54 protein-coding genes and 1 pseudogene (1 of these 55 cut by a window edge) are annotated in these 57,671 nt (G+C 38.6%); 40 read left to right on the top strand and 15 right to left on the bottom strand.

What is annotated here, in order from left to right:
* From HMPREF0013_RS23025 to ubiG, 3 genes are all read right to left on the bottom strand, one after another.
* Window positions 1-549 carry the 5' portion of a YciK family oxidoreductase gene (locus tag HMPREF0013_RS23025; protein ID WP_005804828.1) on the bottom strand. Its footprint begins 198 nt before the window's first position, so only the first 549 of its 747 coding nucleotides appear in the window; the start codon lies at window positions 547-549; its stop codon lies beyond the left edge, outside the window.
* Window positions 550-617: 68 nt separating this feature from the next.
* Window positions 618-1,319, bottom strand: coding sequence for an HAD family hydrolase (locus HMPREF0013_RS23020; RefSeq protein WP_005804827.1), 702 nt, complete (start codon window positions 1,317-1,319; stop codon window positions 618-620).
* Entirely contained in the window at window positions 1,316-2,029 is a 714-nt protein-coding gene (ubiG, locus tag HMPREF0013_RS23015) for a bifunctional 2-polyprenyl-6-hydroxyphenol methylase/3-demethylubiquinol 3-O-methyltransferase UbiG (RefSeq protein WP_005804826.1), read from the bottom strand. The genes HMPREF0013_RS23020 and ubiG overlap by 4 nt, the downstream gene beginning before the upstream one ends.
* A 180-nt stretch (window positions 2,030-2,209) precedes the next feature.
* Between ubiG and HMPREF0013_RS23010 the strand changes: the two genes are divergently transcribed.
* On the top strand, window positions 2,210-2,827 hold the full coding sequence (locus HMPREF0013_RS23010) for a thiol:disulfide interchange protein DsbA/DsbL (protein ID WP_005804825.1): 618 nt from the start codon (window positions 2,210-2,212) through the stop codon (window positions 2,825-2,827).
* A gap of 87 nt (window positions 2,828-2,914) precedes the next feature.
* Here the strand turns inward: HMPREF0013_RS23010 and HMPREF0013_RS23005 are convergent, their stop codons facing one another.
* Complete coding sequence (locus HMPREF0013_RS23005) at window positions 2,915-3,562, bottom strand: TetR/AcrR family transcriptional regulator (protein WP_025464204.1); 648 nt, start codon at window positions 3,560-3,562, stop codon at window positions 2,915-2,917.
* 138 nt (window positions 3,563-3,700) lie between these two features.
* On the bottom strand, window positions 3,701-4,339 hold the full coding sequence (locus HMPREF0013_RS23000; RefSeq protein WP_002120796.1) for a TetR family transcriptional regulator: 639 nt from the start codon (window positions 4,337-4,339) through the stop codon (window positions 3,701-3,703).
* 173 nt (window positions 4,340-4,512) lie between these two features.
* On the opposite strand from HMPREF0013_RS23000, the gene HMPREF0013_RS22995 reads away from it, so the two are divergent.
* The 6 genes from HMPREF0013_RS22995 (at window position 4,513) to HMPREF0013_RS22975 (ending at window position 10,648) form a co-directional block, all read left to right on the top strand.
* Window positions 4,513-5,538, top strand: coding sequence for a ferredoxin reductase (locus HMPREF0013_RS22995; RefSeq protein WP_005804823.1), 1,026 nt, complete (start codon window positions 4,513-4,515; stop codon window positions 5,536-5,538).
* A gap of 30 nt (window positions 5,539-5,568) precedes the next feature.
* Window positions 5,569-6,711 (top strand): fatty acid desaturase family protein, encoded by a 1,143-nt coding sequence (locus HMPREF0013_RS22990; protein ID WP_079377709.1) that lies wholly within the window; start codon window positions 5,569-5,571, stop codon window positions 6,709-6,711.
* A 159-nt stretch (window positions 6,712-6,870) separates the two neighbouring features.
* Entirely contained in the window at window positions 6,871-7,587 is a 717-nt protein-coding gene (gene rph, locus HMPREF0013_RS22985) for a ribonuclease PH (RefSeq protein ID WP_002120794.1), read from the top strand.
* A gap of 134 nt (window positions 7,588-7,721) precedes the next feature.
* The gene (locus HMPREF0013_RS25440) at window positions 7,722-7,856 is read left to right on the top strand and encodes a hypothetical protein (protein ID WP_262447379.1); all 135 of its coding nucleotides are present in this window, start codon (window positions 7,722-7,724) and stop codon (window positions 7,854-7,856) included.
* A gap of 21 nt (window positions 7,857-7,877) precedes the next feature.
* Window positions 7,878-10,046: a phosphocholine-specific phospholipase C gene (locus tag HMPREF0013_RS22980; protein WP_005804820.1), complete on the top strand. Its 2,169-nt coding sequence runs from the start codon at window positions 7,878-7,880 to the stop codon at window positions 10,044-10,046.
* Window positions 10,047-10,480: 434 nt separating this feature from the next.
* Window positions 10,481-10,648, top strand: coding sequence for a hypothetical protein (locus tag HMPREF0013_RS22975; RefSeq protein ID WP_000938939.1), 168 nt, complete (start codon window positions 10,481-10,483; stop codon window positions 10,646-10,648).
* Here the strand turns inward: HMPREF0013_RS22975 and nadC are convergent.
* Window positions 10,645-11,490: a carboxylating nicotinate-nucleotide diphosphorylase gene (nadC, locus tag HMPREF0013_RS22970; protein ID WP_005804819.1), complete on the bottom strand. Its 846-nt coding sequence runs from the start codon at window positions 11,488-11,490 to the stop codon at window positions 10,645-10,647. The two genes, HMPREF0013_RS22975 and nadC, sit on opposite strands and share 4 nt — an antisense overlap.
* 171 nt (window positions 11,491-11,661) lie before the next feature.
* Here nadC and ampD point away from each other — a divergent pair, with 171 nt between their 5' ends.
* Together ampD and murJ are read left to right on the top strand one after the other, a co-directional pair.
* The gene (gene ampD, locus HMPREF0013_RS22965) at window positions 11,662-12,231 is read left to right on the top strand and encodes a 1,6-anhydro-N-acetylmuramyl-L-alanine amidase AmpD (RefSeq protein ID WP_005804818.1); all 570 of its coding nucleotides are present in this window, start codon (window positions 11,662-11,664) and stop codon (window positions 12,229-12,231) included.
* Window positions 12,232-12,303: 72 nt separating this feature from the next.
* On the top strand, window positions 12,304-13,854 hold the full coding sequence (gene murJ, locus HMPREF0013_RS22960; RefSeq protein ID WP_005804817.1) for a murein biosynthesis integral membrane protein MurJ: 1,551 nt from the start codon (window positions 12,304-12,306) through the stop codon (window positions 13,852-13,854).
* Window positions 13,855-13,902: 48 nt separating this feature from the next.
* On the opposite strand, the gene HMPREF0013_RS22955 is transcribed toward murJ, so the two are convergent.
* The 5 genes from HMPREF0013_RS22955 to HMPREF0013_RS22935 form a co-directional block, all read right to left on the bottom strand.
* Window positions 13,903-14,598 (bottom strand): FKBP-type peptidyl-prolyl cis-trans isomerase, encoded by a 696-nt coding sequence (locus HMPREF0013_RS22955; RefSeq protein ID WP_025464203.1) that lies wholly within the window; start codon window positions 14,596-14,598, stop codon window positions 13,903-13,905.
* A 48-nt stretch (window positions 14,599-14,646) separates the two neighbouring features.
* Complete coding sequence (locus HMPREF0013_RS22950) at window positions 14,647-15,372, bottom strand: FKBP-type peptidyl-prolyl cis-trans isomerase (RefSeq protein ID WP_005804814.1); 726 nt, start codon at window positions 15,370-15,372, stop codon at window positions 14,647-14,649.
* Between the two features lie 192 nt (window positions 15,373-15,564).
* Window positions 15,565-17,751 carry a polysaccharide biosynthesis tyrosine autokinase gene (locus HMPREF0013_RS22945; protein WP_005804813.1) on the bottom strand — a complete coding sequence of 729 codons (2,187 nt, stop codon included), beginning with the start codon at window positions 17,749-17,751 and terminating at the stop codon, window positions 15,565-15,567.
* 19 nt (window positions 17,752-17,770) lie between these two features.
* The gene (locus HMPREF0013_RS22940; RefSeq protein ID WP_005804812.1) at window positions 17,771-18,199 is read right to left on the bottom strand and encodes a low molecular weight protein-tyrosine-phosphatase; all 429 of its coding nucleotides are present in this window, start codon (window positions 18,197-18,199) and stop codon (window positions 17,771-17,773) included.
* A gap of 4 nt (window positions 18,200-18,203) precedes the next feature.
* The gene (locus tag HMPREF0013_RS22935) at window positions 18,204-19,304 is read right to left on the bottom strand and encodes a polysaccharide biosynthesis/export family protein (RefSeq protein ID WP_005804811.1); all 1,101 of its coding nucleotides are present in this window, start codon (window positions 19,302-19,304) and stop codon (window positions 18,204-18,206) included.
* Between the two features lie 354 nt (window positions 19,305-19,658).
* Between HMPREF0013_RS22935 and tviB the strand changes: the two genes are divergently transcribed.
* From tviB to pgi, 18 genes are read left to right on the top strand one after another with little or no spacing between them, the layout of a single operon-like run.
* The gene (gene tviB, locus HMPREF0013_RS22930; RefSeq protein ID WP_005804810.1) at window positions 19,659-20,933 is read left to right on the top strand and encodes a Vi polysaccharide biosynthesis UDP-N-acetylglucosamine C-6 dehydrogenase TviB; all 1,275 of its coding nucleotides are present in this window, start codon (window positions 19,659-19,661) and stop codon (window positions 20,931-20,933) included.
* 29 nt (window positions 20,934-20,962) lie between these two features.
* The gene (locus HMPREF0013_RS22925) at window positions 20,963-21,802 is read left to right on the top strand and encodes a glycosyltransferase family 2 protein (RefSeq protein WP_005804809.1); all 840 of its coding nucleotides are present in this window, start codon (window positions 20,963-20,965) and stop codon (window positions 21,800-21,802) included.
* Window positions 21,796-22,698, top strand: coding sequence for a hypothetical protein (locus HMPREF0013_RS22920; RefSeq protein WP_005071800.1), 903 nt, complete (start codon window positions 21,796-21,798; stop codon window positions 22,696-22,698). Before HMPREF0013_RS22925 ends, HMPREF0013_RS22920 begins: the two co-directional genes overlap by 7 nt.
* Window positions 22,699-22,710: 12 nt before the next feature.
* Window positions 22,711-24,147 (top strand): lipopolysaccharide biosynthesis protein, encoded by a 1,437-nt coding sequence (locus HMPREF0013_RS22915; RefSeq protein ID WP_005071801.1) that lies wholly within the window; start codon window positions 22,711-22,713, stop codon window positions 24,145-24,147.
* On the top strand, window positions 24,144-25,307 hold the full coding sequence (locus HMPREF0013_RS22910; RefSeq protein WP_005804807.1) for a nucleotide sugar dehydrogenase: 1,164 nt from the start codon (window positions 24,144-24,146) through the stop codon (window positions 25,305-25,307). Before HMPREF0013_RS22915 ends, HMPREF0013_RS22910 begins: the two co-directional genes overlap by 4 nt.
* Before the next feature lie 18 nt (window positions 25,308-25,325).
* Window positions 25,326-26,393: a dTDP-glucose 4,6-dehydratase gene (gene rfbB, locus HMPREF0013_RS22905; protein WP_005804806.1), complete on the top strand. Its 1,068-nt coding sequence runs from the start codon at window positions 25,326-25,328 to the stop codon at window positions 26,391-26,393.
* 2 nt (window positions 26,394-26,395) lie between these two features.
* Entirely contained in the window at window positions 26,396-27,289 is an 894-nt protein-coding gene (gene rfbD, locus HMPREF0013_RS22900) for a dTDP-4-dehydrorhamnose reductase (RefSeq protein WP_005804805.1), read from the top strand.
* The gene (rfbA, locus tag HMPREF0013_RS0105810; RefSeq protein WP_005071805.1) at window positions 27,286-28,176 is read left to right on the top strand and encodes a glucose-1-phosphate thymidylyltransferase RfbA; all 891 of its coding nucleotides are present in this window, start codon (window positions 27,286-27,288) and stop codon (window positions 28,174-28,176) included. The genes rfbD and rfbA overlap by 4 nt, the downstream gene beginning before the upstream one ends.
* Complete coding sequence (gene rfbC, locus HMPREF0013_RS0105805) at window positions 28,166-28,717, top strand: dTDP-4-dehydrorhamnose 3,5-epimerase (protein ID WP_005071806.1); 552 nt, start codon at window positions 28,166-28,168, stop codon at window positions 28,715-28,717. The genes rfbA and rfbC overlap by 11 nt, the downstream gene beginning before the upstream one ends.
* Window positions 28,718-28,736: 19 nt before the next feature.
* Complete coding sequence (locus HMPREF0013_RS22895) at window positions 28,737-29,564, top strand: glycosyltransferase family 2 protein (protein ID WP_005071807.1); 828 nt, start codon at window positions 28,737-28,739, stop codon at window positions 29,562-29,564.
* A 16-nt stretch (window positions 29,565-29,580) separates the two neighbouring features.
* Window positions 29,581-30,624 (top strand): glycoside hydrolase family 99-like domain-containing protein, encoded by a 1,044-nt coding sequence (locus tag HMPREF0013_RS22890; RefSeq protein ID WP_005071809.1) that lies wholly within the window; start codon window positions 29,581-29,583, stop codon window positions 30,622-30,624.
* Window positions 30,617-31,633, top strand: a complete 1,017-nt coding sequence (locus tag HMPREF0013_RS22885; RefSeq protein WP_005071812.1) for an EpsG family protein — start codon at window positions 30,617-30,619, stop codon at window positions 31,631-31,633. The genes HMPREF0013_RS22890 and HMPREF0013_RS22885 overlap by 8 nt, the downstream gene beginning before the upstream one ends.
* Before the next feature lie 4 nt (window positions 31,634-31,637).
* A complete protein-coding gene (locus tag HMPREF0013_RS22880; protein WP_005071813.1) occupies window positions 31,638-32,402 on the top strand; it encodes a glycosyltransferase family 2 protein in 765 nt (254 codons plus the stop codon).
* Complete coding sequence (locus HMPREF0013_RS22875; RefSeq protein WP_005071815.1) at window positions 32,402-33,202, top strand: glycosyltransferase; 801 nt, start codon at window positions 32,402-32,404, stop codon at window positions 33,200-33,202. The genes HMPREF0013_RS22880 and HMPREF0013_RS22875 overlap by 1 nt, the downstream gene beginning before the upstream one ends.
* 36 nt (window positions 33,203-33,238) lie before the next feature.
* The gene (locus HMPREF0013_RS22870) at window positions 33,239-33,841 is read left to right on the top strand and encodes a sugar transferase (RefSeq protein WP_005071816.1); all 603 of its coding nucleotides are present in this window, start codon (window positions 33,239-33,241) and stop codon (window positions 33,839-33,841) included.
* A gap of 31 nt (window positions 33,842-33,872) precedes the next feature.
* Complete coding sequence (gene galU, locus HMPREF0013_RS22865; RefSeq protein WP_005071818.1) at window positions 33,873-34,748, top strand: UTP--glucose-1-phosphate uridylyltransferase GalU; 876 nt, start codon at window positions 33,873-33,875, stop codon at window positions 34,746-34,748.
* Window positions 34,749-34,767: 19 nt separating this feature from the next.
* The gene (locus HMPREF0013_RS22860; RefSeq protein WP_005071820.1) at window positions 34,768-36,030 is read left to right on the top strand and encodes a nucleotide sugar dehydrogenase; all 1,263 of its coding nucleotides are present in this window, start codon (window positions 34,768-34,770) and stop codon (window positions 36,028-36,030) included.
* Entirely contained in the window at window positions 36,027-37,703 is a 1,677-nt protein-coding gene (gene pgi / locus HMPREF0013_RS22855) for a glucose-6-phosphate isomerase (protein WP_005071823.1), read from the top strand. The genes HMPREF0013_RS22860 and pgi overlap by 4 nt, the downstream gene beginning before the upstream one ends.
* A gap of 243 nt (window positions 37,704-37,946) precedes the next feature.
* Here the strand turns inward: pgi and HMPREF0013_RS22850 are convergent, their stop codons facing one another.
* Window positions 37,947-39,317, bottom strand: coding sequence for a phosphomannomutase/phosphoglucomutase (locus HMPREF0013_RS22850; protein ID WP_005804802.1), 1,371 nt, complete (start codon window positions 39,315-39,317; stop codon window positions 37,947-37,949).
* A 374-nt stretch (window positions 39,318-39,691) separates the two neighbouring features.
* Here HMPREF0013_RS22850 and lldP point away from each other — a divergent pair, with 374 nt between their 5' ends.
* From lldP to dld, 4 genes are all read left to right on the top strand, one after another.
* A complete protein-coding gene (gene lldP, locus HMPREF0013_RS22845; RefSeq protein WP_171056621.1) occupies window positions 39,692-41,359 on the top strand; it encodes an L-lactate permease in 1,668 nt (555 codons plus the stop codon).
* A gap of 19 nt (window positions 41,360-41,378) precedes the next feature.
* Complete coding sequence (gene lldR, locus HMPREF0013_RS22840; protein ID WP_002120807.1) at window positions 41,379-42,131, top strand: transcriptional regulator LldR; 753 nt, start codon at window positions 41,379-41,381, stop codon at window positions 42,129-42,131.
* Window positions 42,128-43,273 carry an FMN-dependent L-lactate dehydrogenase LldD gene (gene lldD / locus HMPREF0013_RS22835; RefSeq protein WP_005804800.1) on the top strand — a complete coding sequence of 382 codons (1,146 nt, stop codon included), beginning with the start codon at window positions 42,128-42,130 and terminating at the stop codon, window positions 43,271-43,273. Before lldR ends, lldD begins: the two co-directional genes overlap by 4 nt.
* 291 nt (window positions 43,274-43,564) lie before the next feature.
* Window positions 43,565-45,271, top strand: a complete 1,707-nt coding sequence (gene dld, locus HMPREF0013_RS22830; protein ID WP_025464202.1) for a D-lactate dehydrogenase — start codon at window positions 43,565-43,567, stop codon at window positions 45,269-45,271.
* Between the two features lie 48 nt (window positions 45,272-45,319).
* On the opposite strand, the gene HMPREF0013_RS22825 is transcribed toward dld, so the two are convergent.
* Window positions 45,320-46,534, bottom strand: coding sequence for an aromatic amino acid transaminase (locus tag HMPREF0013_RS22825; protein ID WP_005804798.1), 1,215 nt, complete (start codon window positions 46,532-46,534; stop codon window positions 45,320-45,322).
* Window positions 46,535-46,869: 335 nt separating this feature from the next.
* A pseudogene (locus tag HMPREF0013_RS24815) lies at window positions 46,870-47,004 on the bottom strand (hypothetical protein).
* Window positions 47,005-47,049: 45 nt separating this feature from the next.
* Here HMPREF0013_RS24815 and HMPREF0013_RS22820 point away from each other — a divergent pair.
* The 8 genes from HMPREF0013_RS22820 (at window position 47,050) to HMPREF0013_RS22790 (ending at window position 56,377) form a co-directional block, all read left to right on the top strand.
* Window positions 47,050-47,760: a GntR family transcriptional regulator gene (locus HMPREF0013_RS22820; RefSeq protein WP_002050495.1), complete on the top strand. Its 711-nt coding sequence runs from the start codon at window positions 47,050-47,052 to the stop codon at window positions 47,758-47,760.
* Window positions 47,753-48,637, top strand: coding sequence for a methylisocitrate lyase (gene prpB / locus HMPREF0013_RS22815; protein WP_005071840.1), 885 nt, complete (start codon window positions 47,753-47,755; stop codon window positions 48,635-48,637). Before HMPREF0013_RS22820 ends, prpB begins: the two co-directional genes overlap by 8 nt.
* 269 nt (window positions 48,638-48,906) lie before the next feature.
* Window positions 48,907-50,064 carry a 2-methylcitrate synthase gene (prpC, locus tag HMPREF0013_RS22810; RefSeq protein WP_005079594.1) on the top strand — a complete coding sequence of 386 codons (1,158 nt, stop codon included), beginning with the start codon at window positions 48,907-48,909 and terminating at the stop codon, window positions 50,062-50,064.
* A complete protein-coding gene (gene acnD, locus HMPREF0013_RS22805) occupies window positions 50,064-52,670 on the top strand; it encodes a Fe/S-dependent 2-methylisocitrate dehydratase AcnD (RefSeq protein WP_005804797.1) in 2,607 nt (868 codons plus the stop codon). The genes prpC and acnD overlap by 1 nt, the downstream gene beginning before the upstream one ends.
* A gap of 83 nt (window positions 52,671-52,753) precedes the next feature.
* Window positions 52,754-54,313 carry a DUF4365 domain-containing protein gene (locus tag HMPREF0013_RS22800; protein ID WP_005804796.1) on the top strand — a complete coding sequence of 520 codons (1,560 nt, stop codon included), beginning with the start codon at window positions 52,754-52,756 and terminating at the stop codon, window positions 54,311-54,313.
* 327 nt (window positions 54,314-54,640) lie between these two features.
* Window positions 54,641-54,775 carry a zinc ribbon-containing protein gene (locus HMPREF0013_RS25230; protein ID WP_001983336.1) on the top strand — a complete coding sequence of 45 codons (135 nt, stop codon included), beginning with the start codon at window positions 54,641-54,643 and terminating at the stop codon, window positions 54,773-54,775.
* A 123-nt stretch (window positions 54,776-54,898) separates the two neighbouring features.
* Window positions 54,899-55,474: a DUF4126 domain-containing protein gene (locus tag HMPREF0013_RS22795; RefSeq protein ID WP_005079585.1), complete on the top strand. Its 576-nt coding sequence runs from the start codon at window positions 54,899-54,901 to the stop codon at window positions 55,472-55,474.
* A gap of 393 nt (window positions 55,475-55,867) precedes the next feature.
* Entirely contained in the window at window positions 55,868-56,377 is a 510-nt protein-coding gene (locus tag HMPREF0013_RS22790; RefSeq protein ID WP_005079583.1) for a GNAT family N-acetyltransferase, read from the top strand.
* Between the two features lie 365 nt (window positions 56,378-56,742).
* Here HMPREF0013_RS22790 and HMPREF0013_RS0105800 read toward each other — a convergent pair whose 3' ends face one another.
* A complete protein-coding gene (locus HMPREF0013_RS0105800; RefSeq protein ID WP_005079581.1) occupies window positions 56,743-57,027 on the bottom strand; it encodes a hypothetical protein in 285 nt (94 codons plus the stop codon).
* Window positions 57,028-57,437: 410 nt separating this feature from the next.
* Here HMPREF0013_RS0105800 and HMPREF0013_RS22785 point away from each other — a divergent pair.
* The coding region (locus HMPREF0013_RS22785) for a helix-turn-helix domain-containing protein (protein WP_005804795.1) at window positions 57,438-57,671 on the top strand (234 nt) is incomplete at its 3' end.

Here is a 57,671-nt window from a genome sequence, read left to right as displayed (position 1 = left end):
TGCAAAAATTTTACTCACTGCTTCAATTGCAATTTTTGAGACAGAATATGCGCCCCACAAAGCACGTGCTTCACGGCCTACACCCGAGCTGGTAAATACAACAGAGGCATTTTCTGACTTTTGCAAAAGTGGTAATAGAGCTTGAGTGAGGGCAAAAGGAGCACGTAAGTTAACTGCCATTACGTCATCCCATACTTCTGTTGGGTAATGTGCTAGTTCTACACGTTCACCCAAAATACCCGCATTATGCAAAATACCGTCTAGATGCCCAAACTGCTTTTCGAGCGTATCGACTAAAAAATCATAATCACGGTCAGAGGCACTTGAAAGCTGTAGCGGTAAAATCGCGGGTTGCGGTGCACCGAGACTTTCAATTTCATCATAAATCACTTCAAGTTTATTTAAGGTTCTACCATGTAGGACAACGGTTGCACCATGTAGGGCATAACTTAGAGCCGCAGCTCGCCCAATTCCATCACCAGCACCGGTAATTAAAATAATTCGATCTTTGAGTAGATCCGGACGAGGTTGGTATTCTGAATATTTCATTGGTAAACCTCCTTCTTTTTATATTGATAAAACGAATAGCCGTTAAAAAAGTCTATAAAACTCTGATGTTAACTTATCATACGCTGATTTTCCTGTAGAGCAGGAAGCTTTTGACGTAACATATCGTGTAATTCTGTCACTGTATTTACAATCGAATCGGCCTGCCATGATGCTAAATCATCACGGTGTTCGATAGGTAAATAGCCATAAGCTGCCAATATGGTATACATATCGGCATTGCGACCAGCATCAATATCACGTGGGTGGTCGCCCACATAAATAATTTGATCTGCTGGGATATTTAACTGTTTAGCAGCCAAATACATTGGTTCAGGATCTGGTTTGGTTTTACTGACATCTTCAGGGCATACCAGAACCGCACAGCGTTCTGTTAGATTTAACTTTTCTAAAAGAGATTCACTTAATCCGCGTGGTTTGTTGGTCACAATACCCCATGGGATTTGTGCAGCTTCTAACTCTTCTAAGAGTGGATACATGCCTTCAAACAGATCTGTATCGACCACAATATTATTGCCGTACAGATCTAAAAAGTTTTGACGATGTGCCAAGAATATTGGGTTGGCCACATCTAGCTCTGGATAGACCAATTTCACCATCGCACGTGCACCTTCAGACACCTGAGTGCGAATAAGATCGGCTTCTACAACAGGGCGTCTTGCATCACGGCACATTTGCTGAATAATACGAATGAAATCTGCAGCTGTATCGATAAGCGTACCGTCTAAATCAAATAAAACAGCTTTCATCATGCACCTGTATTAATCGTATGAACCATATAGTTAACGTCAACATTTGGCGCTAACCAGTAATGCTTGGTCAGTGGGTTGTAATGTAGTCCAGTCATTTCTTTTAAGGTAAGACCTGCATTACGAATATCATGTGCCATTTCAGATGGTCGAATAAATTTATGATAATCATGCGTACCTTTTGGCAACATGCGTAGGACGTACTCTGCACCAATAATGGCAAATAAATAAGATTTTGGGTTACGGTTAATGGTAGAGAAGAACACATGGCCGCCCGGTTTAACCAGAGCCTGACAAGCTTTTACAATAGATGCTGGATCTGGAACGTGTTCCATCATTTCCATACAAGTCACCACGTCATATTGACCTGCTTGTTCTTGTGCTAATTCTTCTACAGGAATTTGACGATATTCAATATTTTGAACATTTTCTTGCTGAGCATGTAAACGGCCGACAGCTAGAGGTGCTTCACCCATATCAATGCCTAATACATCTGCACCACGACGTGCCATACTTTCGGCCAAGATGCCGCCACCACAGCCGACATCAAGTACTTTTTTACCAGCGAGACCGCCTGCACGTTCATCAATCCAGTTAAGACGTAGTGGATTGATCTGGTGAAGTGGGCGAAATTCAGAATGTTGATCCCACCATTTGGCAGCAAGTGCTTCAAACTTTGCGATTTCTTGTAAATCAACATTCAATTGCGACATGGTGCTACCTCTAAACTTGAGTTATCTTTTTGGATGTAGTTCGCCGTTAGTGTAGCGATTATTGGGAAAAAAGCGATAAACCCAATAAAAAACTTCACAGAAGCAAAACGAATTTAGCATATTTGTTTTATATTTAGGGCATAAGCTAATGCATAACAACTTAGAGGAAAAGCTGTAGCAATGAAAAAATTGGTTTTGGGTGGTTTGAGTGCAGCAATTATGGCCGTATCGGGTGGTGCAATGGCAGCAGATTTTGTTGCTGGTAAAGACTACACCGTGATTGCCAATCCAGGCAAAGTGGAAGTCCCGGGGAAAATCGAAGTTCGAGAGTTCTTTTGGTATGGATGCCCACACTGTTTTAAACTTGAACCGCATATGCAAACGTGGTTAAAACAGATTCCTAAAGATGTACGTTTTGTACGTACACCTGCTGCAATGAATAAAATGTGGGAACAAGGGGCACGTACGTACTATACATCTGAGGCATTAGGTGTACGTAAACGCACGCATTTACCACTATTCCATGCGATTCAGGTGAACGGTCAACAAATTTTTGATCAGGCTTCTGCTGCGAAATTCTTTACTCGTTATGGCGTACCTGAGCAGAAATTTAATAGTACTTATAACTCGTTTGCTGTGACGGCAAAAGTTGCTGAGTCAAATAAACTTGCTCAACAATACCAATTAACAGGCGTACCTGCAGTGGTCGTGAATGGTAAATATGTTGTGCAGGGTGAAGATGGTAAAGTTACTCAAGTTCTTAATTATTTAATTGAGAAAGAACGTAAAGCAAAATAAGTTGTTTAGGCTTTACTTCAAAAATGGGCTTCATACGAAGCCCATTTTTATATTTAATTTATCGTTAATTATCACGAAATAATTCAATTAATTTTTCTGGTTTTCATCTTCAATTTGAAAATTTAAAACGTCAAAATTAGCGGTTTGAGTCGGCAGTGATAATGCTTGATTAATATATAAATTAATTAATTTTTGGCGAGAACCAATCGAACGCTGATAATAAGTAGAATTTAAAAGTAGTGATGCACCATAAGTCAGTGACCAGATATAAGACAAATAATCACGAATCGACATGTCATAATTTAATGATTTTAAATACTTTTCGGTAATATCTTTAATTGCCAAAATACGCTGCTGTCGAATTTCATACAGCTCTTCGAAAAGATGCTTCAACTTAGACTCTGTCATCGTCAGATTTTCTTCAAGTTGATGCAATAGAATCGTTTTACCTGGTGCAAGTAAATGATGAAGCATGTAATGAGGAGCATATTCTTTGAAATCTGTATTATATTTTTTAGAAATTTCTAAAATTTGCTTTTCATTTTGAATAATGAGCTCAAGTAGAAGCTCATTTTTACTTCTAAAATGCTTATAAAGTGTGCCTTTAGCAATATCTAGCTCGGCCACTAACTCATCTAGAGTAATTTCCTGATTGTTTTCTAATAACAATTTTTCTGCCACGCTCAGAATTTTTTCTTTACGCATCAAAAACTGTGTATGACGATCAAGATTCATAGGTATTCCCACACCAGTTTGGCCTAACTAATAGTTTACTTCCTGTAAAAAAGAAAAAGACTTTTCTCGAAATTTTTAGCCTTTTTCTTTCTCTCTTTACGTATTACCACATAACCTGTTTTTTGTCATTTGCCGCTTCTATCGTTCCCAGTTTGCAATCCCTCTAAAGAGTAAGCGAACTTGTGTAGAAGCATTTTCAATAAAGGCAGTTTGTTGCAGCTTGAGCTGTTCACCTTGATATTGTTTCGATAGGTTGAGCCACGTCATTGCCCATGTAAATGACATATTAGTCAAAATGGTAGATAAGACATTTAGGTCTTGAGGATTTTGAATATGTTTAAAATTTTCGAGTTTAGTAAGATCAGTTGTGAGATCTTCAATCAGAAATTCAATTTCTCTGGCAATTGCTGCACGAACCGTTTCTGAGCCGCCCCAACGTTCAGCAATCATAAATTGCCATTGCTTAGGGCTATGATTCACCGCCTGCACAAATAGCTCAATACTGGTTTGGGTTTTAGCAGATTTATGTTGTAAATAACTTTGACCTAATTGATGTAAAACGCTTTTTAAATGTAGGGCAACTTGGTCAACCAGTTCCTTGCCGAGCTCATCCATGTCCTGAAAATGACGGTAGAACGCTGTCGGTACTAAACCTACTTCACGTGCAACTTCACGCAAACTGATACTACTGAACGAACGCCCAGACGTGCTTAGATGCAAGGCTGCATCGAGAAGTGCCTGACGACTTTGCTGTTTTCGTTCATCCCGTATCGACATTAAAAGAACCTATTTAAACCGTGAGCCAAAGTCTAACAAAAAAGAGCAAACTTTCATAAAAAAAATAGTGAACAAGTGTTGACTGAGTGAACAGTTATAAATATAGTGTACATATGTTCACTATACGAACATGTGTTCACTCAAATAAATAGCCAGATACAAAAGAGGAACGTATGAACGCAACACTTAGTTATCAGCCACATTGGGTTCGAGAAGATTTCGTTGATTTTGTCTTGCAGAAAATTAACGTGACTTGGGCGTGGAAAAGAGTACTTGCAGAAGTTACTGCAGTTCAGCCACTACATACCGATATGGTGCTCATTAGACTTAAACCAAATCGTAATTTTAATTTCGATCAGGTTCGAGCGGGTCAAAGTATTTTGCTGACTTTGCTTATCGATGGCGTTTACCAACAACGTAGTTATTCAATTATTGAAGTGACTACTCAGGGTGAAATCGCTTTAGGTATTAAAGTACAAGGTTTGGTGTCTCGTGCAGCTCAACTATTACATGTCGGAGAGTGTGTTGAGATTTCACAACCACAAGGTGATTTTATTTTGCACCAAGGTCAGCATCCTGCGATTTTGATTGCGTCAGGAAGCGGTATAACTGCAATTTATTCACTCTTGCAGCAAGCTTTAAAACAGCAACTTGAACAAATTCATGTCATTTATTTTAATCGTGCGGAAATTTTTCATACTGAATTAAAAGCTTTGGCAGAACAGCACCCGCAGCTTCAATATCATTTTTTTAATACTACCGAGCAAAAGCAGCATTTAACTGAAAGCCTACTACAAAAGCTTGTTCCTGACTTTGAGCAGACAGCAACTTATGTTTGTGGTCATCATGGCATGATGCAGCAAGCCAATGAAATTTATGCACAAAAAGGTGCTCAGTCGCAGCTTCATCAAGAGTATTTTCAGCCACTTCAAGTGACTGGTACACATATAGCACAGCCTGTTATTTTCCGCCGTGCTCAACACGAGTTTTTAGCTGAAACAAATTTACTGAGCAGTGCAGAGCAAGCTGGTTTACGCCCACAACATGGTTGCCGTATGGGTGTCTGCAATAAATGCAGCTGTACCAAGGTAAGCGGAGTTACTCAAAACCTATTAACTGGTGAAATTGAAGATCAACCGAACCGCCCAATTAAACTATGCGTGAGCCAGGCATTAAGCCCAGTCACAATTGATCTATAAAAAGAATTAAAGAGGATTAACCCTATGAATATGGCATTAGAATTTTCTACTGTTTCTAAATCTGCTCATTTAACACCTGAACAGACTGAAGAGTTTGGCCGCCGTGTTGAGCAGATTCGTCAAGACGTGATGCAAAGCCTTGGTGAACAAGACGCGAAATATATCTACAAAGTGCGTAATTTTGTTCGCTACACCGAAATCGCTTCACGTGGCATGTTGATGTTTGGTGGTTGGATTCCGCCAGTCTGGCTACTAGGCACAGGCTTATTAGGTATTTCTAAAATTGTAGAAAATATGGAACTTGGTCATAACGTCATGCACGGTCAGTTTGACTGGTTAAATGAACCAAGCCTGAACGGTAATACTTACGATTGGGATACCATTGCCTCTGGTGATGACTGGCGTGAAACACATAACTATGTGCACCACACCTATACCAATATTGTCGGTAAAGACCATGATGTCGGTTATGGCATTTTGCGAGTAAGTGATCAACAGAAGTGGGAACCCCGCCATCTGTTTAATATTCCCCTCGGTCTACAGTTAATGTTTTTCTTTGAGTGGTATGTAGGTGTACAAAACTTACATCTTGAAGATGCATTAGTTTATAAAACCAAGAGCTGGAAACAGGTGTGGAAAGATTCGGCTAAAGTCCGTAAAAAAGCCACACGCCAAGTTTTAAAAGACTATGTGTTTTTCCCTGTGATCTCTGGCCCTATGTTTTTACCGGTTTTTGCAGGAAATGTAGTTGCGAATATTATTCGTAATTTGTGGTCATCTGCGGTGATTTTTAATGGTCACTTTACTGAAGATGCAGAAACGTTTGAGCCTGATAATACAGATACTGAAACTAAGGCAGAGTGGTACTTACGCCAGATTCGTGGTTCAAGTAATTTTAGTGGTACAGAATGGCTGCATTTTATGAGTGGTAACTTAAGCCATCAAATTGAACACCATTTATTTCCAGATATGCCAGCTAACCGCTATAAAGATGTAGCCCCGAAAATTAAGGTACTTTGCGTAGAATATGGCATTAATTACAATGAAGCGAACTTTATGCGCCAGTTCTGGAGTGTATGGGTACGTTTAGCGAAATGTTCACTGCCAAACCATACCACTGGAAAAGTGATGCAGACATTAGAAAAGTTAAAAGCAAAATTTAAATTTGCATAATCTCAGTTAATTCAAAATAGCTCCTTTTTAGGGGCTATTTTTATTTTTGAGTTATGAAACTTGCAGACTTACATTTGAAAGTAGGGAATAAACTCAACCTGTCAAAATCCTTTGCTATACTATGCCCAAGTTTGTATTTAAGAGAAGTTAGGAAGGATTATGCGTATTGACCAACGTGCATTAGACCAATTACGTGAAGTGAAAATTACACGAAACTACACCCGTTATGCTGAAGGTTCTGTGCTGGTCGAATTTGGTCACACCAAAGTCCTTTGTACTGCAAGCATTGATAACTCAGTGCCACGCTTTTTAAAAGGCCAAGGCCAAGGCTGGGTAACGGCAGAATATGGCATGCTACCGCGTTCAACACATTCACGTTGTGACCGTGAAGCGGCTCGTGGTAAACAAACTGGTCGTACTCAAGAAATCCAACGTTTGATTGGCCGTAGCTTACGTGCGATGGTTGATTTGAAAAAGCTTGGTGAAAACACGATTACCATCGACTGTGACGTGATTCAGGCTGATGGTGGTACGCGTACTGCTTCAATCACTGGTGCTGCTGTAGCATTGGTTGATGCGATGAATGTTTTATTGTCTCAAAAGAAAATTAAGCATGATCCGCTTAAAGGGTTAGTTGCTGCGATTTCTGTCGGTATGTATCAAGACGAAGTGTTGCTTGATCTTTGCTATGAAGAAGACTCGAACTGTCAAACTGACTTAAATGTAGTAATGACACAAGCTGGCGAGTTTATTGAAATTCAAGGTACTGCCGAAGACAAACCGTTTACCCGTGCTCAAAGCAATGCCATGTTAGAGATGGCTGAAAAAGGGATTGCCGAGCTCATTAAAAAGCAACAAGAAGCTTTAGGCTGGTAATTTTACGCTTTCTAAAAAAACGCATCTTCGGATGCGTTTTTTTATGCCTTCATCAAATCGACATAAAAACATCACTTGCCTGTCACTTTAACACTTTATTAGTAGTTCGCATTTAAACCGTTTGGGAAAAACCAATGCGAAAACTTTCACTTTTATTAATTACTTCTTTAGCACTCATGCTCAGTGCTTGTAACGATGATAATGACTCAGATAATTCATCGCCAACAACACCGCCCACCACTAATTGCAAAATGCACTGTGCACCATAATAAGAACTCAGGATAGAACTAATGAACCGTCGCGAATTTCTTTTAAACTCTACAAAAACCATGTTTGGGACAGCTGCTTTAGCGAGTTTCCCGCTGAGTATTCAAAAAGCCTTAGCTATTGATGCCAAAGTTGAAAGTGGAACTATTCAAGATGTTAAACACATCGTGATTTTGACTCAGGAAAACCGTTCTTTCGATAATTATTTCGGAACATTAAAAGGTGTACGTGGTTTTGGTGATCGTTTTACGATTCCAATGACGGAAAGCCGAAAGGTTTGGGAACAATATGATGCGAATAAAAAGAAGGTATTGCCTTACCATTTAGATAGTCGTTTAGGAAATGCTCAGCGTGTTTCAGGTACACCTCACTCATGGTCTGATGGCCAAGCAGCTTGGGACAATGGCCGTATGGGTGATTGGGTCGCTTATAAAAAACCACAGTCGATGGGCTACTATAAAAAACAAGAAGTCGAATATCAGTTTGCTTTAGCGAATGCTTTTACCATTTGTGATGCTTACCACTGTGCTATGCATGCTGGCACCAACCCAAACCGTAAGTTTATTTGGACTGGAACTAATGGTCCTACAGGTGCAGGTGTTGCGAGTGTTGTAAATGAATTTGATGGGATTGGGGCATCAACAGAAGGTTATGAGTGGACAACGTATCCTGAGCGCTTACAGCAGGCTGGCGTAACATGGAAAGTCTATCAAAATATGCCAGATAACTTTACCGATAACCCGTTAGCTGGTTTCAAACAGTATCGCCGTGCAAATGAGCAATCTGGTCAACCTGTCAGTAACGACACGCTAACGTGTCCAGCATACGATGAAAAGATTGATGCGACTCAACCACTTTACAAAGGTATTGCCAATACCATGCCGGACGGTGGTTTTTTAGGAACTTTTAAAGCTGATATCGCACAAGGTAAATTACCGCAGGTGAGTTGGTTGGTCGCTCCTGCAACTTACAGTGAACATCCGGGGCCATCTAGTCCTGTACAAGGTGCTTGGTATATTCAGGAAGTATTAAATGCATTAACTGAAAACCCTGAGCTGTGGAGCCAAACCGTTTTATTGGTGAACTTCGATGAAAATGACGGTTTCTTTGACCATGTCCCTTCACCAAGTGCACCGTCTAAAGATGTAAATGGTGTTGTATATGGAAAAACGACTTTAAACGATCAGCAAGTGTCTTATGAGTACTTTAACCATCCAGCAGTAGCGACTTCAAAATCTCAACCTCAGCCAGATGGTCGAGTGTATGGACCAGGCGTACGCGTTCCCATGTATGTGATTTCGCCGTGGAGCCGTGGAGGATGGGTAAATTCTCAAGTCTTTGACCATACCTCTATTTTACAGTTCTTGGAAAAACGCTTTGGTGTGCAAGAGCCTAACATTAGCCCATACCGCCGTGCTGTATGTGGTGATTTAACGACTGCATTTAATTTTAAAACACCGAACCTTCTGCCTGTTGCTGAACTAGATGGGAAGAAAACCAAAGCCGAAGCCGATGCGATTCGTGTTGCTCAAGCTTTATTGCCACAAGTTCCTGTTCCGAGCCAGCAGCAATTTCCTCAGCAGGAAATGGGAATTAGACCATCACGTGCTTTGCCATATATTTTGCACACCAGTGCCAAAGTCGATGTCACTCAAAAAACGGTTAAGCTGATGTTCTCTAATACGGGTAAACAGGCAGCCGTTTTTCATGTCTATAACCGATTAGATCTTACGGCAATTCCACGTCGTTATATGGTTGAGGCGGGTAAACAGCTCGATGATGTATGGAATGCTACAAATGGGCAGTACGATTTGTGGGTGCTTGGACCAAATGGTTTCCATCGCGCGTTTAAAGGCGATTTGAGTCAAGCTAACCAGACTCAAGTATTACCGGAAATTAGAGTGTGTGTGGAAGAGTGTGATGCGAATTTGTATTTAAAAGTGCGTCATGATGGTAATAAGTCAGTCAAGCTAAACGTCAAAGCAAATGCTTATCTTCCAAACAAGACATGGACGATTGAAACCAATAGTTCTGAAAAAGAATTAGTTTGGGATATGTCTGAATTTGGTGGCTGGTATGACTTCACTGTGACTTTAGCTGATGATACTACTTTCAGTCGTCGTTTCGCAGGCCGTATAGAAACTCAAGAAGATTCAATTTCTGATCCATATATGGGTTATCTAGAGTCTTAGGTTGGTAAGTTATTTCTGTTAATGAAGGTATTGAAATTTATTCCTCATTAATTGGTGCTAAAAGTCATCTGCAACCTGTCTATAATCTATAAGGATCTTATTTTTGCAACAAAATAGGATAGAGGATGAAAGTGGGCAGGTTTTGCAGATGACAATGCCTTTGGTTACTTTGGGCAAAACCAAAGTAACAGAATGAGCTGTTGGTAAAAAATTCTAAGCGATAAGACTCTGTCGCGTAGGAAAAGAGATATCCATGTCACGATAGTAAATAAAGGGAGTTATGCTGTTGATATAAAATATTATGTGGGAATATGCTGTCGTATAGATGAATAATAAAAATAAAGACTTACCTTTTGTAACAGAATCTCCTAAGCCTGGTCATATTTATCTTTTACCTTGAAACCCTGAATTTTTTAAAGTAATGGGGAAAATTTATGCTACAAGGTTTTATTGTATTATTAGCAGTAGTGACATTTGTTCTAATGGCTGCCGATCCACGTGATAGTGGGGCACAAGCGACTCAGTCAGCGTGGCAAAAAACACAAGCGGCAGACATGACCAAGTCGCAAAAAAATACCAATAATGACGCAGATTTTATCTAAGCATTAAAACGCATAGATAAATCAACAGCTCTAACGTCTTTAGTTAGGACACCCATAGAAATATAGTCAACGCCAGTGGTGGCAACTTCACGCAAGTTTTCAATAGTGATATTGCCAGAGGCTTCGAGTTTACAGCGGCCCGCCACATGTTTTACGGCATCAATCATTTGCTGTTGACTGAAGTTATCGAGCATGACAATGTCAGCACCAGCTTCAAGCGCTTGATTTAGTTCATCCCAAGTTTCAACTTCGACTTCAACAGGTTTGCCCGGTGCGATTTGATGTGCTTTGGCAATTGCTTGAGCAATACCACCCGCTGCCATAATATGGTTTTCTTTAATTAAGAACGCATCAAATAAGCCAAGACGATGGTTTTGTCCGCCCCCGATAGCAACCGCATATTTTTGTGCAATACGTAAGCCTGGTAGAGTTTTACGTGTATCGAGAAGTTTTGTATTTAAACCTTCAAGATGTTGAACATATTCAGCAGTTTTTGTTGCAACAGCAGACAAAGTTTGAATAAAGTTTAAAGCAGGGCGCTCTACAGTCAGTAAGCTACGTGCAGAACCAGCAAGCTTTAAAAAGGCTTCGTTTGCAGCAACACGTTCACCTTCTTGTTTTAGCCAAGTCACCTGAACAGTATTGTCATAAGCTGAGATGAGCGCATTAACCCACGGTTGTCCAGCTAAGACCATATCTTCGCGGCTAATAATGGTTGCCGTGGCTTGCTCATCTTCAGGTGTGAGCATAGCGGTAATGTCACCGTCCCCAATATCTTCTTGTAGTGCTTGTTGAATATTGATTTGAATTGATTGTTCAAGCAAAGACTGAGGTATGCTCATACGGTTTCCATTTTGTCGATGACCCTAAAACTTGCGATATATTAGCATCGTCGACCTGAAAAATAAGCTGTTTTATGAGATTAATCGCGATAAACAATCGCATTTACTACTTTGAAAAGCACATAACTGTTTTAAACTAAAACAATTGGCAAGCAATTTATTGGCGTCTCAATGAAGCAAATCACACCGTATGAAGTTATAGATGGACAATTAAAAGGGGCGAGACAAATCCCTTCTCCAAATTTTAACCAGCGTCCGACTGGCACCGAAATTCAAATGATTGTGGTTCATAATATTAGTTTGCCGCCGTCTCAATTTGGAGGTGGCTATATTGAGCAGTTTTTTCAAAACAAGTTAGATTGGTCAGTTCATCCTTATTTTCAGACTATTGAAGGTATGCAAGTCTCTACACACCTGTTAATTTTACGAACAGGTGAAGTCCTACAGTTTGTTAACTTTAACGACAGAGCATGGCATGCAGGGCGTTCAAGCTACTTAGCCAAAGTTGAATGCAATGATTATTCAATTGGTATTGAGCTTGAAGGAAGCGATGATTTACCTTTTGAAAATGTACAATATGAAGTATTAACTGACGTTGTTACCGCTATCCGTCAGGCTTATCCTGAAATTAAAAACCATATTGCAGGGCATTCGGATGTTGCACCAGGCCGAAAAACCGATCCGGGGCCTTATTTTAAATGGCAACACTTTAGACAACTGTTAGCACAGAAAAAAACTTGAGTTCATTCATCATTTCACAACGAAAAGATTTTCTAGTTTCATTACAATAGCGTCTTTCGAATATAGCTGTAGGTGAGTGCGATGGCATTGTGGCGATCGACTTTTATTGTCAGTGCAATGACGATGTTGTCACGAGTGTTAGGGCTCGTGCGTGACGTCGTATTGCTCAACGTGTTTGGTGCAGGTAAAGATTTTGATACCTTCGTCGTCGCTTTTCGTATTCCCAACTTCTTTCGACGACTATTTGCCGAAGGCGCCTTTTCTCAGGCCTTTATCCCAGTCTTAACTGAATATAAAACGGGTCGAGCACACGCTGAAGTACAGATTTTAATTAGTCGGGTATTTGGCTGTTTGCTAACAGTTATGACCTTACTCACTTTTGTGGCTATGGTTTTAGCACCTGCAATCATCTATATGTACGCACCGGGCTTCCACAGTGATCCAGAAAAGTTCGATTTAGCCGTCAGCATGTTCCGTTTGACTATTCCATATCTAATGTTTATGTCGCTCACGGCTTTTGCTAGCAGCATCTTAAATAGTTATGGTTCGTTTGCCTCACCAGCTTTTTCACCAGTTTTGTTAAATGTAGCGATGATCGCAGGAGCGTGGTGGCTTACGCCGTATATGGCTGAGCCAATCAAAGCATTAGGCTGGTCAGTTGTTGCGGCTGGGGTATTACAGTTAGCGATACAAATTCCTGAATTGTGGCGTAAAAACCTACTGATTCCACCTAAAGTTGATTTTAAACATGAGGGTGTAGAGCGTATTTTAAAATTAATGCTTCCAGCATTATTTGGTGTATCGGTGACTCAGATTAACCTATTGCTAAATACGATTTGGGCATCTTTCATGCAAGATGGTTCAGTGTCTTGGCTATATAGTGCTGAACGCATGACTGAGCTACCTTTAGGTTTAATTGGGGTTGCGATTGGCACAGTAATTTTGCCTTCACTTTCTGCCCGTCATGCAGAGCAGGATCAAGCAAAGTTCCGCGGTATGATCGACTGGGCTGCAAAAGTCATTGTATTGGTAGGGTTGCCGGCAAGTATTGCTTTATTTATGCTTTCAACACCGATTATTCAAGCATTATTCCAGCGTGGTGAGTTTGATCTACGTGATACACAAATGACAGCTCTAGCATTGCAATGTATGAGTGCTGGTGTAATTTCTTTCATGCTTATTAAAGTATTTGCACCCGGTTTCTATGCACAACAAGACACAAAAACACCAGTGCGTGTAGGTTTAATGTCAGTTGCTGCTAATGCGATTTTAAACGTTGTATTTATCGGCTTCTTTAAGCTTATTGATTGGCATGCAGAACATATGGCACTTGCACTAGCATCTTCAGGTTCAGCGTTAGTAAATGCCGGTTTACTCTACTTCTATTTGCATAAGCGTAATATTTTCCGATTTGGTCCGCATTGGAAGAAATTGGGACTTCAATATGGTTTAGCAAACCTTGCTATGATTGCAGCGCTTTGGTTTGGGCTCAATTGGTATAATGGTGAGCTTTCACAGTGGTTACGTGTTGCCGAAGTCGTAGGGCTATGCGTAGTTGGGATAATTGCTTACCTGATCGGTTTAATCCTTACGGGTTTTCGACCTAGAGATTTAAAACACTAAAAATAAAAAAAGCGATCTTAAATTGATCGCTTTTTTATACTAATACATTTATTTTGGCAAAACTTGCAGCAATTCAATATCGAAAATTAAAGTGCTATTCGGACCAATCGTGTCACCTGCACCGACTTCACCGTAAGCGAGATTTGCAGGGATAAAGAAACGAGTTTTACCGCCTTCTTTCATGGTTTGTAGACCTTCAGTCCAGCCTGCAATCACTTGGCTAAGCTGAAATTCAACTGGATGATTACGTGCGATTGAGCTGTCAAATACAGTTCCGTCGAGTAAACGACCTTCATAATTCACTTTAACACGTGATACAGCTTTCGGTTTTTTACCTGTACCTTCTTTTAATACTTGGTATTGGAGGCCTGATTTAGTCGTGATTACGCCCGATTTTTTTGCATTATCAGCAAGAAATGCAGCACCTGCTTGAGCATTTTGTTGTCCTATTTTTTGAAATTCAACAAGTTGCTTAGCTTCTAAAGTTTTTTTATAATCATTAATCGCTTTCGCCATTTCTTCATCAGTTAAGCGTGCGGTTTTGTTCTGAGCACCTTCTTGTAAACCCTGATAAAAAATATCAAGATTTAGATCTGTTAGAGCATCAGTATTATTACGGCCCATTAAATAGCCATAGCTATAGCTAAACTGTTCTTTCGCCGAGCTTTTATTTGTAATAGGTGCAGCAGCAAAAACAGATAAACTCATTGTTGATGTTGCAATAATTAAACCAATTTTTTTCATGCCGTTTTCCAAAAAAAGGAGAGTACTGTTTTACTCTCCTGAATGTTTTTATTTCACTGAAATGAGTTCTACATCAAAAATCAGTGTACTGTTTGCTGGAATACCAGGGAGTTCCTGAGGACCATAAGCAAGATTAGATGGAATAAAGAATGTCGCTTTGCCGCCTTCTTTCATGAGCTGAAGCCCTTCGGTCCAGCCTGGAATAACCTGATTGAGAGGAAACTCAACTGGTTCACCGCGCTTATAAGAACTATCAAATACTTGACCGTTAATTAAACGGCCTTCGTAATGTACTTTAACCATAGACTGCGCAGTTGGTTGTTTACCTGTGCCTTCTTTAGTAATGATGTATTGCAAACCAGACGCTGTAGTTTTTACACCAGCTTTTGTTTTATTTTCTGCAAGGAATTGAACATCTGCAGATTCAGACGCTGCTCCAGCAGCTTGCTGTGATTTATCTTGTTGTTGCATTTTTTGCTGCAACTCTTTTTCATAAGCAGCAACAGCAGCTTTTAACTCTTCTTGAGTATAAGCACTTGGTTGCTTATTACGAGCATCATGAATCCCTTTCACAAATGATTTTGTGTCTAGTTCAGGTGGAGTTTGTTGAGCAACTTCGTACCCAAGAACATAACTGATTTTTTCAATTGGAGAGGCATTTTTATTTGCTTTGCTTCCGACTTCTGTGGTCGGATGTTGGCTTGCATAATAAACTGGTACAAGTGCAGCACCGCCTAAAACTACAGCGACAGCAATGGGTAAGGCTTTACTCATAAAAGGTTCCAAAAATAATCATTTGAGTCTAAAAAGGCTGCTTTTGATCTTAGCATGCTTAAGCATAGAATGTTTAAGAAAAAAAACGAGTGGTTTTTTATATATTTTAGTTAGTTTTAGTTGGAATAAACTTAAAAAAATCTTAAATAAAAAAACCGGATCATTTGATCCGGTTTTTTTATCACTTTACGATTAATCTTCTTTTTGTGCTTTATAAGCATAGGCATAGTTATAGCCATAACCATAACCCGCGCTCGCACGTTGAATATCGTTAAGGATAAAGCCGTTGACTTTAACACCTGCTTGTTCAAAGCGATTAAGCGTTAATTCAAGCTCTTTCATTTGCGACTTAGCATAACGCGCAACAATTAAGTTCACGCCTGTATATTGCGAAATAATAATACCATCGGTTACTGCAAGTACTGGTGGAGTATCGATAATGATGTGGTCATACTGACTTTGTAGTTGTTCAAGTAGTTCTTTAAATTGGTTAGAGCTTAAAATCTCTGAAGGATTTGTTGGACTCTTACCGCGAGTAATCACATCAAGGTTAGCAACTTGAGTTTTATGCAAAACTTTTTGTAGATCAGTTTGTCCACTCAATAACTCAGAAAGACCTGGCTTAACATCTACATCGAAGTATTTATGCATATAACCACGGCGCATATCGGCATCAATGAGTAATACACGCTTGTCGCTTTGAGCAAAAATAGTTGCAAGGTTGGTTGAAATAAACGATTTACCAACTTCTGGTGAAGGGCCAGCAATCATAATGATATTGTTTTTTGCATTTGCTAATGCAAAGTGAATCGCGGTACGGATACTACGTAAGCTTTCAATTGCAATATCATCACTATTTTTAACTGCAAGAATAGGAATACTCTTCTTTTTCTTTAAAATCTTGATACGACTTTCTTGAATTGGAGAACGTGGTACGGTTGCATAGACTGGTAAATCCAACTCATTTTCAATTTGCCCAGAATCTTTAATGCCTGTACGTAACATATTACGTAGTAGGGCGACTAGTGTTCCAATAAAACCGCCCACAAATAAAGATAAAATAAGAACTAACAGTTTTCTTGGTTTAATTGGCTTAACTGGCTCGACTGCAGTGTCAACAATACGTACGTTGCCTATTTCACCTGCTTTGGCGATACGAAGTTGTTGGTACGAGTTGAGAAGCGCTGTGTAGAGCTGTGTTTTTACCTCTACCTCACGATATAATTGTAAATATTGACGTTGCACATCAGGTAGTTGTTTTAAGGTGCTATTTAACTCACCAATTTGTTTATTAATAGCAGCGAGCTGTCCATTAATTTCACGCATTGCAGGGTGTTCAGCAGTATATTTTGCCGCCATCTCAGCTTGCTTTTGCTCAAGCTCAGCCTTTTTGGTCTCTAAAGTAATACTTTGAGTTAAGTACAACTCAGACTCTTTAGTGACATCAACTGTGTTGTATTGTTGACGGAACTTATTAAATTGACGCTCTGCATCGTCTAATTGCTTTTTAAGATCTGGAAGTTGTTCATCTAAGAACTTTAAAGTTTGAGCAGACTCAGCCGAACGACGTTCAATATTTTGTGCACTATAAGTTGCCAGAATTGCATTTAAAACTTTAGTAATATGTTCTTTATCTTGACCTTGATAATTTAGACCTAAAACACCTGTAAGTTTGCCACGTTCTGCGACAGAATAATTTACGCTAAGTGAATTTACAGCAGCAGGTAAGGACAAATTAGTAATATTATAGGTCGCATCAAGTTGATGTTTGGTAAAAATTGCAATCTTCCAGCGCCCATGTGGCCCAACAACTTGGCTAACTTTGTTTAATGGAAGAGTTAATATTACCTCTTTAGTTGTTGGGTCGGTCAAACGCAACGATTGTTTGTCAAAATTAAGAAGTAAGTTTTTGTCCAGATAATAATTCGGAACTTCAAACTCACGCACTTCAAAACTTTTAAGGTCATCTTGAAATAAAACCGATTTTTTTGTGTACTCGGTTTTATATTCCGTATCACTTAATAATCGGTGAGTAAGCGTATTTTCGGTACTAGAAATTTGTATATTTAGATGTAACTCTTTAATGACAGAGCCTAGAACCAAGCGAGATTTTAAAATTTCTATTTCTGCTAGAGCTGGTGATTTTTGCTCAATCATTTGCGACAAATCACCTAAAAGTGCAGCAGAAGCCCCTTTACTGTCTTCAACTTGAACCAAAGCATCAACCGAATAGGTATCTGGTGTTACGCGTAAATAGAGTAGAGCAAATACAACGCTTAAAATAACGCATAGAGCAATAAGCTTCCACTGAGCGATCAGCGAAAAAAACAGTTCTTTTAAGTCAATTGTATCTTCGGTATTAGTATTCTGTTGGTTCATATGCTTAAAAATCTATACGTTAAATATAAGGTTTCCAATCAGCCACACACTGCTGAATGAGTTGGCAAGTTTCATCAAAAACAACTTGATCGTGCTGGTAGGGATCAGGCACGTTTTTGTTTTGCCAGTGGCCCAGACGATAGGTTTTACCTTTTGCAAAGGGCCAAGTCTGCTCAATATGCTTTTGCTGATTGTGACTCATGACCAAAATAAGGTCAGCTTTTTTAATATGCGAAGCATTAAGTTTACGGGCAATATGTGGTTGCATATCGATGCCTAAGCGTTGCATACAAAGTTGTGCTTTACTGTCTGCTTGATAACCTATGAGTCCAGAAATACCAGCAGATTCAATATTTAGTTGGGGGTATTGCTGTTTTAACAAATACTCTGCCATAGGACTACGACAGATATTTCCAATACAGACGACTAAAATATTTTTAATTTGCATAATATTATTGTCCCAAACGGTCTACGTTATATAACGCATTTGAGAAAGGAATAATCTGGTTAATTACACGTTGCCAACGTGTTAAACCAGTCGCATCAACATAGACAATATCATTACTACGTAGTTTGAATTGATTCGCTAGACCAAAATCACCAATACTTAAAAGATTTAAGTGATAAATTTCAGTAGTATGGTCATTTGGATTAGTACGCACTACATAAATCTTACTTGCACTTGCAGAATTTGGGTTAATACCTAAACTTTCACCTAAGGCATCTGTTAAAGTCATACCTTGATCGCGCATTGGTAAAGCTTGACTTTTTCCAGCTTCCCCCATGACATAAATTTTTTGGTTTTCACGAGTACTTACATAAATGGTGTCATTGGGTTGGACAAGTAGCTTATGAAGAGAATAGCCAGCTTTTTCTAAATCAATTGTGTTTAGGTTATAGGTCCGACCATTACGAACGAGTTGAATATAAGTGTTATCACCTGTGGTGGTGACTCCACCTGCCATACCTAATGCAGTATATATACTTACAGGCCGGTCACTTAAATAAAATTGCCCACCTTTTGTGACGCTACCTTGAACAGAGAAGCGCTGTCCTTCATAAGATACTACACGAACTACAACATCCGGATTTTTTAAGAATCGGGCAAGTTGATCATGTAATTCACGGTTTACTTGAGCAAGCGTTTTACCAGCAGCTTTGTAGCGGCCAACTAAAGGAAATTGAATATAACCGGTTTGATCGATTGGATAGCCGTTAGCTTGAATAGATTGCTCGTTACTAATCCCATTAATAGGAGGGGTAATTTCAGGGTAAGCCCAGAGTTGAATAGAAAGAACGTCGCCTGAGCTTAAACGATAAATAGGTTGCTGAGTTTTAAATAAGGATGCGTAGTCATGTTGATAGTCAATTTGAGCAGGCTGAATGACCGGTAGCGTTTCTTGAGAAATTTTAACTACATTTACGGTAGTTCCGAGGTCAGTTTTATAAACACCTTCACTTGGAAGATCATAAGTTTGTAAACCTGAAGTGACTGCACAGCTAGCGGCACTCAAACTTAAGGCAAGAACAGAAAAAAACTGGCAATACTTCACACGCAACCCTTTGTGTATTTATCTTTAATTGATATTGGCTACTGCTTAGTGACAAGTGTCTATTAAACGCAGGCTGAACTGATTCTAGCTGAAAAGTAATGAAAAAACATCGAAAAATCGCAAGGCTTTGTATGTTTAGTTTAACTGGGGAGGGCTTTTAAACAGTATTCACAGTGTAGAAATATTAAAAATGTATAGTTTGGGCTAAGTGGAGAAAGATTGATTATAAATGTTGTAAACACATTTATACAATTGGCATACGGCGGTAATTAAAAATCTGATATAGTACGCTGCACAGTTAGTGCCAAAAGCATGATTTATTAGATATAAACTCTAAGGAAAAGGCTCGTTTGTATGCAAATTGCCAAATTAAAAATAGCAATTATTGGGTTAGGCTATGTTGGCCTGCCGTTGGCAGTTGAGTTTGGGAAAAAAGTATCTGTTGTCGGTTTTGATATCTATCAAAAACGTATAGATGAGCTTAAGAATGGTCAAGATCATACCTTAGAAGTCTCTTCAGAAGAGCTGAAACAAGCAGTTAAATTAACTTATAGTGCAGACCTTAATGATTTAAAAGGTTGTAACTTTTTTATTGTGACTGTTCCAACACCAATTGATGACTTTAAACAACCAGACTTAACACCTTTAATTAAAGCTTCAACCAGTATTGGTCAAGTTTTAAAGAAGGGAGATATCGTGGTTTATGAGTCTACTGTGTATCCAGGTGCAACAGAAGAAGTATGTATTCCTGTTTTAGAAAAAGTATCGGGATTAAAGTTTAATCAAGACTTTTTTGCAGGTTATAGCCCAGAGCGTATCAACCCTGGCGACAAACAGCACCGTGTCACTAATATTTTAAAAATCACCTCAGGTTCAACCCCTGAAGTGGCGGATTATGTTGATGACGTTTATAACTTGATTATTGAAGCGGGGACACATAAAGCACCTAGTATTAAGGTAGCAGAAGCAGCTAAGGTCATTGAAAACACGCAGCGTGATGTGAATATTGCTCTGATTAATGAATTAGCGCTTATTTTTAACAAATTAAATATCGATACGGAAGATGTGCTCAAAGCGGCAGGCACGAAGTGGAACTTTTTACCTTATCGTCCAGGGCTGGTCGGCGGGCACTGTATTGGTGTAGATCCGTATTATCTAACCCATAAAGCTCAATCGATTGGGTTGCATCCAGAAATTATTTTGGCTGCCCGTCGTTTAAATGATCGTATGGGTGAATATGTAGCAACTCAGCTCATTAAAGAAATGGTGAAGCAACGTATCCAAGTTGTTGGGGCACGCATTTTGGTGATGGGGCTTAGCTTTAAAGAAAACTGTCCAGATATCCGTAATACAAAAATTGTCGACTTTATTAAAGCCCTCAAAGAGTATGATTTAGACTTAGACATCTATGACCCGTGGGTAGATGATACAGAAGTACAACACGAATATGGTTTAGGACCGATTAAAGAACTGCAACAAGGCTTGTATGATGCGATCGTCATTGCTGTAGCACATAACCAATTTAAATCTATGAGTGTGGAAGAGTTTCATGCTTTAGGTAAAGAGAAGCACGTGCTATATGATTTGAAATATGTTTTGGATAAAGAAGAGTCAAATCTCAGATTGTAATCACGATTTCATAGGTCATCTTATTTGATATGAATAATAATAAAATTGCATTGGTAGTTATTGTGTATGGCAAAGCATTAGAAGATGCTTTGACTATACAAAGCTTGCTAGGCTTTGAGCGAAAACTGGATCATTTACTTATTGTAAATAATGGTCCTGCAGCAATAGATGAAAATAGTGCAGTGTTGTCTGCATTGGCACAAAAACACCACCACGTCGTTTTAGAGAATCAGGTGCAAAATAAGCCTTTGAGTTGGATTTATAATGATTTTATCCAGCAATATGACGCTGATAGATATGCAGTTTTTGATGACGATACAATGGTTTCAAGAGAATACTGCGAGAAGATACTCTTTGATACAGAGAGTTATCATCTTGGTTTGCCAAGTATTAGATCAAGCCATGATGGAAAGGCATATTACCCTGTGATTAGTTCTTCTCCTAAAGAGACCCAGGAGGGGTATTATCAATACGATAAGGGCACTTATAGTATAGGTTCAGGTTTAATTATTAGTCGTGATTTAAAAAAGACGTTGATTGATGCATTTGGTGGTGTTTTTGATCACCACTTTGCTTTTTATGGTGTCGATATTTCATTATTTAGAAGACTGGATAAATTGCAGTATTCTGACCAATTTATTGTTAACACACGGGCAGAACTTTCTCATCATTTAAGTAAGTTTAATAATGAGATTAGTGATTTTAGAAAAAAAGAATTATTGATAGATCAAATTCTTCAATTTAGATGGTATAGGACGAATACAAAATATATTTTTAGGATAGTTGCGGGAATGCTTCTAAAATTAAGAATTGCAGAGCTAAGACTTGTTATAAAGACTTTTATTGAAGGTAAGCATCCAAGATGTTAATAAATAAGATTTTTAAGAAATTATATGGTTTTTTTGTTGGTATTCATCTTACAATTAGAAAAAGACATATAATTTATAAATTAAAATTTAGGACAGTTTTTTCTTCAAAAAAAGTTGCTAGTGATGCGCCAATAATTGTGAGTTTAACTTCGTATTATAAGCGATTTGATGTTGTTCATCTTGTAGTGGAATCATTGTTTCAACAAAATTATCAAGGAAAATATGAAATCATATTTTCTATTAGTCAAGAAGATATTGATAAGTTTGGTGGGATGCCTAAAAATATAGAAAAATTGATTAGGCGCGGTTTACAAGTTAAGATTTTTAATGAAAATATAAAATCATATAAAAAAGCATTTTATGTAGCCGATAAAAATAATACTAAGTCTATCATTACTGTTGATGATGACGTTTATTATCCGTCATGGTGGTTAAAAATAATGGTAGATAGCGCGTTAAGTAATCCGAATACTGTCATGGCGTATCGAGGTCACTATATTGTCAATAAAAATAATAGAATTTTGACTTATATGGATTGGTTGAATAAATCAGACAAATTTTTTGATAAAGAGGCTCTTTATTCATTTATGCCTACAGGGACAAGTGGTGTTTATTATCCTGTTGGTGCGTTAAATGGACTTTCTGCTTCAAAGGAACAATTTCTTGAATTGTGTCCACATGCTGATGATTTATGGTTTAAATATATTACGGTAATGAATGGTTTTAAAGCAAAAAGAATATTAGAAAGAAATATACATTTTATGATTTTGAAGGACGGAGATAGTCTAATGGCAATAAATGTTGATGGTGGAGGGAATGATATTCAATTTGGCAAGATTACCAACCATTCATTAGAGTTTTTGAATAGAATTCTTAGTGATAGTAAACACATTTGATAGAGAAAATTGATGCTATTAAAAAATATTTTTTGGATTGGTCTTGGTCAAATTGTGAAAATTGCAAGCCAATTAATAGCATTATTTTATTTAACTAGTATTGTATCACCACATGCTTATGGCGTGTTGGCATTGGCCTTTGTTGTTGTAAATTTTGCAAGTCTATTTAGTGACATGGGGACAGGGACTGCCATTGTTCAGAAGAAGAATATAACTCAAACATTTATTAATTTCTTATTCAGATTTAATGTTTTTTCAGGTGTTTGTATCATGTTTTTATCCTTCATAGCAGCTTTTGTTATGTCGTGGTATTACTCAATGCCAGAATTGAAAATCGTTATATTCCTATTGTCACTATTATTCCCTATCGTTTCTCTTGGTATTGTACATAAAGCTTATCTTGAAAAGGAACAAAAGTTTCGACTTGTTATGATGGTTGAGATTGTGAGTAATGTACTTGCTTTAGCTTTGGCTATTACATTGGCTAAAGCCAATTTTGGTGTGTATAGCCTAGTTGCCCAAAGTTTATTGCAGACCATATTGAGTACAATTCTTTTCTTTAAGTTGTCTTCAATAAAAGTAAGTTTATCCAATTGTGACATTAAAAAAGAGGATAAGCGTGGTTTATTGGATTTTAGTGGCTATCTGTTTCTGTTTAATTTTTTAAATTATTTCTCAAAAAATTTAGATGTGATTCTTATCGGTAAATTTTTTAGTTCAGCAATATTAGGGGCTTACAGTGTTGCAAATAGAATTATGCTCTTCCCTATACAAAATATCACATTTGTAGTTACTCGAGCATTACTTCCGAACCTTATGGGAAAGATAGAGAATTCTGAAGGAGTTCGGAAAAGTTATTTTGATATTTTATTCTATATTCTAAGTTTATCTGCACCTTTAATGATGGGATTGATGGTTCTCTCTAAAAACTTTGTTGATGTTTTTTTTGGAGAGAAGTGGCCTTATTTGCATGAGATGTTATTCTGGCTTGCTCCTACGGCAATTATACAATCCGCACTATCTATATCTGGTACTATCTTAACGGCATATGGTCGAACTAAACTCTTTTTTAAGCTAGGTTTATTTAGCTCTGTCTTAATGACTATTTTTTATGTAGTAGGCACATATTGGGGCATTGTCAGTTTTGTTAAATTTTATTTTTTGGCAAATGTTATTAATGCTTTTGTTGTTTTTTATTGCATGGGAGTGTTATTGGAATTCAAATTATTTGAATTGGTGATCAGAGTTATTAAGGCAATTATACCAGCTCTATTGATGACTTTAGTTTTGGCCTTGGTTTTACCTTATATCAATTTCAAGTCGCTGCAATATGACCTTTTTGCAGCAATATTTTTGGGTATGGCTATATACTTTATTTGTTTCTATCTTTGTAATATTGGTCAAGTAAATCAATTCGTTAAATGGTCTTTGAGAAAGTTGAAAATATGAAAATAACAGTAGTTGGTACAGGTTATGTGGGCTTATCAAATGCGATGCTGTTTTCTAAACAGCATGAAGTGATGGCCCTCGATATTGATGCCACAAAAATTGATAAACTTAATCAAGGCATATCTCCTATTCATGATAACCTTATTCAAGAATATTTGATTGATAATTCAAACTTTAAAGCAACATTAGATAAACATTCTGCATATGTGGATGCGGAAGTCATTATTATTGCCACACCGACCAATTACGATGAGGCAAGCAATTATTTCGATACGAGTTCGATTGAGTCTGTACTTGAAGATTTAAACCAATTAAAAAGCAATGCCATTATTGTGGTGAAGTCTACAATTCCTGTCGGTTTTACTGAGCGTATGAAGGAGACCTTTTCAGCATTGAAAGTTGTTTTTTCTCCGGAATTTTTGCGTGAAGGCAAGGCATTGTACGACAACTTGTATCCATCGCGGATTGTTGTGGGTAATACCTCAGAAGTTGGTGCATTAGTTGGACAATTATTTAAAAATGCTAGTTTAAGACCTGATGTAGATGTACTACAAATGGATGCAACGGAAGCTGAAGCTGTAAAGCTTTTCTCAAATACTTATTTGGCAATGCGTGTTGCTTATTTTAATGAGTTAGACTCATATTGCGCATCACGTGGGCTGAACTCAAAAGATATTATTCAGGCTGTAGGATTAGATCCACGTATTGGGGCACATTATAACAATCCATCATTTGGTTATGGTGGATACTGTTTACCAAAAGACACAAAGCAATTGCTAGCCAATTATCAAGATGTCCCGCAAAATTTGATCGGAGCAATTATACAGTCAAATACAACACGAAAAGATTTTATTGCCGAGCAAATTTTGGCAAGAAAACCCAAAGTGGTTGGTGTGTATCGTTTAGTAATGAAACAGGGTTCAGATAACTTTAGACAATCTGCGATTCAAGGTGTGATGAAGCGCCTGAAAGCCAAAGGAGTTGAAGTCGTCGTGTTTGAGCCAAGTTTAAATGACTCAACATTTTTTAACTCACGTGTGTTGACCGATTTTGATAGTTTTAAACAAGAGTCGGATGTGATTATTGCAAACCGTATGGTGAGTGAACTCGAAGACGTCATTGACAAAGTTTATACTCGTGATTTATTTGGTGAAAATTAATTATACTTAGGTAGTTGTATGAAAATTTTAATTACTGGTGGCGCTGGTTTTATTGGTTCAGCGGTTGTTCGTCATATTATCCAAAATACAAAAAATGAAGTATTAAATGTTGATAAACTGACTTATGCAGGAAATTTAGAATCTTTAATTTCTGTGGCAGATAATCCACGTTATCAGTTTTCTCAAACAGACATTTGTGATCGAGCTGCTTTAGATAAGTTGTTTGAGACATTCCAACCAGATGCAGTTATGCATCTTGCGGCAGAGTCACATGTAGACCGTTCTATTACCGGTCCTTATGCGTTTATTGAAACCAATGTGATTGGTACTTATCAAATGTTAGAAGCTAGCCGTGCTTATTGGTTAGGTCTAAGCGATGAAAAGAAAGCAGCTTTCCGTTTTCACCATATTTCAACCGATGAAGTTTATGGTGACCTAGAAGGCACAACGGATTTATTTACCGAAACTACATCGTATTCACCAAGCTCACCATATTCAGCAAGTAAAGCAAGTTCAGACCATTTGGTACGTGCATGGAATCGTACTTATGGTTTACCTGTATTAGTGACTAACTGCTCAAATAATTATGGCCCATTTCATTTTCCGGAAAAGCTTATTCCACTAATGATCTTAAATGCGTTACAAGCAAAACCATTACCAGTTTATGGCAATGGTCAGCAAATTCGTGACTGGTTATTTGTAGAAGACCATGCGCGTGCGCTTTATACGGTAGTGACTCAAGGTGTGATAGGTGAAACATACAACATTGGTGGGCATAACGAAAAAGCTAACCTTGATGTTGTATATGCAATTTGTGATCTACTTGAAGAGCTTGCACCAAAAAAACCAGAAGGTGTAGCACAGTATAAAGATCTGATTACGTATGTAAAAGACCGCCCAGGCCATGACGTGCGTTATGCAATCGATGCAACCAAAATCAAAGACGAACTCAACTGGGTACCGGAAGAGTCATTTGAAACTGGTTTACGTAAAACTGTTGAATGGTATTTAAATAACAAAGAGTGGGTTGAGCACGTACAAAGTGGTGAATACCAGTCTTGGTTAAACAAGCAATATCAAGGATAAATATGAAAATCTTATTGCTTGGCAAAAATGGACAAGTAGGATGGGAGTTGCAACGTGCGCTTGCACCTTTAGGAGATATCATTGCTTTAGACCGCCATGGTTTAAACGGCCTGTCTGGTGATATGACCCAACTACAGGCGATTTATGACACGATTTTGGCAGTACAACCGGATGTTGTGGTCAATGCTTCTGCATATACGGCTGTCGATTTGGCGGAAACTCAGCAAGAACAAGCTGATATCGTCAATCATCAAACTGTAAAAGCTGCAGCTGAAGCCTGTTTGAAAACGAATGCTTTATTGGTGCATTACTCAACAGACTATGTTTTTGAAGGTATGGGAACAACAGCCTTTGTTGAAACTGATGCAATTGCACCATTAAATATTTATGGGAAAACCAAGGCTTTGGGTGAGCAAGCGATTGTTGATAGTGGCTGTCGCTATTTAATATTCAGAACTTCGTGGGTATATGCCTCAAGAGCGAAAAACTTCTTAAAAACCATGTTGAGTCTGGCTCAACAACGTGAAGAGTTGTCAATTATTGATGATCAGATTGGTGCGCCAACTTCAGCAGAATTGATTGCAGACATCACCGCACATGCTATTCCGCAAACGGTAGTAGACGCAAACAAAGTTGGTATTTATCACTTGGTGGCAAGTGGTGAGACTTCTTGGTTTGGCTACGCAAACTATGCATTTGCACAAGCACGTATTTTGGGGCAAGAGTTGACGATACAAAAGGTTAGTCCAATCCCAACAAGTGCTTACCCAACGCCTGCAACACGACCACACAATTCACGATTAGATAATCAGAAAATACAACGCACTTTTGGACTGACTCTTCCAGTCTGGCAAGAAGGTGTTAAACGAGCATTAACGGAGCTTTTAAACAAATGAGCTTAAAACGTAAAGGTATTATTTTAGCGGGTGGTTCAGGTACACGCTTACATCCAATTACTAAAGGTGTGTCAAAACAGCTTTTACCGATTTATGATAAACCAATGATTTATTATCCGCTTTCAGTACTTATGCTTGCGGGTATTCGTGAAGTATTGATTATTTCAACTCCAGAAGACTTACCAAACTTTGAAAAACTTTTGGGCGATGGTTCGCAGTTTGGTATTGAGCTCAGCTATAAAGTACAGCCTTCTCCAGATGGCTTGGCTCAAGCTTTCTTAATTGGTGAAGAGTTTATTGGTCAAGATAGTGTATGTTTGATCTTGGGAGATAATATTTACCATGGTCAGCACTTTAGTCATCAATTAGAGGCTGCTTCTGCACGTGAACATGGAGCAACGGTATTTGGTTATCATGTGACAGATCCCGAGCGTTTTGGTGTTGTTGAGTTTGATAAAGCTGGCAAAGTGCTAAGTATAGAAGAAAAGCCAACCCAACCAAAATCGCCTTATGCAGTAACAGGTTTATATTTCTATGATAACCGTGTCGTTGAGTTTGCAAAACAAGTGAAACCTTCTGCACGTGGTGAGCTGGAAATTACTGACATTAACAACGCTTACTTACAAGACGGCTCACTTAACGTTGAATTACTTGGCCGTGGTTTTGCATGGTTAGATACAGGCACACATGAATCTTTGCTTGAAGCTGGTCATTTCATTTATACCATTGAAAAGCGTCAGTCCTTCAAAGTGGCATGTTTAGAAGAAATTGGCTTCCACCAAGGCTGGATTAGTAAAGAACAGCTTTTAGGTAGTGCGGAAGCATTGAAAAAAACCGAATATGGTCAATATTTGAAAAAAGTTTGGGAAGAATCAAATGAAGGTTGAAACGACTAAAATTGAAGGGCTTTTGATTCTTCATCCAAGTGTTTTTGGTGATGACCGTGGTTGGTTTATGGAAAGTTTTAATCAACAACGTTTTGCTCAAGCACTTGAAGATTTAAATTTACCAGTTCCAACTTTTGTACAAGATAACCATTCATTATCACAAAAAGGTGTGTTGCGTGGTTTACACTATCAAAATGCACCCTATGGACAAGGAAAGCTGGTGCGTGTTGTACAAGGTCGCGTTTGGGATGTGGCTGTAGATATTCGCCCAGACTCAAAAACCTATGGCGAATGGATTGGGGTTGAACTCAGTGCAGAAAACAAAACTATGTTTTGGATTCCTGAAGGTTTTGCCCATGGTTTTATCTCTTTAGAAGACAATACCCAGTTCTTGTATAAAACCACAAACTACTACAATAAAGAAAGTGAAGGGGCCATTATTTGGAATGACCCAACACTTGCAATTGACTGGCCTTTGGCGGAAGTTGATGAAGTATTAGTGAGTGATAAAGATCAAGCGGCATCTTTGTTTACAAAATAAGGTAAAAGAGAAAGAATTTATGGATTTTATAGCTGATGGTATTAGTGTTGTTATTCCAACTTATAACCGTGCGCATTTGATTAAAGAATCACTGCAAAGTGTTTTGAATCAAACACTACAACCACTTGAGATTATAGTTGTAGATGACTTTTCAACCGATAATACTGAAGAAGTCGTAAAATCTTTAAACTCACCTCTTATCAAATATTTTAAGAATCAGCGTACGAAAGGAGCGAATGGCGCACGTAATACAGGAATTATGTTGTCGCGTGGAGAATTTATTGCATTTCATGATAGTGATGATACTTGGTTACCTCAGAAATTAATATTACAGAAATTAGTTTTTGATAAGCAAAAGGATATTAATTTATGTTTTTGTTCTTTAGAAAGTATAGATTCAGTCAAAAATGAGAAGCGAGTAATACCAAGAAGATATGTAGATAAAGAAAAGGTTAAAGATGTCTTATGGAAAAAAAATATAATCAGCACACAAACGATTATGGTTCGAGCTACCTTAGCAAATGAAATATTTTTTGATGAAGAATTAAAGCGATTTCAGGACTGGGATTATGTACTAAGAGTTGTTCATAGGGGGGAGCAAATATTTCATTTGGATACTGTTTTAGTAAGGCAGGTTATTAATATATCAAGTATAAGCTCAACAAATAATTTTCTTGATAACTATTGGATACTAGCAAAAAAACATCCATATTTAATACGTAATGGAGTTTTTGCAAAACAATTATACTATAAAAGTGAATTTTTGAAGAATAAAAGTATACAAAATATAGCTGTATATGTATTTATGACTATTGTTGCCAAATTTTACAGTAGAATTTTCTACTAAAGATGATGAGTTTGAGATGAAGAAAATTGTTTTAAGTTATTATTTGCCACAATTCCATGAAGTTGAAGAGAATAATTTATGGTGGGGTAAAGGGTTTACTGAGTGGACAAAAATTAATCAGGCGGTAGCTTATTCTAAATTTCATGAAATAAGAAAACCAGTTCAACCATTGGGACAATATAACTTACTTGATAAAAATATTATTGAGAAACAATACGGTATTGCTAATGAACATGGTATAGATGGCTTTTTAATCTGGAATTATTGGTTCGGTAAAGGTGAGAAATTGCTTGAAAAACCATTAGAATTAATCTTAAAGGAAAATATTAATGTTAAATATTGTTTAGCTTGGGCGAATCATAGTTGGTTAAATAAAACGAAAGGAATCCTTTTAAAAGAGCAAAAATATTTAGGTAAAGAGGATTATATTGAATATTTTAACTATTTGTTGCCATTTTTTAAGAATAAAAATTATATAAAAAAGGATAACAAACCTGTTTTTTTAATATTTAGGCCACAAGATATTCCAGATTTAAACGATTTTATGAGTATTTTTGATGAGCTAGCAAGGAAAAATGAGCTTGCTGGCGTTCATTGGATTGCAGAAAATACTGATAGGGATGCAGAATATGTAGATAAATTTGATGGTTTTTTGAATTCTGGTAAATTTTTAAATTTAAGAAGATATAAAACATTAACTTTTATTAAAGAAAAAATAAATAATTTTACGAAAGGTCGATTTAAACTAGGCCCCTTCTTTTACTCCTATAAACGAATGATGATGCTAGAAAAAAATCTAAAAAACAGTTCTGGTGAGATACCTGTTATTTTTTCAGGATGGGATACAAGTATTCGACATGCTACCAATGGTATTGTGCTAAATGAATTTGATTCACAAGTTTTTAACGAACATGTGTCACATAATTTAAATTTTGAATCTGATTTTTTGATAGTGAAATCATGGAATGAGTGGGCTGAAGGGAACTTACTTGAGCCTGATAGTATTTACGGTTTCACTATGCTTAAAGTCATGAAAGAGGCGCTGAGAAAATATGATTAGTATTTTCTTTTATATTATACCATATATTTTATTGAGCCTATGTTTAGTGCTAAACCATAGGCTCCGTAATAAATCTGCAAAGTTTCTAACTTTGATTTCTTCTATACCTTTAATTCTTGTACCTTTATTAAAGGGCATGGTTGGTGTGGATACTTATAATTACTATCGTTATGTTGAATCTGTTCAATTTTATTATATATCTAATTTTGAATATGATTTTGAACCTTTATTTGTTTTTTTGGTGAAATTTAATTTACTTTTTACAAATAATCCTTATATAGTTTTAAATATTTTTTCATTCTATATAATTTTCATTTTATTTTCTTTTTTCTTTAAGGATAAGGACAGAATTACAATTTTTATATCACTGGTCCTTCCAGTTTTTTATTATGATATGACAATGAATGGAATTCGATATGGTTTAGCATTTGCATTAAGTGGGTTTTTTATATTTAGCGAAAAAATGATGAGTAATAGAGTTTTAATGTTTTTTGCTTTTTTGTCTCAAAAAACATCCATTTTTTTTCTCTTCCTTAAGTATATTACTTATATTAGTTTTAAAAGATTGTTGATTTTGCTGTTTTTCTCTCTTGGTATGTTTTTTAGCTTTAAGGATTATATAGATTCTAAGATAGAAGATTATTCCAATATGAGCGCCCCTAATATATATTCTGGCTTAACTACATTGTTTACAACTATAGCTATTTTATTTTTAAATTCAGTGTTTTACAAAGAAAATAGAAATAGGAATAATCATCTTCTCTTTGTAGCTATATTTTTTTATGGATTAGTATTTGTTTCGTATGCTGGTCTAAGATTTCAATATTTGCTTTTATATTTTATTATAGTTTCACTTTGTTTAGACCAAAATCTTTTTAAAAATAAAAAATATACTATTTCTCTATACTGTGTGGGATTCATTTATTTTTTATATAGGATGTATGGATTCTATTCTCTAGCAGGAGTAGGTGATTCTCCATTTTTGCCATATACTTTTTTTTGGGAGTAAACTAATGTTAGATGTTAGTGTAATAATCCCTTTCTATAAGAGTGAAGCGACAATAGTAAGAACTTTAACATCTGTTCTTACCCAAACTCTACTGCCAAAAGAAATTATAGTCATTATTGATAGTTGTGATACAGAAATATATTTTGATCTATTGGAAAATCTTACTTACAATATTCCTATATATACAATTATAAATACAGTTAATAGGGGGCCATCATATTGTAGGAATATCGGCGTAGAGGCATCAAAATCTAGATATATCGCCTTTCTCGATGCAGATGATGTTTGGCATCCTCAAAAATTAGAATTGCAGATTGATTTTATGGTTAGAAATAACCTTAGCTTTTCTTTTCATAAATATCATGCAACACCTATAGACTTTAGTATTATTAATTCTACTAATTATGCTTTTATCAAAAAACAAAAGTTTATATTTAAACAATATATTGCAACTCCAACTGTTATTGTAGAAAGAAAAAACTTCATCTTTTTTGATGACAAATTGCGCTATTGTGAAGATTATCTGTGTTGGTTTATGAATTTAAGCGATCATGGTTTTTTTATGATTGATGAGTTCTTGGCACATGGATTCAAGAAAGCAATTGGCGAATCAGGTTTGTCTTCTAATATAAAAAAGATGCATCTTGGTTATTTAACTGCAAATTATGAGCTGCTTAAGAAAGGGAAAATTTCTATATTTTTCTTCTTATTTGCATTTATGATCGAATATTTGAAATATCCATTAAGATATTGGAAGAAGTTTTTTTAATGAACGTTATTGCTTCGATCGTTTTATATAAACATAGCTATGCTGAGTTAAAAGCAACACTCGACAGTTTATTTGCCACTCCAAGCATTGAAAAAGTTATTTTGGTAGATAACCATTCAAGTAACTGGGCTACAACATTTCAACATCCTAAAGTTGTTTATGAAAAATCAGAGGGTAACTTTGGTTTTGGTTATGGACATAATATCGCCATCCGTAAATATGCGCCAAAAAGTGATTATTTTCTCATTTGTAACCCAGATATTTACTTTGATGCTGAGCAATTTGCCCAATTGTTAGACTTTGCTCAAAGCCGACCTGAAGGTTTGTTTTTACCAAAAATTGTCTATGATACTGGTGAAGACCAATATGGTGCGCGGTTAATACCTACGCCCTTGAACCTATTTGCCCGTCGTTTTTCCCCATCTTTTGCCAAAAAGCTTGATCAACAATATTTGTTAAAAGATTATTCACTTAATCAGCCATATTTTGTGCCTTATCTTTCAGGCTGCTTTATGTTATTTGATGCGGCAAAACTTTTAGCAATTAATGGTTTTGATGAACGTTTTTTTATGTATATGGAAGATGTGGATTTATCTCGTCGTTGTGCTGACCAATTTGGTACAGTGTACTATCCATTAGCACAAGTAGTGCATGTTCACGAACAAGCATCATATAAAAACAAACAATTACTTAAAGCACACTTAAAAAGCGCGATACAATACTTCAATAAATGGGGATGGATTTATGATATGGGGCGTAGTAGGCTTAACGCAAAATGTTTAAATCAATTTTCTAAATAATGAAGCATTTAAAATGAAATTTGTAGGTATATTCAGATGTTAAAAAGGCTTGTAGATATCATTATTGCCCTATCTGCCTTAATTCTTCTAATGCCTGTTTTTTTGATTGTAATTTATAAAGTTAGGAAAAACTTAGGTTCCCCTGTCTTTTTCTTACAAGAACGTCCGGGCAAAGATGGTAAATTATTTAAAATGATTAAATTTCGCTCTATGAAGGATGCGGTTGATCAAGAAGGTAATATTTTACCAGATGAAGAGCGGATTACCCCTTTTGGGCAAAAGTTACGTTCTACTACACTCGATGAAATGCCTCAGCTGATTAATGTGCTTAAAGGCGATATGAGCATTGTAGGACCACGTCCCCAGTTGCCAGATTTTTTGAAATATTACACACCAGAGCAGATGCGTCGTCATGAAGTTCGACCGGGTATGACTGGTCTAGCACAGGTAAGTGGACGTAATAATTTGAGTTGGGAAGAAAAGTTCGATCTAGATGTGCAGTATGTGAATACACAAAATCTTTGGCTCGATTTTAAAATTATGTTTAAAACAGCAGAAGTCATGCTGAAAAAAGAAGGAATTAACGCACCGGATCAAGCAGTGGGCGCAAGTCGTTTCACTGGTTCTCGAGATAATTAGGTTTTTTTAAATAATAGTTGGTAACAGTTCAATGATTAAAAAAGCAGTTTTGCCAGTTGCGGGTTTAGGTACCCGTTTTTTACCAGCAAGTAAATCGATTCCCAAAGAAATGGTTACAGTTGTTGATCGTCCTGCTATTGAATATGTAGTACGTGAGGCAGTTGAAGCAGGTATAAAGCAAATTATTTTTGTGACTCACTCTGCGAAAGTTGCCATTGAAGATTATTTTGACCATGACTTTGAGTTGGAAACGACATTAGTACAAAAACAAAAATATGATTTACTCAAAGAAATTACCGATATTTTACCTAAAGATGTCAGTATCGTGAGTGTACGTCAACCAAAGCCTTTAGGCTTGGGGCATGCGGTACTTTGTGCTAAGAGTATTGTAGGTGATAATGATTTTGCTGTGCTTTTACCTGATGTGTTGGTTAAAAATAAATCTGAAAAAAATGATTTAGCTCGTATGATAGAGCGTTACGAAACAGTACATGCTGCCCAAATTATGGTTGAAGCTGTGCCAGAACACTTGGTTGATCAATATGGTATTGTCGATGTTCCTAACCCGCCAATTGCTGGTGAGAGTATTGCTATGCAAGGTATTGTAGAAAAGCCTGCTGTAGGCACTGCACCTTCAAATTTATCAGTAGTTGGGCGCTATATTTTACCCGCAAAAATTATGCAGCTTTTAGAACAGACCCCAAAAGGTGCTGGTAATGAAATTCAATTGACTGATGCCATTGCCATGTTACAGCAAACGAATACGGTCGAAGCATATCATATGCAAGGGCAAACTTTTGACTGTGGTAGTAAGTTGGGCTATTTAAAGGCTGTGTTGCATTATGGTGTTGAACACCCGCAATTAGGCCAAGCATTTAAAACAATGATTACTGAGTTAGAATTATAAATAAGATTTTGGATATAAGATGAAAATAGCAGTTTTTGGTGCAACTTTACATGCCGGAGTAATGGCAGCATTGTTGGCTGAGTATGGTAATCAGGTATTTTGGTGTACCAGCCCTGCCTGTGAGGAACAAGCTTGTATCTTGACGTTTCAAGATAAAGAAGTAAATTCCTATTTAGATAAACAACGCCAAGCTGGTTTTTTAGAAGAATGTTCTTTTTCAGCAATTCCGTTAGACGCTGAAGTTTATTTATTCTGTTATAGTCCAACGCAATTGCAGCTTGCTTTAAATACAGTAGAAAAACTTAGCCAGCGTCCAATTATTCATCCTCGTTTAATGATTAATGGTTCAACTTTTGGCTTACAAGGAACCCAAAAACTTAAACAGTATTTACCAAAAGATGAGTGGGTGTATTTTCCTGATGTAATCCAGGAAGGCAATGCTATCAATAGTGTCCTTAATGTAAAACATGTAATCATTGGCGCAGAAACTGAATATGCATGCGATATTATGCGCGAATTATTACGACCGTTTTTCCGTTTTAGTTATCAATATCTTTTTATGCCAATACTAGACGCGGAGTTTACCAAGCTGAGCATTTCGGGCATGTTGGCAACGCGCGTTAGTTATATGAATGACTTGGCTGTTGTTGCGGAAAAATTGGGTATTGATATTGCCAATGTTAAACATGGTATTGCAGCAGATACACGTATTGGTGCAGCGTATTTATCCGCTGGTGCAGGGTTTGGTGGCGAAAACTTTTCTCATGATATTCTGACTTTATCGAGTACTGTATCAAAAACTGGGATAAAAAGTCGACTGTTAGAACAGGTTTGGGAAATTAATGAGCAACAAAAAGAAATTTTATTCCGCAAGTTATGGAATTATTATCATTGTGATTTAAATGGAAAAACCGTTGCAATTTGGGGGGCGGCCTTTAAGGAAAATACCTCAAGTACACATAATTCGCCAATTCATGTCTTGTTAACGGCGTTGTGGGCGCAGGGGGTAAGAGTGCGTTTACATGACCCACTAGCGTTAAATGAAATTGAAAAAAAATATGGCAAACGTGATGATTTAATATTATGCGCTGACCAATATCATGCAGTTAATGGTGCTCATGCGCTTTGTTTAGTGACGGCATGGAAGCAATATTGGGGGCCAGATTTTAAACGGTTACAACAAAACATGAAACATCCACTCATTTTGGATGGGCGTAACATTTATGACCCTGCATATGTCAAGGCACGAGGTTTTGCATATGAAGGAGTAGGTCGTTTATGAGTAAAAATATAGAGCAATTCCCAAAAGAAAAGCTGCCAAGCTCGATGCTTATGTCACAGTTAAAGTTATTAGGGAAACAGTATGAACATCTGCACTTAAATGAGTTGTTTGCTGCGGAGCCAGAACGTTTTCAGAAGTATTCTGTTCATTTTGATCAACTTCTTTTTGATTATAGTAAACATCGTGTAAATCAAACTGTTTTAGATCAGTTGGTGACTTTGGCTAATGCCAAGCAATTAAAACCATGGATTGAACGTTTATTTTCACAAGAAAAAGTAAACTGTACAGAGCAACGTGCAGCGATGCATTGGGCATTACGTTTACCAGAGGGACATGCACAGTTTCCTGAACTGACCAAACAAGTTCATTTACAGCTTGAACGAATGTATGCATTGGTTGAAAAAATCCATGCTGGACAATATCGTGGTGCAACTGGTGAAGTGATCCAGGATGTAGTAAATATTGGAGTAGGTGGGTCCGACTTGGGGCCACTTATGGTAACTCATGCATTGTCTGACTTTAAAGTGCAAACAGAAAAGCCTTTAAATGTACATTTTGTTTCAACAATGGATGGTAGTCAGCTTTCTGAAAAGCTACATAGACTACGCCCAGAAACAACATTATTTATTATTTCCTCTAAGTCATTTGGTACGATTGACACGTTATCAAATGCACATACAGCTCGTCAGTGGTTAGAAAAAGCATTAGGGGAATGTACTCGTGTATTGAAGAGTCATTTTATTGGAGTATCGACCAAAGCTAATAAAATGACCGAATGGGGAATTGCTCCTGAAAACCAGTTATTGCTATGGGACTGGGTAGGAGGGCGTTACTCACTATGGTCTTGTATTGGGTTACCAATTGCTTTATTGATCGGTGTAGATGGTTTTAAACAGCTTTTAGCTGGTGCTCACGCTGTTGATGAACATTTCCAACAAGCACCATTTGAGCGGAATATACCAGTTCTAATGGCATTATTGGGGATCTGGAATAATAATTTCTTAAATATGCAAACTCATGCAGTTTTACCTTACGATGGCCGTTTGAAATATTTTGCTGCTTATTTGCAGCAGCTTGAAATGGAGTCTAACGGTAAATCAGTACAACGTGATGGTCAAAAAGTTGAATTAGATACATGTCCTATAGTTTGGGGTGAAGTTGGTCCAAATGCACAGCACGCATTTTACCAATTATTACACCAAGGATCATTCTCGGTAACTTGTGATTTTATTGCTCCAATCCACCGATATAATGCAGACCATTTTACATATGCTGATAGTGCTGAAGCATTGGTTGAGCAGCATCATTTAGCTTTGTCCAACTGTTTGGCTCAGTCGAGATTACTTGCATTTGGTAATCAGGCGCTGAATACTGCTGAGTTAGAAACTTTGCCAATTTATAAACAGTATGAAGGTAATCAGCCAAGCTCAACATTGTTACTTCAAGAGCTTAACCCTTATAGCTTAGGTATGCTCATTGCTCTGTATGAGCATAAAGTATTTGTCCAGTCAGTGATATGGAACATTAACCCATTCGATCAATGGGGAGTTGAAAAAGGGAAGCAAATTGCTGATCAGCTTTTACCAATTTTAAATCGTAAGCAAAGCGATTTATCAGCATTTGATGCCTCGACACGTGGTTTGTTGAAAATTTTGTTAGGGAAAAGTGAATAAATAATAAAGATGAATATTGGATTATTATGATAAATGATATATCAATATTCTAACCTATTTAAAAAGGCTTCTCATAATATGACGAGAAGCCTTTTTTGTGGCTGTATTGTGGTTGATCAAAAATAGTATAAGCACCTGAATCATGATGTATTGGATGGCACTAATCTTACTTATGGGATGTTTTAGAAGTGATAAAAAATAGGAGGACTATAGTGTCCTCCTATTCTATTTGTATGACTTAAACTAAGACTGAATCAACCTAGTCAACTCATCTACATAACGCTGCATTGGCTGAGCTTGACGGTCTGCACGACTTTCAATATTGAGACGTAATAACGGTTCAGTATTTGAAGCACGGACGTTAAAACGCCATGCGCCAAAGTCGAGGCTTACACCATCGGTACGGTCAATTTGTGGATTTTGATCGGCATAAAAATCAAAAATCTTTTGAATAGTGATCTGTGTATCAGCTACTTTAAAGTTGATTTCACCACTGCAAGGGAACTTGGTAATCATGTTTTCAACTAAGGTTGAAAGTGATTGTCCTGTTTCAGAAAGTAGGGCAATAGTGAGTAACCAAGGAATCATACCGCTGTCGCAGTAAGCAAAGTCACGGAAATAGTGATGGGCACTCATTTCGCCGCCATATACCGCATTGTGTTCACGCATCACATCTTTAATGAACGCATGACCAGATTTTGACTGTACAGCGACACCTTTGTATTCATCTACGATATCAAATGTGTTCCACACTAAACGCGGGTCATGCACAATTTTCTCGCCTGATTGCTTAATCAAGAAAGCTTGAGCCAATAGACCAACAATATAGTAGCCTTCAATGAACTGACCTTTTTCATCAAATAAGAAGCAGCGGTCAAAGTCGCCGTCCCAGGCAATTCCCATATCTGCTTTATGCTCAATTACAGCATTACGGGTACTGTCACGGTTTTCAATTAAAATTGGGTTGGGAATCCCATTTGGGAAAGTACCATCTGCTTCATGGTGAATTTTAATAAATTCAATAGGTACGTTAAGCGTTTTAAATTTTTCTTCAATGGCATCAATGACATGACCCGCAGCCCCATTACCTGCGTTTACCACCAATTTAAGGGGGCGGATTTTTGCAGGTTCAATGTAGGTGATTAAGTGATCAACGAACTCAGGTAAAATGTTATAACTTTGCGTTGTACCTTTTTGACTAACTTCTTCAAAGTTATTGGTTTCTGCTAAAGCCTGAATTTCTTTTAAACCGGTATCAGCACTAATTGGACGAGCATTTTCTCGAACCAATTTCATACCGTTATAGTCCATTGGGTTGTGACTCGCAGTTACTTCAATACCACCTTGTACATCTAAATGGAAAGCGGCGAAATAGACTTCTTCAGTTCCTGTCATGCCTAAATCAAGCACATTCACACCCGCATCATTTAAACCGCGGATGGTCGCTTGTTTTAAAGATTCACTGCTTAGACGAACATCACAACCTACAACCACGGTCTTTGGTTTATAGATTTGTCCATATGCGCGGCCAATTTTATAGGCGATTTCTTCATTCAATTCGGTGCCGAGTTTACCTCGGATATCATAAGCTTTAAAACACGTTAAAGTAGTCATTATTCAATTCAATACAAGTGGTTTGAGTTGTGTGCACATTATACATAGATCATCAAATAGGTATGTTTATAGTTTTTATATTCAAATTTTTCACTTCATTTCTGTAAGTCATATTTAAGTTTATAAGAAAGTATTTTTAAGACTTTAGTCTAATAAGAAAATTTCTAAATTAGAAAGAGCTTGATTTTACTTAGTACTATTGGTCTTACCAATTATGGTGACTATTTAATGATTGATCTTGCTAATATCTGCATTTATGATGTCTCCTGTGGTTTAAGGAACAACATTTGCACTTAATTTTTAATTGGTCATACCAATTGTGTTGAATGTTTAAGAATTTAAGGTACAAAAATTCGCCCCGGCATTTCAAGGAGATGACAATGCTCAATATGTGGCAACAACTTTATGACCCTTTAAATAATATTTGGCTGTCCAGTGCGGTTGCATTAATCCCGATTATTTTCTTCTTTTTAGCATTAGCAGTTTTTCGTTTAAAAGGCAGTATCGCGGGTACGGGCACAGTCATTATTGCATTATTGATTGCGCTCTTTTTCTATCAAATGCCGGGCCAAATGGCCTTTGCGTCAATCATTTACGGTTTCTTCTACGGTCTATGGCCAATTTCATGGATCATTATTGGGGCAGTTTTTCTATACAAAATTTCGGTAAAAACAGGCCAGTTTGAAGTTATTCGTTCAAGTATTTTGTCAATTACCGAAGACCAACGTCTACAAATGTTATTGGTTGGTTTTGCATTTGGTACTTTCCTTGAAGGAGCAGCGGGTTTTGGTGCTCCTGTAGCAATTACCGCTGCACTCCTTGTAGGTTTAGGCTTTAAGCCACTTTACGCTGCTGGTTTATGCTTGATTGTAAATACAGCGCCAGTGGCTTTTGGTGCAATGGGTATTCCAATTATTGTGGCGGGGCAGGTGTCAGGCGTAGACACTATGGAAATTAGCCAGATGGTTGGTCGTCAGTTGCCATTTTTAGTCATTATTGTGCTGTTTTGGATTATGGCGATTATGGATGGCTGGCGTGGTGTTAAAGAAACTTGGCCTGCGGTGTTAGTCGGTGGTGGCGCTTTTGCGATTGCCCAGTATCTTACATCTAACTTCATTGGTCCTGAGTTACCAGACATTACCGCAGCAATTGCGTCTTTGGTCAGCCTGACTTTGTTATTCCGTGTTTGGAAACCAAAACATATTTTCCGTTTTGAACCTGAAGCTGGGCAAACTTTGACTCAGCAACCTACTACAGTTCAACGTTATAGCATTGGCAAAATTGTGAAGGCATGGTCTCCATTTGCAATCTTAACCGTGATGGTGACGATCTGGAGTGTTAAGCCATTTAAAGCATTATTTGCAAAAGATGGTGCTCTTGAACATTGGATTTTTAAACTTGAAGTACCATATTTGCATAAATTGGTCGAAAAAATGCCGCCAATTGTGGCAGAGATGAAACCATATGAAGCGATTTATAAGTTTGACTGGTTCTCTGCAACAGGTACTGCAATTTTTATTGCCGCAATCATCACTACTATTTTCTTAAAAATGAAAGCAAGTGAGGCACTTACAACCTTTGGTGAAACACTCAATGAGTTGAAAACACCGATTTACTCCATTGGTATGGTCTTAGCGTTTGCTTTTATTGCGAACTATTCAGGTTTATCTGCAACTTTGGCTTTGGCTCTATCGCATACGGGTCATGCGTTTACTTTCTTCTCGCCATTTTTGGGCTGGCTTGGTGTATTCCTTACGGGTTCAGATACCTCTTCAAACGCTTTGTTCTCGGCATTACAGGCAACTACAGCGCAGCAAATTGGTATTCCGGAAGTGTTATTGGTGGCTGCTAATACCAGCGGTGGTGTAACAGGTAAAATGATTTCTCCGCAGTCGATTGCCATTGCTTGTGCAGCGGTGGGCTTAGTTGGAAAAGAGTCTGACTTGTTCCGTTTCACGGTAAAACATAGCATCATATTCACTGTCTTTGTTGGCATCATTATTACGGTTCAGGCTTATCTTGTTCCGTGGATGATTCCATAACTCCAGTGAAGGAAACGCGATGAGAATCTCCGATCAAGTGGTCATGAAATTGCAGGCATTAATTGAAGAGCGTCACATGAAAAAAGGTGACCGTTTGCCTGCCGAACGCCAGCTTGCAACTAGCTTAGGAGTTTCTCGTCCGTCTTTGCGTGAAGCAATTCAACAGCTCAATAGTCAAGGGGTGCTCAGTAGCCGCCGTGGCGATGGGACTTATATTCAGCAGTTACCTGAACAGTGGCCACAGCAACTGATTGTGAACCCGATTAGTAACCTGATTGAAGAAGATCCGCTGTACCGTTTTGATGTGCAAGAGGCGCGGTTATTGCTTGAGGGTGGCACAGCTTGGTATGCCGCATTACGCTCAACGCCTGAAGATCGCGCCAAAATCCATCATTATTTTAATGAAATTAGTCGCCATCAAAATGCGGGTGACTCAGCACAGGCTGCGGTGGCCGATGCTGAATTCCACTTAGCGATTGCTGAAGCATCTCATAATGTGGTGCTGATTCAAATGATGCGTAGCCTGTTTGATTTGCTGCAATACAACGTCTTGTTAGGACGTAAGAAAGTTTATAACGATCCGGTCAATGGTGACTTGCTCAGCGAGCAGCATTTTCAGGTGATGGATGCTATTGATCGTAAAGATCCCGAAGCCGCACGCCAAGCTGTCTGCGGTCATATTGAATTTGTGATTAATCATGTGCGTTCTCTGGATGAAGATGAAGCTCGTCAGAAACGTGCAAATCGTTTAAATAGAGTTGATTCAAAATGATTATTTCTTCTGGCAATGATTATCGTGCTGCGGCACAACGTCGCTTACCTCCATTTTTATTTCACTACATTGATGGTGGAGCGTATTCAGAATATACCTTAAAGCGTAACGTACAAGATTTGTCAGAAATTGCATTGCGTCAACGTGTGCTGAATGACATGTCCGCGTTAAGTTTAGAGACAAAACTGTTTAATGAAACGCTGTCGATGCCAGTTGCATTAGCTCCTGTCGGTTTAACAGGTATGTATGCGCGCCGTGGTGAAGTGCAGGCAGCGATGGCAGCCGACAAAAAGGGCATTCCATTTACGCTTTCAACAGTTTCTGTTTGTCCGATTGAAGAAGTTGCACCTGCAATTAACCGTCCAATGTGGTTCCAGCTTTATGTATTACGTGACCGTGGTTTTATGCGTAATGCTTTGGAGCGTGCAAAAGCAGCAGGCTGCTCAACACTGGTATTTACCGTAGATATGCCTGTGCCGGGTGCACGTTACCGTGATGCTCATTCGGGTATGAGTGGGCCAAATGCTGCGATGCGTCGTTATATGCAGTCCATGTTCCACCCACATTGGTCATGGAATGTGGGCTTAATGGGTCGTCCGCACGACTTGGGAAATATCTCTAAATATTTAGGTAAGCCGACTGGGCTTGAAGATTATATTGGTTGGTTAGGCTCGAACTTTGACCCATCCATTTCATGGAAAGACCTTGAGTGGATACGTGAGTTCTGGGATGGCCCAATGGTGATTAAAGGCATTTTAGATCCTGAAGATGCCAAAGATGCTGTGCGTTTTGGTGCTGACGGGATTGTGGTATCAAATCATGGCGGTCGTCAGTTAGATGGCGTGATGTCATCTGCTCGTGCATTACCTGCAATTGCCGACGCAGTTAAAGGTGATTTGGCGATTTTGGCTGACTCAGGCATCCGTAATGGTTTAGACGTGGTGCGTATGTTGGCACTCGGTGCCGATACGGTTTTACTTGGCCGTGCGTTTGTTTATGCCTTGGCAGCAGCAGGTGGGCAAGGAGTGTCGAACTTGCTTGATTTAATTGATAAAGAAATGCGAGTTGCGATGACGCTCACGGGTGCTAAGTCAATTTCGGATATTAATGCGGATTGTTTAGTACAGGTGATGAAGCTCTAACGTTTCTGTATTAACTTTGATGATATTGGCACGACAGAGCCTTATCGGGAAAGTTCAATGTAAGTAGCTAATTGCCGTTACTTTTTTAAAAAAGTAACCAAAAACTTTAGTTTCGATGATGGTAAGTCCTTGCTACCGCATCGAAACGGCGGCATCCATGCCGCCAACCACGATAGTAAAAACAGGGCTGATTCACATTAGGGAATGAGCTAATTAAATTATAAATTACAAACGGTAAGATCCCGTCGTGTTGGTCTAATTTGATAAATGGATGACCAAAAGGAAACCATCATGCAAACATTTTCTCCTCAAGCAGTGATCGAACGTTTACAGAATATTGTAGGGCGTTCTTATGTTTTGACCGATGATCAAAGTACGCGTCAGTACCGCCAAGGTCGTCGTTTTGGTGAGGGGAAAGTGCTTGCTGTGGTGGTGCCGGGGACCTTGCTAGAGCAATGGCAAGTGTTGCAGGCTGCAATTGAGGCAGACTGTATTGTGATTATGCAGGCGGCCAATACAGGACTCACTGGTGGTTCAACCCCATATGGCGATGATTATGACCGTCCTGTTTTGGTGATGAGTACGCGCCGATTAAAGGGCATTCAGGTCATTCATGACGGTAAGCAAGTGATTTGTTTGCCGGGTGCGACCTTAGATAATTTAGAGCAAATTTTAAAAGGCTATGACCGTGAACCTCATTCGGTGATTGGTTCATCTTGTATTGGGGCATCAGTACTTGGCGGTGTCTGTAATAACTCGGGCGGTGCATTGGTACGCCGTGGCCCGGCGTATACTGAACTGGCGTTATATGCTCAGGTGAACGCTGCTGGTCAGTTAGAACTGGTGAACCACTTAGGGGTGAATTTAGGTTCGACTCCTGAAGAAATTTTGACTCGTTTAGAGAAACAGCAATACCAAGCCTTAGATATTTTAGATGACAGTGAAAAACAGGCGTCGGACCATCGTTATGCGCATGATGTGGCTCAGGTTGATGAAGATACACCTGCTCGTTTTAATGCAGACCCGTCACGTTTGTTTGAAGCATCGGGGTCGGCTGGTAAAGTCTGTGTGTTTGCGGTACGCCTTGATACCTATGAAAAAGTAGAGAGCAATGTTTTTTATATTGGTACTAATGATGCCGATGATTTAACAGCGATTCGTCGTTACTTACTGACCTCACTGCCAAGCTTGCCGATTGCGGGCGAATATATTCACCGAGATGCTTACCTGATTGGTGAAAAGTACGGAAAAGACACATTCTTATTTATTGAGAAATTTGGCACAGCCAATGTTCCAAAAGCTTTTGCGATGAAAGATAAAGTCGATGGCTTTTTAGAAAGATTTAAAATTAAAGGCTTAACGGATCATATTTTACAAGCGATTACCTTCTTTTTACCGAGTCATTTGCCGAAGCGTATGACCGAATATCGAGATCGTTACGAGCATCATTTAGTGCTGCGTGTTGAAAATAATTCAAAAGCTCAGACCGAGCAGTTTTTAAAAGAATATTTTGCAGTGCATCAGTCAGGTAACTATTTCGTATGTAGCGAAGAGGAAGGCCGAAAGGCTTTCTTACACCGTTTTGCTATTGCAGGGGCGGCAATTCGTTATCGTGATACGCATCGTAGTGAAGTTGAAGATATTGTGGCGCTTGATATTGCGTTACGTCGTAATGACCGCGAATGGGTAGAGCAACTGCCGGCCGAGATGGAAAATAAAATCATCCATAAACTCTATTATGGGCATTTCTTTTGTCATGTGTTCCATCAGGACTATATTCTTAAAAAGGGCCATGATCCGTTAGAAATGGAACATCAAATGTGGAAGTTGTTGGACGCGCGCCGTGCTGAATATCCGGCAGAGCATAATGTTGGGCACCTTTACATTGCCAAACCTGCCTTAGCGAACTTTTATCAAAAACTCGACCCAACCAATAGCTTTAATGTGGGGATTGGACATACCTCAAAACTGAAATATTGGGGCAAAGCTAAATCGTAATATCGAGACATTAAAAAAGGCGCCGAAGCGCCTTTTTTTGTAGATGTCTTATGCAGCTTCTACAGATTTAGCAAGTACTTCTGCAACTGCTTTAGCAACAGTGTAAACATTGTTCATGTTTAAACCTGCTACACAAATACGGCCACTACGTACTAAGTAGATTGCATATTCTTCACGCAAGATATCAACTTGCTCAGCAGTTAGACCTGTGTAGCTGAACATACCTTTTTGGTTTACAAGGTAGCTAAAGTCACGGTCTGGTAATGCTTTAGTAAGTTCGTCTTTCAAGATGCTACGCATTTTAATAATACGCTCACGCATCTCTTTTACTTCACCTTGCCATTGTTGGTTAAGTTCAGCGTCATTTAACACTTCATCAACTAACCAAGCGCCTGTAGTAGGAGGGCTAGAGTAAATACGGCGTACAGTCGCTTTTAACTGACCGAATGTACACTGAGCAGCTTCTGCATCGTCACATACGAAAGTTAAGCCGCCAACGCGTTCGCCATATAAAGAGAAGATTTTAGAGAAAGAGTTGCTCACAATGAAGTTTAGACCCGCTTGGTCTAAAGCACGAATTGCATACGCATCTTCTTCCATACCGTCACCAAAACCTTGGTAAGCGATGTCTAGGAATGGAATAAGGTTACGGTCTTTTAATGCTGCAATCACTTGGTCCCATTGTGCTGGGTTTAAGTCAGCACCAGTTGGGTTATGGCAGCATGGGTGCAATAACACAATGCTTTGCTCAGGCAAAGTTTTAAGTGTAGAAAGCATACCGTCAAAATCTACACCACGCGTTTCGTTATCGAAATATGGGTAGAAATGAGTTTTGATACCAGCGCCATTGAAAATCGCAACGTGGTTATCCCAAGTTGGTTGGCTTACCCAAACGTCTGAATTTGGGAAATAAGTTTTTAAAAAATCTGCACCAACTTTTAATGCACCTGAACCACCAAGTGTTTGGATGGTTACAGCACGGCCAGCTTTAACTGCCGGGCTGTTTGCACCAAATAAAAGTGCTTGAATTGCTTCACGGTAAGGTTTGAAGCCTTCCATTGGCAAATAAAGTTTGGTTTTACCGTTTTTAGGCTCAATACGCTTTTGCGCCTCGATAATGGTCTCTAACTGAGGAACAATGCTGTCTTCGTTATAATAAAGACCAATACTCAAGTTCACTTTTCCAGAACGAGTGTCAGCATTGAACTGTTCCATTAAAGAGAGAATTGGATCGCCTGCGTATGGGGGGATATGTTGAAACATCAAAAAAGTCCTTTCATTCAACAATATGCATAGTGCTGGGTTTTTTCTGTCTCGAAAAATACGCCACAACTATGTCGATGCTCAATAATGTATCAATAAAGCTACCGTGAAGCACCTGATAATTTCACTAATATCGATATTTTCTGGATGAAAATGATAAAAAGATTTAAAAGAAATTACGGTAAATAGAAACTAATTTCTAACTCATGCTTTCATTCAAGCAGATTGTCTACAATCTTGCTGTAATACATTGGTTGTAGACTAAAGTTTGAAACAAAAGATTAGAGGTCGAAAAGCAACTAAAAAAGTATCATAAATTTATAGGTAAAATAATATTAAATATCTGTTTTATAAAGACTAATTTGTAAGTGGTTTAATGCTTTAAATATAAGGTGATATAAGCGGTCAGGCTATAAAAATTGACCTGATGCGTTCTGTAAAGTGTCAACAATCACCTTGATTTTTTTCATTCATACCGCTATAAAACTCATAATTGATTAAAAATTGTCGACAATATGCAAGATTTGACCTACGCACCAGAGCCATTACAAAGTCAGGGAAGAACACTGACCGAGCATGTATTTAAACAAATACAGACGGCGATTGTTTTGGGTCAAATTCCGGCAGGTAGCAAGATTTCTGAGCCTGAGCTGGCACGCACTTATGGAATTAGCCGTGGGCCATTACGTGAAGCGATTCATCGCCTTGAAGGGCAACGTTTGGTTGAGCGTACTGCACACGTGGGTGCGCGCGTGGTTTCGCTTTCACTGCAACAGTTTAAAGAGCTTTACCAGATTCGTGCGTCTTTAGAAGGTTTGGCTTGCAAACTTGCGGCACAGCATATTGATAAAAAGCAAATTTTGGCGCTACGTGATGTATTACGTATGCATGCCGAAGATGAAAACTTTAAAGCAGGTAAGGGATATTACTTGCAAGAAGGGCAGGACGATTTTCACTACTGCATTATCAAAAGTAGTGGCAATAAAACGCTAGAAAAAATGCTATGTGATGAGCTTTATCACCTCATCCGTATGTACCGAATTCAATTTTCAAACACACCCGATCGACCTAGCAAAGCTTGGGACGAACATATCCGTATTTTAGATGCAATTGCAGAAGGTGATGGTGAACTTGCCGAGCTGCTCATGCATCGACATATCAATGCTTCTTACAAAATTATTGAGCAAACACTGCTACAAGCACAAGGAGAACATAACAATGGCTAAACAATCCGCAGGTCAGCTATTTCGCGATGCAGTAGCCCAAGAAAAGCCATTACAAGTGGTTGGAACCATCAATGCCAATCATGCACTTTTGGCAAAACGTGCAGGTTATAAAGCGATTTACTTATCAGGTGGTGGTGTAGCAGCTGGTTCTTTAGGCTTACCTGATTTGGGAATCAGTAACCTTGATGATGTGTTGACAGACGTACGCCGTATTACTGATGTATGTGATCTTCCGTTATTGGTCGATGCGGACACAGGTTTTGGTGCTTCTGCATTTAACATTGCCCGTACGACAAAAGCACTCATCAAGTTTGGTGCTGCGGCAATGCACATTGAAGACCAAGTGGGCGCAAAACGTTGTGGTCACCGTCCGAACAAAGCCATTGTGACTCAAGAAGAAATGGTTGACCGTATTAAAGCTGCGGTTGATGCGCGTGGTGATGACAGCTTCGTGATTATGGCACGTACCGACGCATTGGCAGTAGATGGCTTACAAGCTGCAATTGACCGTGCGGGTGCCTACATCGAAGCGGGCGCAGACATGTTGTTCCCTGAAGCAATTACTGAGCTTGATATGTACAAGCAATTTGCTCAGAAGACTGGCGCACCGATTTTAGCAAACATCACAGAGTTTGGTTCTACACCACTGTTTACCACTGAAGAGTTAGCATCTGCCGATGTAAGCCTTGCGCTTTATCCGCTTTCTGCTTTCCGTGCCATGAACAAGGCAGCCGAAACTGTGTATGAAACCTTACGTAAAGAAGGCACGCAAAAGAACGTGATTGATATTATGCAAACGCGTAAAGAGCTATATGAACGCATTAATTACTATGCGTTTGAAGACTACTTAGACAACGCATTTGCTAAAAAGAAGTAATAAATTAAAAAGTTGATTAATTGGAATCTGATACTCGGAGGCGTCATCTGCAACTGTTTGAGGCAGGACTACATTTTTTAAAATTGATTCTGCGATAGATAGGATATTCGATGGTTGTGGACGAGTTTTGCAGATGACAATCGTTTTGCCTACTTTTCCCGAAAGAAAAGTAGGTCGAACCGAAGGTTAATCCTGAAATAAGAAGTGAAAATGGTACGACTCCGTCGTGCTTAATAAATAAATTCAGATAGATAGGAAAGGACAATCTTATGAGCTCAAATGAAACAACAACAGGCTTCAAACCAAAAAAATCAGTTGCACTTAGCGGACAAGTTGCAGGCAACACAGCACTTTGTACCGTAGGACGTAGCGGTAACGACTTGCACTACCGTGGCTATGACATTCTTGACCTTGCAGCAGGTAGCCAGTTTGAAGAAGTTGCTCACTTGCTCGTACATGGCAAATTACCAAACAAAGCTGAACTCAAAGCCTATAAAGCAAAATTAAAAGCACTTCGTGGCTTACCAGCAGCGCTTAAAACAGCACTTGAACAATTACCACCGTCTGCACACCCAATGGACGTGATGCGTACAGGTGTTTCAGTGCTAGGTTGTTTAACACCAGAACACGAAGACCACAACGAAGCGGGCGCAAAAGACATTGCTGATAAATTAATGGCATGCCTAGGCTCAATGCTGCTTTATTGGTATCACTTCAGCAATAACGGTCGTCGTATTGAAGTTGAAACAGATGACGACTCAATTGCAGCGCATTTCTTACATTTGCTTCATGGCGAAAAACCATCTGAAGAATGGATTCAAGCAATGCATACCTCTCTTATTTTGTATGCTGAGCATGAGTTCAACGCATCTACATTTACCTCACGTGTGGTTGCAGGTACAGGTTCTGACATGTACTCGGCAATTACAGGCGGTATTGGTGCACTTCGCGGACCTAAGCACGGTGGTGCAAACGAAGTTGCATTCGTGATTCAACAACGTTACGACAACGCAGACGAAGCAGAAGCTGACATCCGTAAACGTGTTGAAAATAAAGAAGTTGTGATCGGTTTTGGTCACCCTGTCTATACAGTTTCTGACCCACGTAACGAAGTGATCAAGAAAGTTGCGCACGACTTGGCACAAGCGCAAGAAAACACCAAAATGTACCTCATCGCTGAGCGTTTAGAAGCAGTGATGAAAGAAGTGAAAAACATGTTCCCGAACCTCGACTGGTTCAGTGCGGTGAGCTATCACTTGATGGGTGTTCCAACTGCAATGTTTACACCGTTATTCGTAATTGCACGTACAGCAGGTTGGTCAGCGCACGTGATTGAACAACGCCAAGATGGCAAAATCATTCGTCCAAGCGCGAACTACACAGGCCCTGAAAACCTCGAATTTAAACCATTGGCGGAGCGTGGTTAATGAACACAAAATACCGTAAACCGCTGGCAGGAACCCAGCTTGAATATTACGACGTGCGTCAGGCCGTTGAAGATATTCAGCCAGGCGCATACGAAAAACTGCCTTACACCTCTAAAGTACTCGCTGAGCAATTGGTACGCCGTGCCGATGCCGAGAACTTAACTGCTTATTTAACACAGTTGATTGAACGCCGTCAGGACTTGGACTTTCCTTGGTATCCTGCGCGCGTAGTGTGTCATGACATCTTGGGTCAAACTGCTTTGGTTGACCTTGCAGGTTTACGTGATGCGATTGCTGACAAAGGCGGTGACCCATCTAAAGTCAACCCAGTTGTGCCGACTCAGCTGATTGTTGACCACTCTTTAGCGGTGGAATACGGTGGTGCTGACCCAGACGCTTTTGCAAAAAACCGTGCTGTTGAAGACCGCCGTAACGAAGACCGTTTCCACTTTATTGAGTGGACCAAAACAGCATTTAAAAATGTCGATGTGATCCCTGCGGGGAACGGCATTATGCACCAGATTAACCTAGAGAAAATGTCTCCGGTGATTCAGGCGCGTGATGGCGTAGCATTCCCAGACACATGCGTAGGTACAGACTCACACACGCCACATACAGACGCTTTAGGCGTAATTTCTGTGGGTGTTGGTGGCTTAGAAGCTGAAAACGTAATGTTAGGCCGTGCATCTTGGATGCGTCTGCCAGACATTATTGGTGTTGAGTTTGTAGGTCAGCGTCAGGCAGGCATTACTGCAACGGATATCGTACTTGCTTTAACTGAATTCTTGCGTAAAGAGCGCGTAGTGGGTGCTTACCTTGAGTTCTTTGGTGAAGGTGCTGACAGCATGTCTGTGGGCGACCGTGCAACCATTTCGAACATGACTCCAGAATATGGTGCTACGGCTGCGATGTTCTACATCGACCAAAACACAATCGACTACTTACGCCTAACAGGCCGTGAAGATACTCAAGTGGCATTGGTTGAACAGTACGCAAAAGAAATCGGCCTTTGGGCATCTGACATGACCAAAGCAGAGTACCCACGTGTACTTCGTTTTGACCTATCGACAGTCACACGTAACATTGCTGGCCCATCAAACCCACATGCACGTGTTTCAACTGCCGACCTAAAAGAGAAAGGCATTGCGGGTGTCGTTGAAAACCGTTCTGATGGCTTAATGCCAGATGGTGCAATCATTATTGCTGCCATTACTTCATGTACCAATACTTCTAACCCACGTAACACTGTGGCGGCAGGTTTATTGGCACGTAAGGCAAATGAGCTAGGTTTAGTTCGTAAACCTTGGGTGAAATCATCATTTGCACCGGGTTCAAAAGCAGCTGCACTTTACCTTGAAGAAGCAGGCGTTCTAAAAGACTTAGAGCAACTTGGTTTTGGTATTGTGGCTTATGCTTGTACAACGTGTAACGGTATGTCGGGTGCGTTAGATCCGGTTATTCAACAAGAAATTATTGACCGTGACTTGTACGCAACAGCAGTACTGTCTGGTAACCGTAACTTCGATGGCCGTATCCATCCATATGCAAAACAGGCGTTCTTGGCATCTCCACCATTAGTTGTGGCATATGCAATTGCAGGTACGATCCGTTTCGACATCGAAAAAGATGCGTTAGGTCATGACAAAGACGGTAACCCGATTTACCTCAAAGACATCTGGCCATCTGATGCTGAAATTGATGCGCTAGTTAAAGAAGCTGTGAAGCCTGAACAGTTCCGTAAAGTCTACATTCCAATGTTTGACTTGGGCGAAGTTGAGCAAGCGAAGAGCCCACTTTACGACTGGCGTCCGCAAAGTACTTACATCCGCCGTCCACCATATTGGGAAGGGGCGTTGGCTGCACCACGTACTTTGGCGAACATGCGTCCACTTGCGATTTTGGGTGACAACATCACCACTGACCACTTGTCGCCTTCAAATGCGATTTTGATGGACTCGGCTGCGGGTGAATACCTTCACAAAATGGGCGTACCAGAAGAAGACTTCAACTCATACGCAACGCACCGTGGTGACCATTTGACTGCACAACGTGCAACATTTGCCAACCCGAAACTGTATAACGAAATGGTGGTTCGCTCAGACGGCACCATTAAGCAAGGTTCAAAAGCGCGTGTAGAGCCAGAAGGCGAAGTAATGCGTATGTGGGAAGCGATTGAAACCTACATGAACCGTAAGCAACCGTTAATTATTATTGCGGGTGCTGACTACGGTCAGGGTTCAAGCCGTGACTGGGCTGCAAAAGGTGTACGCCTTGCTGGTGTTGAAGCGATTGTGGCAGAAGGTTTTGAGCGTATTCACCGTACCAACTTGGTGGGTATGGGCGTGTTACCACTTGAGTTTAAACCGGGTGTAAACCGCAAGACGTTAAAACTAGATGGCACAGAGCTTTATAGCGTGATTGGTAATATCGCGCCGCGTTCGACTTTAACTTTAGTGATTGAACGTGCTACAGCGGATGGTAAAGAAGAGATTCTTGAAGTGCCTGTGACTTGCCGTTTAGATACAGAAGAAGAAGTTTCTGTATATGAAGCGGGCGGTGTATTACAGCGTTTTGCGCAAGACTTTTTAGAAGGCCAAGTGGCTTAATTTAGTCTATAGCTGATTGAAAATTATTCAAAAGAACCCTATCTTGATGATGGGGTTTTTTTATAGCTTATATTTGAGTGTATATGCGAGATTTAGGACAATTAGGTGAAAGCACCTTTGCAATGTGGTGTGCTCAAGTTGGATTAATTGCTAATGGTTCGGCAATTGATAAAACAGGATGGGACTACTATGTAGAATTCCCAATATCTTCAAATATAACTACTCATGAATTACATAAATCAGCTTTTGAATGTAAAGTTCAAGTTAAAGCAACAGATAAAAAGGATAGAAAACTCGCTATTACAGTATCAAATCTTAGACGGATGGCAACTGTGCAAATGCCAGCATTTTACGTTTTTCTAGAATTTGATGGGAAGAATGAAGCACAAAATGCATTTGTTTTACATATAGATAATGAGTTGGTTTATAAAATTCTTAAAAGAGTTCATCAAATAGAACAAAGTGAAAAAAATAAGGATTTAAATAAAAAGACAATTACTCTTACTTATAGTGAACAGCACAGACTTGAAAAATTAGATGGGGAAAATCTAAAACAAAATTTGTTGAAATATATCGGTGAAAACTATTCTGATTACATAGCTAGTAAAAATAAATATTTACAAGAGTGTGGTTTTGAGGATGGGTATGGAACAGTTCAATTTTCCCTTGAAGGTGAAGAGGGTATTCAGAGAATCATTGATGTTTCTTTAGGATTAGAAGAGGATTTAGATGTCCAAAACTTAGTTAATATTGAAAAGCGATTTGGTATCCCATCTAAAAAGTCGAATTTTGAAATACCTAAAGCAAAACTAAGTTTGAGTGTGCAACCACCAAAAAAAGGAAAAATTAGATTTAAAGAAGATAGTCTCTCTACTGGCTTAGTTTTTGATATAGATTTTTATAACTCACCTTTTAGTTTTAATGAGTTTAGGAAATTTTCAAAATTTCGAGTTGTTGGCGATTTCTTTGATATGACTTTTGAGCCATATAAAAAACAATCTAATTATAAGTTTAACTTAGGTGACGATAGGAGATTTGAGTTAAAGAAACTAAAAGATGCTATTGGCTTAATTGAATTGATGAGCAGAGATAACCAAGAATTCATTATTGAACTAATCATAGAAAATTTTGAAACTGTAGTTTCTTCATCTAAAAGTAAATTTATAAAAAGAGAGCTAAGTATATTTGATGATCTATTGAACAAGGCATTAGAAATATGTTTTCAAAGCAAAATTTATGATGAAATATTTATTTCTATTCAGGAGTTATATAATTATAGAGAAGAAATTGAACAGTTCCATACTATAATTACTAAAACAAATAAGTGTGATTTTAGAGTCGAGTGTGAGGTAGACAGTAATCACATATTCGAATTTGAGAAAACAAGTTCGACTTCGGCTATATTTTGCAGATTAGGTAGTCATGCCATAGGAGCAATTCTAACAATTATTGGTAAACCTGAGAAAATATCAAAAAATAAATTTAGGATTGATAAAGGTGAACTAATGATAGATAGAACTCTTATATTTACTCGAAGTAATGAAAATATTAATGAAGAAATTAGTAGAGTAATACAAAATACGATAAGTAAATATGCAGATGAATACGATGTTTTCTATAACTGGGATACAGATGTTGTATAAAATAAAAACATAAAAAAAGCCCGACATCCTGTCGGGCTTTTTCGTATTTGGTTGCTAGATATGACTCCTGTCGTATCTCACGCTCCTGGTGCTTGAACCTATTATTGTTGTTTTGTGTTCCGGAACATCCTGTTCCTGTATGAGTTCATATTAGAAAAAAAGCAGAGGATAGCCAATCGGCTAAATCCCTAAATCTATGTAAGATAAATCGTACAAATAACATTTTTTGCATTTATGCCATCATCATCGGGCGAAATGGACAATTGACATTCACTTTAAGTGGGTTATATTCCTGTTTAATATATATACGATTATAGGAATGTAATCATGGTAACAGCTGGCGAAAAACCCGGAACAGGCTTCTACTTCTGTGCTCAGTGCGGACATAGAGTGTTTTTAGAAATTAATACCGACCCTTTACCACCTTGCACGAAATGCTACTGCACGCAATTTAAACGTTAAGAATGAAATAATATTTGCGTTCGCATTTAACAAAAAGCCCTGTCACCTGATGGGGCTTTTTTGTTAATTTAAAAATAAGACTTACATAACAAGACCCGTGATGGGCATGAAAAGGAAACCGTTATGGAAACAATATTGGGTTTATGTATTGGCTTGGGGCTGAGCGCTGCCTGCGGTTTTCGCGTGTTTGTGCCGCTACTGGTTATGAGCATTGCAACCATGATGGGATGGTTTGAACCATCAAAAGGTTTTGAATGGTTAGCTCTGCCATCGGTGTGTTTAGCTTTAGGTGTGGCAACGGTGTGTGAAGTTGCAGCCTACTATATTCCGTGGGTCGATAATGCCTTAGACACAGTCGCGACTCCTGCGGCGATGATTGCGGGTACATTAGCGACAATGGCGGTGAGTAGCGGAGAAATGTCTCAGTTTGCCAGTTGGGCGGCAGCGATTATTGTGGGCGGTGGTACGGCAGGTGTGGTGCAAATGAGTACCGTTGCTGCACGCGGTGTTTCAACTGCAACTACGGGTGGTTTAGGGAATTTTGTCGTTGCGACAGGTGAGTGGATTGGAGCGATCTTACTTTCGGTTTCGGCCATGTTAGTGCCTGCACTTGTTGCGGTAGTAGTGCTGATTGCGATTATTTTAGCGGTACGTTGGATCCGCCATAAAAAGCAAGAACAGGCGCATAGTCCTCTATAGGCTTAGCATAAACATATTTTTAAACAGCAATAAAAAAAGCCCAACATCCTGTTGGGCTTTTTCGTATTTGGGTACTAGATATGACTCCTGTCGTATCTCACGCTCCTGGTGCTTGAACCTATTATTGTTGTTTTATGTTCCGGAACATCCTGTTCCTGTATGAACTCATCATAGGAAAAAAGAAGGAAGTCGCCAATCCGCAAAATCCCTAAAAGTTTGTAGGATAAAACGTACATTGAAACATGGTGTGAGGCGTTTTGTAGTTACAGAGGGGGCTTACTTTTATACCTAATCATTTAAGATGTTGAGAAGTATAAGAGTTGCTATTGATAACAATATGTTATGTTTAAGTTTGGTTGTAAAAAGAACAATTTTATCGGGAGTAATCAATAAATGACCGTTATGTTGGTAAAACCTCATTTAAGGTTTAAAGAGAGCTATAACAACTATATTAATGAATTGGCAGATGAAGATCGTCACCCTTTGACAACGGAGTTTGACCATACAAATTTTGAATCATTTTTGAATAAACTGAGAGATTATGAAAATGGGGAATCCCTAGAAGAAGGGCATGTTCCCAACATTACATATTGGTTAGTAGAGGATAATGAAATTATTGGCGCGTCTAACTTGCGACTTAAACTCAATGAACAGATTGAATATTGTGGTGGACATATTGGTTTAGGTATTCGTCCTTCTAAACGTGGACAGAATTTTGGCTCGAAATTGTTAGAGCTTACAATTCAGGAGGCATGGAAGCTAGGCCTAACGGAGTTACATATACATTGTTATAAATCTAATTTAGCTTCTGCAAAAACTATTCAAGCAAACAATGGTCGTCTTGATTCCGAAATTACTCTCAACCAAGTAGTTCAAAGGTATGTTGTGCATAAAACAATATAAGAATTTTCTTTAAGTTGTTTTTAAATGAACATAAAAAAAGCCCGACATCCTGTCGAGCTTTTTCGTATTTGGTTGCTAGATATGACTCCTGTCGTATCTCACGCTCCTGGTGCATGAACCTATTATTGTTGTTTTGTGTTCCGGAACATCCTGTTCCTGTATGAGTTCATATTAGGAAAAAAGCAGGGTGTCGCCAATCCGCAAAATCCTTAAAAGCTTGTAGGAAAAAACGTACAAGATCGCTTTCGATATATATTATTTTGAATTCAACTTTAGGCCCCTGTGCCGCAACAGACTTTAATCTTTTGCGCTGATTTAAAGTAATAAACCATTGCAACACAGAGATAAAGAGCTAAGCCAAACGCTTAGCCCAGACTACTTTTGTCACACCGCTGCATGACGCTAAAGAAAGTAGGGGCAAAGTCCCGTGGGAGAACAGGACTTTGCAAACTGACATGTTTAAGCTGCTGCATGAGCTTAGGGGAGTAGGTTTGTTCAAGTCGCTGATAAATACATCCACAACTGGTCTTAGTGTGTCCACCCGACAGGCAAATTTTTTCAAACTCCTGCTGAGTATGTAAGTTACAACCCGAAATTCCCAAGCTCGCTACAACCAAACTTAAAGCCATAATAGATTTATAAATTGTCATATTATTCTCATAATGATTTATATCTATGAGTAGAATAAAAATATAATTTGTTTTAAGGCTTAAAATAATTTTTGGGTAATAGTTAATCCTCCAATGTATGTAGGAAAATAAAATAATTAAATTTTTAAAATAAAAATAATTTATAAATTTAAAAACTAGGCAATAAAAAACCTAAATTTTAAATAAATAAAATGATTAAGCAGGAGAGGGAATAAGTTTGAAAAGTGTCATGGTCAACTCCTTATAATTTATGGAGTCCTACCACCAGATTACCGCGAATTAATTTATGGTGGTAGAACGAAAGGGGGTTGACAGACTGGACTCGTAGAACCAGCACGCACGGGGCGTCCCCCTCCCGTCCTGAACTGCACCCCATAAGTTAGACTTTTAAAACTTATGAGGTGTGCTCTATGCCAATTCCGAAGCATTCAAAAGAGTTAAAATTAAAAGTCATTCAAGCTTATTTAGAGGGAAGTAAAGGATATAAAATCCTTTCACAAGAATTTAATGTAGATCTCCAAACCATCCGCTTATGGATTGAAAACTATAAGGCACAAGGTGAAGATGGCCTGAATGTTAAAACTAAAAAAACCTACTACTCTTCCGAATTTAAAATCAAGGCTGTACAAATGCTTCTTGATAAG

Source organism: Acinetobacter sp. SH024 (assembly GCF_000163635.1).
Lineage (GTDB): Bacteria > Pseudomonadota > Gammaproteobacteria > Pseudomonadales > Moraxellaceae > Acinetobacter > Acinetobacter pittii.
Note: the sequence above shows the minus strand (reverse complement) of the source record. Positions and strands in the feature narration are given on the sequence as shown.

What these genes read in the sequence shown, in the direction of transcription:
- tviB (WP_005804810.1), top strand. Translation starts at nt 19,659, where the DNA reads ATGCAAATTGCCAAATTAAAAATAGCAATTATTGGGTTAGGCTATGTT.
- rfbC (WP_005071806.1), top strand. Translation starts at nt 28,166, where the DNA reads ATGAAGGTTGAAACGACTAAAATTGAAGGGCTTTTGATTCTTCATCCA.
- HMPREF0013_RS22825 (WP_005804798.1), bottom strand. Translation starts at nt 46,534, where the DNA reads ATGTTTCAACATATCCCCCCATACGCAGGCGATCCAATTCTCTCTTTA.
- prpC (WP_005079594.1), top strand. Translation starts at nt 48,907, where the DNA reads ATGAGCTCAAATGAAACAACAACAGGCTTCAAACCAAAAAAATCAGTT.
- HMPREF0013_RS0105800 (WP_005079581.1), bottom strand. Translation starts at nt 57,027, where the DNA reads ATGACAATTTATAAATCTATTATGGCTTTAAGTTTGGTTGTAGCGAGC.
- HMPREF0013_RS25230 (WP_001983336.1), top strand. Translation starts at nt 54,641, where the DNA reads ATGGTAACAGCTGGCGAAAAACCCGGAACAGGCTTCTACTTCTGTGCT.
- HMPREF0013_RS22940 (WP_005804812.1), bottom strand. Translation starts at nt 18,199, where the DNA reads ATGCAAATTAAAAATATTTTAGTCGTCTGTATTGGAAATATCTGTCGT.
- HMPREF0013_RS22860 (WP_005071820.1), top strand. Translation starts at nt 34,768, where the DNA reads ATGAAAATAGCAGTTTTTGGTGCAACTTTACATGCCGGAGTAATGGCA.
- HMPREF0013_RS22955 (WP_025464203.1), bottom strand. Translation starts at nt 14,598, where the DNA reads ATGAAAAAAATTGGTTTAATTATTGCAACATCAACAATGAGTTTATCT.
- dld (WP_025464202.1), top strand. Translation starts at nt 43,565, where the DNA reads ATGCAAACATTTTCTCCTCAAGCAGTGATCGAACGTTTACAGAATATT.
- HMPREF0013_RS22945 (WP_005804813.1), bottom strand. Translation starts at nt 17,751, where the DNA reads ATGAACCAACAGAATACTAATACCGAAGATACAATTGACTTAAAAGAA.
- lldP (WP_171056621.1), top strand. Translation starts at nt 39,692, where the DNA reads ATGACAATGCTCAATATGTGGCAACAACTTTATGACCCTTTAAATAAT.
- rph (WP_002120794.1), top strand. Translation starts at nt 6,871, where the DNA reads ATGCGTATTGACCAACGTGCATTAGACCAATTACGTGAAGTGAAAATT.
- HMPREF0013_RS22800 (WP_005804796.1), top strand. Translation starts at nt 52,754, where the DNA reads ATGCGAGATTTAGGACAATTAGGTGAAAGCACCTTTGCAATGTGGTGT.
- pgi (WP_005071823.1), top strand. Translation starts at nt 36,027, where the DNA reads ATGAGTAAAAATATAGAGCAATTCCCAAAAGAAAAGCTGCCAAGCTCG.
- galU (WP_005071818.1), top strand. Translation starts at nt 33,873, where the DNA reads ATGATTAAAAAAGCAGTTTTGCCAGTTGCGGGTTTAGGTACCCGTTTT.
- HMPREF0013_RS22995 (WP_005804823.1), top strand. Translation starts at nt 4,513, where the DNA reads ATGAACGCAACACTTAGTTATCAGCCACATTGGGTTCGAGAAGATTTC.
- HMPREF0013_RS22975 (WP_000938939.1), top strand. Translation starts at nt 10,481, where the DNA reads ATGCTACAAGGTTTTATTGTATTATTAGCAGTAGTGACATTTGTTCTA.
- HMPREF0013_RS22880 (WP_005071813.1), top strand. Translation starts at nt 31,638, where the DNA reads ATGTTAGATGTTAGTGTAATAATCCCTTTCTATAAGAGTGAAGCGACA.
- HMPREF0013_RS22890 (WP_005071809.1), top strand. Translation starts at nt 29,581, where the DNA reads ATGAAGAAAATTGTTTTAAGTTATTATTTGCCACAATTCCATGAAGTT.
- HMPREF0013_RS25440 (WP_262447379.1), top strand. Translation starts at nt 7,722, where the DNA reads ATGCGAAAACTTTCACTTTTATTAATTACTTCTTTAGCACTCATGCTC.
- ubiG (WP_005804826.1), bottom strand. Translation starts at nt 2,029, where the DNA reads ATGTCGCAATTGAATGTTGATTTACAAGAAATCGCAAAGTTTGAAGCA.
- prpB (WP_005071840.1), top strand. Translation starts at nt 47,753, where the DNA reads ATGGCTAAACAATCCGCAGGTCAGCTATTTCGCGATGCAGTAGCCCAA.
- HMPREF0013_RS22910 (WP_005804807.1), top strand. Translation starts at nt 24,144, where the DNA reads ATGAAAATAACAGTAGTTGGTACAGGTTATGTGGGCTTATCAAATGCG.
- HMPREF0013_RS22875 (WP_005071815.1), top strand. Translation starts at nt 32,402, where the DNA reads ATGAACGTTATTGCTTCGATCGTTTTATATAAACATAGCTATGCTGAG.
- HMPREF0013_RS22790 (WP_005079583.1), top strand. Translation starts at nt 55,868, where the DNA reads ATGACCGTTATGTTGGTAAAACCTCATTTAAGGTTTAAAGAGAGCTAT.
- lldD (WP_005804800.1), top strand. Translation starts at nt 42,128, where the DNA reads ATGATTATTTCTTCTGGCAATGATTATCGTGCTGCGGCACAACGTCGC.
- nadC (WP_005804819.1), bottom strand. Translation starts at nt 11,490, where the DNA reads ATGAGCATACCTCAGTCTTTGCTTGAACAATCAATTCAAATCAATATT.
- HMPREF0013_RS22870 (WP_005071816.1), top strand. Translation starts at nt 33,239, where the DNA reads ATGTTAAAAAGGCTTGTAGATATCATTATTGCCCTATCTGCCTTAATT.
- rfbA (WP_005071805.1), top strand. Translation starts at nt 27,286, where the DNA reads ATGAGCTTAAAACGTAAAGGTATTATTTTAGCGGGTGGTTCAGGTACA.
- HMPREF0013_RS22915 (WP_005071801.1), top strand. Translation starts at nt 22,711, where the DNA reads ATGCTATTAAAAAATATTTTTTGGATTGGTCTTGGTCAAATTGTGAAA.
- HMPREF0013_RS23000 (WP_002120796.1), bottom strand. Translation starts at nt 4,339, where the DNA reads ATGTCGATACGGGATGAACGAAAACAGCAAAGTCGTCAGGCACTTCTC.
- HMPREF0013_RS23005 (WP_025464204.1), bottom strand. Translation starts at nt 3,562, where the DNA reads ATGAATCTTGATCGTCATACACAGTTTTTGATGCGTAAAGAAAAAATT.
- lldR (WP_002120807.1), top strand. Translation starts at nt 41,379, where the DNA reads ATGAGAATCTCCGATCAAGTGGTCATGAAATTGCAGGCATTAATTGAA.
- rfbD (WP_005804805.1), top strand. Translation starts at nt 26,396, where the DNA reads ATGAAAATCTTATTGCTTGGCAAAAATGGACAAGTAGGATGGGAGTTG.
- HMPREF0013_RS22795 (WP_005079585.1), top strand. Translation starts at nt 54,899, where the DNA reads ATGGAAACAATATTGGGTTTATGTATTGGCTTGGGGCTGAGCGCTGCC.
- HMPREF0013_RS23010 (WP_005804825.1), top strand. Translation starts at nt 2,210, where the DNA reads ATGAAAAAATTGGTTTTGGGTGGTTTGAGTGCAGCAATTATGGCCGTA.
- HMPREF0013_RS22895 (WP_005071807.1), top strand. Translation starts at nt 28,737, where the DNA reads ATGGATTTTATAGCTGATGGTATTAGTGTTGTTATTCCAACTTATAAC.
- HMPREF0013_RS22990 (WP_079377709.1), top strand. Translation starts at nt 5,569, where the DNA reads ATGGCATTAGAATTTTCTACTGTTTCTAAATCTGCTCATTTAACACCT.
- HMPREF0013_RS22920 (WP_005071800.1), top strand. Translation starts at nt 21,796, where the DNA reads ATGTTAATAAATAAGATTTTTAAGAAATTATATGGTTTTTTTGTTGGT.
- HMPREF0013_RS22950 (WP_005804814.1), bottom strand. Translation starts at nt 15,372, where the DNA reads ATGAGTAAAGCCTTACCCATTGCTGTCGCTGTAGTTTTAGGCGGTGCT.
- HMPREF0013_RS23020 (WP_005804827.1), bottom strand. Translation starts at nt 1,319, where the DNA reads ATGATGAAAGCTGTTTTATTTGATTTAGACGGTACGCTTATCGATACA.
- HMPREF0013_RS22885 (WP_005071812.1), top strand. Translation starts at nt 30,617, where the DNA reads ATGATTAGTATTTTCTTTTATATTATACCATATATTTTATTGAGCCTA.
- HMPREF0013_RS22980 (WP_005804820.1), top strand. Translation starts at nt 7,878, where the DNA reads ATGAACCGTCGCGAATTTCTTTTAAACTCTACAAAAACCATGTTTGGG.
- ampD (WP_005804818.1), top strand. Translation starts at nt 11,662, where the DNA reads ATGAAGCAAATCACACCGTATGAAGTTATAGATGGACAATTAAAAGGG.
- HMPREF0013_RS22850 (WP_005804802.1), bottom strand. Translation starts at nt 39,317, where the DNA reads ATGACTACTTTAACGTGTTTTAAAGCTTATGATATCCGAGGTAAACTC.
- HMPREF0013_RS22820 (WP_002050495.1), top strand. Translation starts at nt 47,050, where the DNA reads ATGCAAGATTTGACCTACGCACCAGAGCCATTACAAAGTCAGGGAAGA.
- acnD (WP_005804797.1), top strand. Translation starts at nt 50,064, where the DNA reads ATGAACACAAAATACCGTAAACCGCTGGCAGGAACCCAGCTTGAATAT.
- HMPREF0013_RS22925 (WP_005804809.1), top strand. Translation starts at nt 20,963, where the DNA reads ATGAATAATAATAAAATTGCATTGGTAGTTATTGTGTATGGCAAAGCA.
- rfbB (WP_005804806.1), top strand. Translation starts at nt 25,326, where the DNA reads ATGAAAATTTTAATTACTGGTGGCGCTGGTTTTATTGGTTCAGCGGTT.